This is a genomic window from Marinobacter nauticus (genome assembly GCF_003634635.1).
In the GTDB taxonomy this organism is placed as follows: Bacteria; Pseudomonadota; Gammaproteobacteria; order Pseudomonadales; family Oleiphilaceae; genus Marinobacter; species Marinobacter nauticus.
Window position 1 is genome coordinate 905,127 of the sequence record NZ_RBJB01000003.1, and the last position, 57,671, is coordinate 962,797.

The following is a 57,671-nucleotide window of genomic DNA, read 5'->3' on the forward strand; positions in this document are numbered from 1 at the left end:
CGATGCCACCGCCGGTGATCTGACCGTCTCTGTCGACACCGTCGACAACACCGCGCAGACCGTGAACCTGTCCGGCACCACCACGGACGTGGCGCCAAATGGACAAATTGCGATTACCATCACCGACTCTGCTGGTAATGCCGTCAATGCCACCACCACCGTCGACGCCGACGGTGCCTACACCCTGACCGGTGTGGACATCTCCAGCCTGGTCGATGGCAGCCTGACGGTCGAAGCCACGGCTCAGGATCGCAACGGCAATGCCGTCACCGACTCGGCGACCGGCAGCTTTGATGCCACTGCTGGCGATCTCGCCGTGACCATTAGCAACGTCGATAATGATGCCCAGACTATCGATCTGTCGGGTACCACCACCGACGTGGCCCTGAACAGCCAGGTTGACCTAACCGTCACCGATTCCGCCGGCAACGTCGTTAATACCACCACCACGGTCAACGCCGATGGTTCCTACACCCTGACCGGCGTAGACATCTCCAGCCTGGTCGATGGCAGCCTGACGGTCGAAGCCACGGCTCAGGATCGTAACGGTAACGCCGTCACTGACTCGGCCAACGGCTCTCTGGATGCCATCGCCGGTGATCTCACCGTGTCTATTGCCACCATCGATAACGGTAACCAGACGATCAATCTGTCGGGTACCACAACGGACGTTGCTCCAAACGAGCAGGTCAGCATCACGATTACGGATTCCTCCGGCAACGTGGTAAATACCACCGCGACGGTAGGAGCAGACGGTTCGTATACACTGAATGGTCTGGATATCAGCAGCTTTGAAAACGGCCAGATTTCTGTCAGCGCCAATGCGATCGATCGCAACGGTCAATCGGTATCGGATTCTGACAGCGATCTGCTGGACAAGAACTTTGCACCCGACGCACAAGCAGATAGCTTCGATGGTGTAGCCGTTCAAGGACTGTTCGGGGAGTACTATGCGTACGCTCAAGGTAGTGACGGAGGCAACCTCTCCAATGTTGCCCAGGTCAAAGCCTTCATTGCCGCCAATGAGGCCGATGCCACCTTTATCGGTAGAAATATCGACTATGGCTCTGTGAGCGGAGATCTTGGTGGCAACGGTAAAGTTCAGTCGTTCCTCAAAGACGATGCCGGCTCGCTAAGCACAGATCCCGAAAACAGTTCAGATGCCATCGTGAAGCTCACCGGCAATCTGGAACTGCAGGCTGGAACCTACCAGTTCCGAGTTCGTGCAGATGATGGCTATCGAATTGAGGTTAATGGCCAGACGGTTGCCGAGTACAATGGTAATCAGGGCGCGAACACCCGCACGGGCAGCGAGTTCACACTGACGGGAGATGGCCCTCATTCAGTGGAAATCGTTTACTGGGATCAGGGTGGCGCAGCACAGTTGCGTATCGAGCTCCGGGAGCAAGGTGGCGCCTACGAAATATTCGGCTCTCAGCATGCCAGCCATGGTAGCGAGAATCCGGCTTTGGTAGTAAACGAAAACCAGACCCTCGAAATTGATCCAGCCGTCCTGTTGGGCAACGATAGCGACAGCAATGGAGACATCCTGACGATCCAAAGTGTTCAGAGTGCCACCAACGGAACAGTCTCTATTAATGGCGACGGCAACATAGTATTCACCCCGGATGAACACTACTCCGGTAACGCCTCGTTCACTTACACCGCCAGTGATGGCCGTGGCGGCACCGACACCGCAACCGTCACTCTGGATGTAAAGCCTGTAGCGAGCGCACCAACACTCAGCTTACAGGATGCGGTCAGCGCCCAGGTTGGCGCAACAACAATTTCCACAGGCTCATCGGACACTGTTGTTGACCCCGTTGCTTTCAATTCAGGTGATGGCATTTCAAGGGAAGCTCTGGAGAGCGAATTGAATGTCGCCCAGAACTACCTGAACAACCGGTTTGATCCCTCAGGAACGGGTGTCAATGATTCCGGAACCGTTAACATCCAGGATGGCAAACTGACAGAAGCCACTTACAAGCTTTCAGCCGGCACCGAAATTCGTTGGGACTATACGTTTATCAATGGCGAAGATGATTTCTGGGAAGTATCACGAGGCTTCAATGACATTGTTGCACTAGTGGTGATCTCGCCATCAGGGGCGCGAGAAACCATTCTGGTCGACTCCTCCGAAAACAAATATCCGGACCAGAGTGCAACTGGCATTCAGAGCTTCACGGCAACCGAAAGCGGACATCATCAGTTTCAGTGGATTGTCCTCAATGGTGGCGATAAGAACAAAGATTCGTCTCTGACACTGAGTGCTCCGAGTTTCGCCCTCCCGAATGTAGCCGGCAGTTTTGGTGTACCCGTTGACCTGGCCATCAACGCTGAATTGGCAGACCCGGACGGATCCGAAACCCTGTTGATCACTATTGCGGGTGTTCCGGCTGGAGGTGCGTTGTCTGCGGGCACGCTGAACGCGGATGGATCATGGAGCCTCGTCAGCGGCGACCTGGAAAACCTGCAACTACTGCCTCCGGTTGATTACAACGGTGACGTCCAGCTTACGATTACCGCAACAGCAACAGAATCCGCCAACGATGATTCCGCATCGGTTACGGATACCCTGTCGGTCACCATTACCCAAACAAACAATACCACTTCGGGTACAGAAGGGAATGACACCCTGCAGGGGGCGGCGTCCGACGACCTTATGCGGGGTTACACTGGCAACGATTCGCTATCTGGTGGCGATGGGAACGATTATCTATTTGGCGGCGCCGGCAATGATACCCTGATCGGTGGTACGGGCAGCGATGTACTCACTGGAGGCATGGGTGCCGATGTCTTCCAGTGGGAGCTGGGGGACGCCTCCGATGCTGACCCGACTCAAGACGTCATTACCGATTTCGCACTGGATAATCAGGGATATACAGGAGCTGGAGACGGCGATCAGTTGAATTTTACCGACTTGCTTCATGACGCAGACGCAGCGTCTATCAGCAATTATTTGATGGCCCAGGAAGAGGACGGCGACACGGTCATCTACGTAAATACCGGAGGCACTCTCGATAACAACACAGACAACGCAAACCAATCCATTGTTCTGAGTGGCGTCAGCATGGACGGGCAGTCGTCCGAGCAGTTTATTGATAGCCTGCTGGCAAGCAACCAGATCAAAATCGAGTAAACGGAAACCACCGCGCCGGTGCCAATGCACCGGCGCGGACTTGTCAGGCCGTTCTACAAAGGATCACCAAGCGATCCTCTGCCCGGAGATCCAGATACTGGCTCCGGGGCAGGTTTAGCTGCAAATGCCGCCCGCGTTCATCCGCTTCGTCCCGAAAAACGCCCAGGGCAATTTCACCGCGCTCCGCCACAATCTTTTCTAACACCTGGAAATCCGCGCTGGCCGGCAACGGGTAGTCGTGGGGGTTCCGGAACTGGATTTCTGCCCCACCCTCCGTGAACAATTCATCCAGCACCACCCGCAGTTCTCGCCGCAGGGCCACCTGAGCCAGTACATGACTGAGGATCATCGGGCTGATCAGCATCTCGCTCTTGTGGCCGTACAACAGATGGCGGTTATCCGGGTCACTCAGTTCCATAATAATCTGCGGTCGCCTGGGGGCGGCCGACAGAACATCTTCCAACTGGAGATAGCCCACCATGGCACGGGCATCGGCTTCCTCTCCGGAGCCAACTCGATCACTGCTGAGCAACATCACTGTGTCGTATCCGGCTGGATCAAGGCGCCGAAGGTCCTCTTCCACCATGTAGTCAGCTTCCAGCAGGCGACCGTTTACTTTCGACAGGTCAACGCCGTAACGCTGCATTTCCCGATTCCGGTCATCCAACGGAATCGCCGACACCAGATCGAGTTCAAAAACCCGACTGCCATAGCTGGCAAACTCGGCCGCCATGGTCGGCACCCTGCGGTTCCAGCCCAGTACCAGCACCCGGTGGACACCTGGAACCGGCTCTGGCAGGGCCTGATTTTGTCTTCGCTCCAGCTTCGGCAACGTCGCTGCCTTTGGCACGGCCACGGTATGCTGGTAATCCCGGGCCAGAAGCACAACCCGGTCTTCGTTGCGGATGACCGTGCCGGAATCTGCCAACAGATTGACCTGCCAGCCCCCACTCGGGTTTGGATGCAACAAACCCAGGACAATCGCATTGGGCCGCTGGCTTGCCAGCTCTGCCAAGGTCAGGCCTTCAGCGGTTTCTCCCCCACGCACGAAAATCTCGTTGCCTTCACCGGCGGTCAGCAACTCGTTGTAGACCTCGGAAAGGTTTGGGTGGATGACGTTCTGAACCATCAACCTGCTGATGGTGGCATCACCGGCCACCACTTCCACGGCCCCGGAGTAGGCCCGCTCGATAACGGGCAGTTTACGCATGTCCTGAATTTCAGCCACCACAAAGGGCAGCCGGGCGTTGTAGTGCCTGGCCTGGGCGGCGATGGACAACAGCGCCTTCACGGTTTCAACATCGGAGGTTATCAGCGAGCCGCCCTCGTGTACCTGGCTGGGCACAATCACCGCCGCCGCATCCAGACAGGCAACCCGATGCAACGCTTCCGGCTGAATGGCAGAGCCGCTGCGCAGAATCACTTCCCGGGCTCGCCGGCCAATACCAGGCTCCCTGATCAGTTCGTGCAAATGCTCGACACTGGCCTCTTCCGCCAAAAGAACCAGCCGCAGTTTCTGGGCATCATGCTTCTCCAGAAACCGGGCCATACGCCCAGCCGAACCAAATAACTCCGCTACCAGCGGCGGCGTCTGGGCGGTCCAGCCCAGCACGACGATATGGTTCTTCAACGTCACCGGGGTGAGGCCACGCTCCAGATCTTCCATCTTGGCAATCAGCCAACGGGTGAGAATGGCCACCAGGGTACCCATGAACACCACGTAGCCCATTATCGTCAGCAGGGTGGAGACAATGCGTTGCCAGGTGCCCACGTCATCTCCCAGGTAACCCGGATCGGTCAAGCGCAAAAACGCCCACCAGATGGCGTGCCCGGCACTTTCAAACTCGCCGGCCTGGGGCAGCACCACCAGCAGACCGCCAATCAGCGAGATCAGCGCAATAAAGCAACCGACCACCAGCAACTGAAAGCCAGCCCCCTTGACCAGCTGGCGCTCCACGATGAACTTGATCCGATCAACAATTCGAAATGGCAGCATTCGGTCCCTTATAGCGTCGTTCCCGCGGCAAACGGTTTGCCGGTTTCTGATTCTGTCGCCTAGGATAGTTCAAACAGTCCCGGAAGGTGAGCCCTGACATGATGCGGCCTTCAGGCATTCTTGTGTTGATCACTGGCGTAGTATGCCAGCTGCCCTGGCAAAAGGCCCTGGCAGGCTCTCCCCATATTCCCCAACCCTGGCGCGCAGAGGCCGTGGTTCAGGGCCGGGATGAAGCTTACGATGCCGAGCGCTTTCTGCATGAACTGACGTTTGCCCATCAGGCCGAGGCCCCCTCTGCAGTGGAAAACGGTATCCGGGGCACCGGGGGCAGTGTCAGCAGCGACGAGCTCTACTACGACTTTCGTTTCCGCCAGGATTTCGGCTTCCGGGAGGGGCGCAATGGTTTTCTGCTGGACATTCAGCGTAGCGAAGATCTGGACGGTGCCTACGACCGGCAACTGGTGGGTTTCCGCCAGAATCTGGGCGAACGCTCGGAGCTCTGGCTTCAGGGTGATGTGTTCTCGGACAAGGCCCAATCCGACGTCTATTTCAGTGGCCGGCACTATCTGAACGGGCGGAAAGGGTCGAATGAGACAAGCTGGCTTCACGCCAGCTGGATCATCCCGGATGCCTACTTCAACGACAAGACCAGCACCCCGGACAGATTTACCCGTGAACCCCAGAGCCTGTTTCTGCAATGGCACCAGCAAACGGAGCTGCGGCAAAGCACCACGATTTCTATCAACTGGTCGCCGGAGTCGGAGTTTGTCAGCCGGCAGGAAAATCTGACGGTTGCCAGCGACAATGTGCGCGCCGCCTTCGATCACCGCCAGCAATCCGGCCCCTGGGCACTGAGCATCGCCATCGGGGGGGAACGGAGCCGTCGCCAATACCAGCTGCAAGGCCCGCAAGAGGGTCAGCGCCGGGACTTTTCCCGCGACTACCTGAAAGTAACGACGTCAGCCCGGCTGAACGAGCATCGGTTAAAACCCCGGTTCGGCTTGGCCTACATCCATCTGGACGAGCGAGGCTTTTTTGGCCGGGCGATCGACGACACCGGAGATATTCGCCGGCGTGAGCCGGTCGTGTTTGCTGACATTACCCTCCAGGCCAGTGCCGCCACCACCCTCAGCCCTGCCCTTTATCTGGGCGCGCCCGATATCCGGCAGTCTTTCGACGCAACGCAGGAGGACAACCACAGCGAGTTCATGGGCAAACTGGCCCTGCCCCTGCAATTCCGGCTCTCCGCCACGGATCGCGCAAGCCTCACCCTGAATCCTACGTTCTACCTGCACAAAGCAGCCTTTGGCGGTGGCAACCTGCAGTTTCACTGGCCAATGTAATTCAGGCCGGCCGGTCGAGGCCCGACAGCTCAACCAGCGCCGCCTCCAGAGTCGGGTAGAAATAGCTCACGCCGGGCTCCGGTTTTACGCCGGCCCGGGCCAGGGTTCTCAATGGCTGGAACTGCAAGTCGGCAATTACAATGCGGGTACCGGTTTTCCGGCAACTGGCGATCAGTTTGTTCAACGCCGCCAGGCCGCCAGCGTCGAGGATGGTCACTCCGTCCATGTACAACACCAGACCCTCAGCCTGCTGGGACAAGTCTGCCAGCTCGCCGAAGATGCGGTCAGCAGCCGCGAAAAAAAGCGGACCATTGATCTTGAACACCTGCCAGCCCTCCGGCACTCCAACCTGCTGCACCCGTTTGTTGCCGGTAATGTCAGTCACCCTGGTCATTTGTGCCATTTCACGCATGAACAGCACAGCGGCCAGTAACACCCCGGTGGTGATGGCAATTACCATGTCCAGGGCCACGGTCAGGCCGAAGCAGGTCAGGAAAACCAGGATGTCGCTGCGAGGCGCGGTTCTCAGCAGGTGCACGGCTTTCGGCGCCTCACTCATGTTCCAGGCCACCATCATCAGCAACGCGGCCATGGCCGGCATGGGCAGATAGGCAAGGATGCCGGCCAGGGAGACCAGCGCCAGCAGCACCACCAGCGCATGAATCATCGCAGCCACCGGCGATTCAGCGCCGGCCCGGTAATTGGCGGCCGACCGGGCAATAGCGGCGGTGGCCGTGATACCGCCAAAGAACGGCACCACAATATTGCCAATGCCCTGCCCCATCAGCTCACTGTTGGCACTGTGGCGTTTACCGGTCATGCCATCCAGCACCACCGCACAGAGGAGGGATTCGATGGCCCCCAGCATGGCGATCGCGAAGGCGGCCGGAATCAGCTCCCGGAACAGGTCCCAGGACAGGCCGGGGGGGCGTCCGTCGGCCCCGGCCTGCTGCCAGGGCCAGGCGAATTCCGGTAAAAACGGCGGTATGCCGGCGCCGGTACTGCCATCGGGAAGCAGGTAGCTGAAGCGTGACCCCACGGTCTCAATCGCCGCGCCACCAGCGTTCAACCACAATGCCAGAAGACTGCCAACAATCACTGCTGGCAGATGAGGCGGCACCGGGGTTCTCAGCCTTGGCCAGAGCAGCATCACCGCCAGGGTAACCACCGCCACCAGAGTGCTCAGTCCATCCAGCGCCGGCAGTTGCTGACCCAGGACCGCCAGCTTGTCCCAGTAATGCTCTGGCATAGCGTCAATGGAGAGCCCGAAGAAGTCTTTTACCTGCAAGGTGGCAATCACCACGGCAATGCCACCGGTGAATCCCAGAGTGACGGATTCGGGGATATACTCAATAAAGCGGCCCAGGCGCATCACCGCCATAATCACCAGCAACACACCGGACATCAGCGTGGCCAGCAGCAAGCCACCCAGGCCATAGCTCTGGGCGATCGGATAGAGAATCACGACAAACGCGGCCGTTGGTCCGGAAATGCTGTAGCGGCTGCCGCCAAACAGGGCAATCAGAAAACCGGCTATGATAGCGGTATACAGGCCATACTGCGGCGCAACCCCGGAGGCAATCGCCAGCGCCATCGCCAGCGGAATGGCAATGATGCCAACCGTGGCGCCAGCCATCAGGTCCTTGAAAAAGCGCCCGCTGCTGTAGGGTTCATCAACGCAGGCCTCGCGAACGGCGTGAGCGGTACGAAGAGAAAAGAGATGGGCGCGATGGGGCATGAACAGACTCTCTCAGGCCAGGCATTTGGTTACATTATATGCTCATCATCTGTACACTCAATGTTAATATGATTAACATACCATCTGTAACCATCTTCGCTGAACCTGTTGAGAACCAGAAACACCATGGAAAACCGAACTGCCCGGCTGACCCTGTTGATTGACCCTGAAAAGAAGAAAATTTTCGAGGCCCTTTGCAAGCAGGAGGACGTGACTCCCTCCCAGAAGGTGCGTCAGTTCATTCGTGAATATGTGGAAGAGCGGCTCGGGCCAGACTGGCGCGAGAGCAGCGCCCAGAAAACCGACTGACTCCGGCAACGTACAATCGGATATGAAAGCTTACGCCACCCGCCTTGTCCTGACGCTTGTAACCGTTGTCGCCTTCACAGGGTGCACGGTCATGCGCACAGAAAACCGGCCTGCACCCGTCAGTCAGTACGATGCCGTGATCGTCGACGCCGACACCGGTGATATCCTCACGGTCGCAGAGCTGGCCCGGCAACTGGCAAACACCGATGTGGTGGTGACGGGGGAATACCACGGCCACCATGCCTCGCACCTGTTACAGGCCCGCCTTCAACAGGCGCTGTACCGGCACAACCCCCGGCAGATCCTGACCATGGAGCAGTTCAACCTGAACCACCAGGGCGCCCTGGATGCCTACCTGGCCGGACAAACCGGTGAAACGGAAATGATCGAAGACGCGGACGCCTGGGAGAACTACAAAGGCTCCTACCGGCCCCTGGTGGAATTTGCCCGCGAACACCAGTTGCCGGTTGTCGCGGCCAACGCCCCGGCAGATATCGTGCGCTGTGTCGGCCGTGAGGGGATGGACTATCTGCAACGCCTGCCAGACGCGCAACGCGCCGCCCTGCCCGAACAGGCCTTCCTGGATACCCCGGACTACCGTGACAAATTCGTCGATGCCATTGCCGGCAGCCACGGTGCGGAACAGACAGAACTGACCGGGCGCCTGCTAAGTACCTATCAGGCCCAGCTGTTGCGGGACAACACCATGGCCGATCGGATACTGACTGCACTGAATGAACATCCCGGACATCAGGTTTTGCACACCACCGGCACCTTCCACAGCGAACAGCGGCTCGGTACCGTTGCGGTCCTTGAGCAACGGGCACCAGAACTGAGCATTGCAGTGCTCTCACCGGTTGAATGGTCGCCCCCGGAACAGGCGATGCCGGTGGCAGAAAACCGCCACAAGGGTGACTACCTTTACTTTATTCTGCCTCTGCCTCCGGAATACCGGGACGCGGAACGCCAGCGCAGCGCCATGCAGAAACGCTTCAGCCGCCATTCAGACACCCGCTGCGAGTGATCAAAGTGGCGCGTAAGGCGCGCCTTCCCAGCAGCCCCGGTTCCCGTTAACCTGCGCAGTCATCAGGACGTTTTCCGAACCGCAAGGAGTAAGCCATGAAAGTTGTCTCTGCCCTGATTATCGGCCTGTGCGCCATTGTTGCCGCTTCCCTGTTGAGCCAGGGCTTGATGGGGCTGCGCACGGCCGATCGCTACGTAACGGTCAAGGGCATGGCCGAACGGGAAGTGCAGGCAGACCTGGCGCTCTGGCCCATCCGCTTTGTTGCCACCGGTAGCACGCTGGACGAAGCACAGAACAAAGCCCGAAGCAGCCGGGAAGCCATCATGGCGTTCCTGAAACTGCAGGCCATTGACCAGTCTGCGGTTGAACTCCAGCGCCTGGATGTAACCGACACCCGCGCCAATCCCTACGCCGGCAATAACAACGAGCAACAGTACATCATCAACCAGACCCTGATGGTGCGCAGCACCGATATCGAGCGCATCCGGCAGGCGGCCCAGAACGTCAGCGAGCTGGTGGATTCCGGCGTAGTGTTGTCCTCAGACTACGGCCCGAGCGGCCCCACTTACCTGTTCAACGGCCTGAACGATATCAAACCGGCCATGATCGCCGAGGCCACCGCGGCGGCCCGTGAATCCGCCCAACAGTTCGCTCGGGATGCCGAGGCCAAACTCGGCAGCCTGCGCCGGGCCAATCAGGGTGTGTTCCAGATTCTGGCAAGGGATCAGGCACCAGGCGTGTCGGAGCAACAACAGCCGGTGAAAACCGTGCGGGTGGTCTCCACCTTCGATTACTACCTGGAGTAACCGAAAACAGGTGCCTACTGGGTGGCCACCATTTCGTCGGTCACCTGATAGTCGCCGGCCAGCCAGCGCAGGATCTCGTGAGCCGCGGGGTGATCAAAGGCGTCGTAGGTGTGCATCAATGCCTGCTTTCTCTCATCGCTGATTCCTGCCAGCCCGGTGTCCTGCAGGGTCAGCAAATCCCTGTGCAACTGCCCCGCAAGCTCCAACCCCAGCACTTCCCGCGCTGCATGCAAAAACGCCTGGCCATACTGGTAGTCCGGCCCCTGGCGGTAGCATTCCGCCAGTGTGATCGCCGGGATCGTGGTCAGCACCGGCTGCAGTGCCGGATTGATGGCGTGGCCGGAAAGGTAGGCGGCATTCCCGGCAGGGCGGCCGGTAAAGCCACGAAGATGCAGATGCCGGGACATGCGATCGCCATCATTCACCGGGTAATTATCCCAGAGCAGTGGCTTGCGCCCCAGCAACTTGCTGACACGTTTGAGATGGCCCGGAGAAACTTCACGGGAACAGACCTCTTCCCCGGTCCAGAAAACTCTCACTTCACGGTCCAGCTCCGCCCCCAGGGTTTCCAGATAGTCCGCCGGCCGCTGCCCGAAGACCCGGTCCAGCACCGGGTCATCGGAGTAGTAGGTGGGGCATACGCTAAGTTTGCCGGCACTGGTATTGGCTTTTACCCAGTCCACGATCTGAGCCTGGGTGCGGGCCAGGTCCGGAGTGTCCGGGTGCATATCATCAAACAGGATAGCCAGCTCCTGGATACCTAGGCGATCCAGCATTGTCAGTTTCTTCGCCAGGGCCTCCCGGGCCGCCTCATCGAAGTTATTGAAGATTTCGAACGGGCTCAGCCCGACACCAAACCGCACACCTTCACGCCGGCAGAATCTGGCAAAGTCCGCCAGTGCCTCAGCCTGCTCCGGAGGGTGCGGTTCCTGCCAGCGACGACGCAGGTAAGGGTCAGCCTTGGGGGCATACAGATAGAAGCCGTAACCATGGGCAAGCAGGGCATTGACCAGTTGGCGCCGTTCGGACCAGGTCCACAGAGGCCCGTAAAATCCTTCAATAATTCCCAGTTCCACCGTCATAAACCTGTCGCTCCCTGTCTGCCACCCAAGCGAGTACTATACCGGACCAGCTGCCTTGATGACGGGATCGTCAGATCTCAGCAAGCATACCGTATGATTAGATCCTAGCCGCTACTGTCACAACCTGCCTAGAATAAACGATCCGGTAAAATGTTGAGTTTTCAGGAGCACAGCTTTCATGCCCAAAGGTCAAGACCGACTGCCCGCACTGGACGCGCTTCGAGGCATCGCGGCCCTGGGTGTGGTGCTGTTCCACTACCTCCCCTATTACGACAAACTCTACGGCCACAGTTTCAGCACGCCGGACACCCTCGGTTTCGGGCGCTACGGGGTTCACCTGTTTTTCATCCTCAGCGGCTTTGTCATCTTCATGACCCTGGAGCGCACCCGCAGCGCCAGCTGGTTCGGACTGGCCCGGGCCTTCCGCCTGCTGCCGGCACTCTGGGCCGGCATTGTATTGACCTGGATTGCCGTTCAACTGATGGGGCCAGCTGACCGCATGGTGAGCCCGGGCTCGGCGCTACTGAACATCACCCTGCTGCACGAATACCTGGGCCACCCCCATGTCGATGGCGCCTACTGGAGCCTGGTGATTGAAGCCACGTTCTACGTCTGGATTGCCTTGTTGTTCTACGGGCTGGGAAGCTGGCAGCGCATGCAGCCAATGCTCTGGGCCTGGACTCTGGCCAGCTATGCGGCAGTGATCTGGTGGAAAGCCATTCCCGACGGGCTGGAGTTCCTGATCAAGGACCTGTTGTTTACCCGCTACGCGCCCCTGTTCATCAGCGGCATGCTGATCTACCGCTGGCACCGCCACAATCGTTTGCCGGTCGCGGATCTTGCGCTATTGACACTAACCATCAGCCACTGCCTGCTCGCTTACAAGGCACCGTTCAACCTCTTTGTGCTCGGCTGTTATGGCGTTTTCGGGCTGGCCGTAGCCGGCTATCTCAACGTTCTGGCACGGCCGGGAATGCTCTGGCTGGGCAGCATTTCATACACCCTGTACCTGGTGCACCAGAACATTGGTTATGGCGTGATTGATCTGGCTTACAAATCCGGTCTACCCGGCCAACTTGGTGTGATGATGGCCCTGGCCGTCGCGATTGGTCTGGCGGCAGCCCTGCATTACGGTATCGAAAAACCCGCTCTGCGCTGGTTCCGGCAGTGGCGCAAACGTGCCGTACCGGATACCGGTCTGACGTTGATCAACGCCCCGGTACCGAAAAAAGCGGAAAATCTTGACTAGACTGAACACAACAAAAAACCTGAAACCCATTGCCTGACAAGAGTAAGACGCCATGGAAATCAAAACCTTCGCAGACCTGATTGACTGGACACGCCAGCTCCACGCCCACCTTGCCCGGTGCCTGCACGAATCCGCCCAGAAAAATCAGAGCGAACGCGCCAGCGCCTTGCTCGACTACATCAGTTCCCACGAGGCACTGCTGGAAAAGGCTGTTGCCGAGTACGAGAAACAGGCCGATCCGAAAGCCATGACCACCCGCCTGTACGATTATGGCGTGCATAAACCCATCGAGAAAAACCGCACCTGCGATACCCGCTATAACGATCTGGACTTTGACGGTATCGCCCGGGAGATCTTTGATTTCCACGACCAAGTGATGGACCTGTACGACTCCCTCATCGGCAAAGCCGAGATTCCCGAGGCCAAATCCCTGCTGGAGGATCTGAAATCCCTGGAGGAGCATGAGGCCATGCGCCTGGCCAGCCAGATCGGTCGAATGAACGACGTTTAACGTTAGACCAATGTCGTAGTCCGGCAATTTTTTGCTGCAGCCCACCCGCCATAGTTGCTAATCTGAACTACACTCTTGAGTTCCGGACCCCACGAGGGGCCGGGCTCTACTACAACAATGACAAGAGGTTAGAAGAGCAATGAAGATCCGTTCTGTTCTTTCCGCGGCTGTGCTGGCTGTGGCAACTACCGTTGCCGCCACCCAGGCGCTTGCCCAAGACAAGTTCACCCTGCGACTGGCAGAAACCTGGGGTCCGAACTTCCCCATTTTTGGTGACACCACCAAACGCTTCGCTGAAACCGTTAACAAGATGTCTGATGGCCGACTGACCGTCCGCATCGACTCAGCCAACAAGCACAAGGCCCCGCTGGGCGTATTCGACATGGTCAAGGCCGGTCAGTACGACATGGGCCACTCCGCCTCCTATTACTGGAAGGGCAAGGTGCCGGAAACCCTGTTCTTCACCAGCATGCCATTTGGCATGAATGCCATGGAACAGTATGCGTGGTTCTACCACGGTGGCGGTATGGAGCTGATGCAGGAAGTGTATGAGCCCCACAACATGCTGTCGTTCCCTGGCGGCAACACCGGCGTACAGATGGGCGGCTGGTTCCGCAAGGAAATCAAATCCCTGGATGACCTCAAGGGTCTGAAAATGCGTATTCCCGGCTTTGCCGGCGAAGTCTTCGCAGAAGTGGGTGTTAACCCCACCAACATCGCCCCGGGCGAGCTCTACACCGCTCTGGAGCGTAATACGATTGATGCCGTTGAGTGGGTAGGCCCGGCGCTGGATTTGCGTCTTGGTTTCCAGCAGATTGCTGACTACTACTACACCGGCTGGCACGAACCGGCAACCGAGCTGCAGTTCCTGATCAACAAGCGCGTTTGGGATCGCCTGCCGGCAGACCTTCAGGAAATCATGCGGGTAGCCATGCGCACCGCTTCCTATGACATGCTGGTTCACTCCCAGCACGCCAACGCCGAAGCCTGGGCAAACATCAAGGAAGAGTATCCGAACGTACAGATCAAGCGTTTCCCGGATGACATTTTCCAGGCCATGTACGAGGCCAACGAGAAGCTGTTGAAAGAAGCCGCGGCAGAAAGTGAGATGGCTGCGAAGATCATTGAATCCCAGCACAATTATCTTGAGCAGAGCCGCGCTTACACCGACATTTCGGAGCGGGCTTACCTCAACACCATGGCCGAAGTCGAGTAAACTATTCGTTTATGACGAATCAGAGCCGGGATCGCTCTTCCAAGTGATCCCGGCTTTTTCATTTCCAACATTCAGAAATTCCGCGATGCGGAGGAAGAAGTTCGATGCGCTGGATTATCCGACTGGACGAGAGCCTGGCCTGGCTCTCCAAACTTTGCGGCTGGATCGCCTGTGTGGCCATGATCCTGATGGCTGCCAACGTCTTCTATGACGTCGTCGCACGCTATGCTTTCAACGATGTGTCCCATCGCCATGCAGGAAATGGAATGGCACCTTTATTCAGTCGTCTTCCTGCTTGGCATTCCCTATGCCCTGCGCACTGATGGTCATGTACGTGTGGACGTTTTCTATACCAACTGGAGCCAGAAGCGCAAAGCCTGGATTAACCTGATTGGCGCCGTTCTTTTTGTTATTCCGTTCGCCTACCTGATTGCCACCTATGGCTACAGCTACGCCATGGATGCCTACCAGATGGGCGAAGGCAGCGGCGACCCCGGCGGCTTACCGCACCGCTGGGTGATCAAATCCGTGATTCCGGTCAGCGCTTTCTTTATGGGAACGGCCGGTTTGAACATGGTGACCTACGCCATCCGTGTGATGGCCGGTGACAAGCGGTACGAAGGCGAGCACAGCGCAGGAGGTCTGGCATGATCGGTATGATTATGTTCGGCGTGGCGCTGGTCATGCTGATGTTCGGTTTCCCGGTAGCCTTCACCTTCGGCGGCGTCGCACTGTTTTTCGGTATCTACGCCGAAGGCATGGATCTGTTTGCCTTCATGCCCTTCCGGATCATGAGCGTGATGCAGAACACCGTGTTGATGGCAGTGCCTCTGTTCATCTTCATGGGTGTGGTACTGCAGCGCACCAGACTGGCTGAACAATTGCTGACCTCCATGGGACGGCTGTTTGGCGGGTTGCCCGGCGGCCTTGCTATTTCCACCATTCTGGTCGGTGCTCTGCTGGCTGCCTCCACCGGCGTTGTCGGCGCCAGCGTGGTTGCCATGGGCCTGATTTCGCTTCCGGTCATGCTCGCGCACAAGTACGACAAGCGCCTGGCCACCGGTACCATCTGCGCCTCGGGCACCCTGGGCCAGATTGTGCCGCCATCGATCATCCTGATCATTCTGGGTGACGTCCTTGGCCTGCCCGTGGGCGATCTGTTCAAGGCTGCGGTCATGCCCGGCGTGGTACTGATTGGCCTGTACATTGTCTACATTCTGATCCTGACCCGTTTCAAGCCGGAAACCGCACCGGCCATGCCGGCCCAGGATGAATCGGTCAGCCGGGGCAAGGAAATCCGGGATGCCCTGCTTGCGATTATTCCGCCACTGGCGTTGATCGTGATTGTGCTGGGCTCCATCTTCACCGGCATCGCCACTCCCACGGAATCCTCCGCACTGGGCGGTGTTGGTGCCGTGGTTCTCGCGATCATCTACCGCCAGTTCTCGTTCAAAATGGTCTGGGATGCCGCCAAAGACACCGTCAGCGTGACCGCCATGGTGTTCGCAATCCTGATCGGCGCGACTGCCTTCTCCATGGTGTTCAGCTATACCGGCGGCGATTATCTGCTGGAGGAGTGGCTGATGATGCTGCCCGGCGAACAATGGGGCTTCATTATCCTGGCCATGGTGGTCATTCTGGTGCTGGGCTTCTTCATCGATTTCGTGGAGATTTCCTTCATCATCGTGCCCATTCTGGCACCGGTGGCCGAGGCCATGGGCATCAACATGCTCTGGTTCGCCATCCTGATTGCCATGAACCTGCAAACCAGCTTCCTGACACCACCATTCGGGTTTTCGCTGTTCTACCTCAAAGGGGTGGCACCACCGGAAGTCCGAACCACGGATATCTACAAGGGTATTATTCCGTTCATTCTGATCCAGATTCTGGTGCTGGCGCTGATCGTCATCTTCCCGGAATGGTTCGGCATGAGCGCCACCTACTGACCCCCGAATAACCCTGCAACTCTGGCGGAGCCGGCCAATGCCGGCTCCGCCCATCCACCCGCTCTGCCCCTCAGTCTTCAGTCCGCCGACCTGACAAAACCTGATCATTTTCTATACTGAGTCAAAAAGCCGCGACTCTCAGTTCAGTTTTCGGGATTGCACGGACCATAACGAATCAGAGGAGAGAGCATTCCATGGCACAGAGTACCGCTCATAAACCGGAGTTACCGGACAAGGAGGAACACCGGGCCCACGTCCTCAGCCTGCCCCTGGAGCGCGGTCAATCCGATCGCGAACCCCACAGTTATGAACGCTGGCTGATCCATAAACTGATGCGTATGGCCGGCTCTCCCCCCATTCGTTTCCGGCTCTGGAACGGCGATGTCATAGAACCGGAAGTTCAGGACGCCCGCTTCACCCTGCACCTGACCGACCACAAGGCTCTCTACTCCCTGGTGGCCAACCCCAATCTGGCCTTTGGTGACCTGTATGCCGCCGGTCGACTGGAAATCGACGGCGATCTTCCAGATCTGATGGAGAGCCTGTACCGGGCCGTCCATGCCGCTCGCCAGAAATGGCCACGCTGGCTGGATGCTCTGTGGCGCAACCACAACCCGCGTGCCACCGGCATCTCAGAGGCCAAGGAGAACATTCACCACCACTACGACCTGGGCAACGAGTTTTACCAACTGTGGCTGGATGAGGCCGAAATGCAGTACACCTGCGCCTATTACGAGCAGGCAGACAACACCCTGGAACAGGCGCAACTGGCAAAACTGGAACACGTCTGCCGCAAACTTCGACTGAAACCGGGGATGACCGTGGTCGAAGCCGGCTGCGGCTGGGGCGGACTGGCCCGATATATGGCCCGCAATTACGGGGTGAAGGTTCATTCCTACAATATCTCACGGGAACAGCTGGCCTACGCCCGAGCTGAAGCAGAGCGACAAGGCCTGGACAACCTGGTTACCTATGTCGAAGACGACTACCGCAATATTGAGGGCCAGTATGACGCGTTCGTTTCTATTGGCATGCTCGAACACGTGGGCAAGGACAATTACCCCGCTCTGTCGGAACTGATCAAACGCTCCCTGAAGCCGAATGGTATTGCCTTGCTCCACAGCATCGGCCGCAACCGGCCCATGCTGATGAACGCCTGGATCGAGAAGCGGATTTTCCCCGGCGCCTATCCGCCCAGCATTGGCGAGTTCATGGAAATCTGCGAGCACAGCGATTTCTCGGTACTGGATGTGGAAAACCTGCGGCTGCATTACGCTCAGACCCTGACCCACTGGATGGACAATTTCACCGCCAACCAGGACCAGGTCACCAAGATGTACGACGAACATTTCACCCGGGCCTGGCGACTGTATCTGGCCGGTTCCATCGCCGCGTTCCGGGCCGGTTCTTTGCAGTTGTTCCAGGTGGTGTTCACCCACGGCGACAATAACCAGCTGCCCCAGAGCCGGCAGGAACTCTACACGTTTCCAGCCACGCCAGAGGGGGTCTGATGGAATACTACGACATCATTATCGTGGGGGCCGGCCCTGCCGGCTCAACCCTGGCCCGGGCTCTGGAGGACTCCGGCAAACGGGTACTGATCATCGACAAGCAAGCCTTCCCCCGGGACAAGACCTGCGCCGGCTGGGTTACGCCGGCAGTGATGGCCAGCCTGGACATTGATCCGGGGAAGTATTCCGTCGGCCGGACACTGCAACCCATTCGCCGGTTCCGGATCGGCATGATGGGGCAAAGTGCGGTGGAGAACGACCACGGGGATATTGTCAGCTACGGTATTCGTCGCTGCGAATTCGACGACTACCTGCTGGACCGTGCCGAGTGTGAAAAGCAACTGGCAACCGCGGTAAAGTCCATCAACCGGAACAACGGCAACTGGGTGATCAACGATCAATGGCAGGCGCCGCTGCTGGTGGGTGCCGGGGGCCATTTCTGCCCAGTGGCACGGCTGTTGGGCGACGGCCCGGGCAAGCATGAAACCGTGGTGGCCGCCAAGGAAGTTGAGTTCGAGATGACGCCAGAGCAGGCCCGCGCCTGCGAAGCCCGCGGCGACACGCCAGAGCTCTGGTTCTGCCGGGATCTCAAGGGCTACGCCTGGGTTTTCCGGAAAGGCAGCTATCTGAACATCGGCCTGGGCCGTGAGGACAACCACCGGTTATCTGATCATCTGGAAGCTTTTTTCGAGGAAATGAAACAGTCGGGCCGCATTCCTTCAGACCTGCCAGGCCGCTTCAAAGGTCACGCCTATCTGCTGTATGCCCATGCCAACCGACCACTGGTGGATGACGGCGTGTTGCTGATTGGCGATGCGGCCGGCCTGGCCTATACCCAGAGTGGCGAGGGCATTCGTCCCGCCATCGAATCGGCACTGATGGCGTCCAAGGTTATCAAGTCCGCCACGGATTATTCCGCGCTCTCGCTGCAAAGCTATGGTGAACGCATTGCCGAACGCTTCGGAACCCGGGCCACGGACCAGGAGCCCGGCTTTGAGGTGCCGGACTGGCTGAAACAGCCCATCGCCAGCACCTTGATGCGCTCACACTGGTTTACCCGCAAGGTGGTCACGGAGAAGTGGTTCTTGCATCAGGAGGTGCCGCCACTGGAGGTCGCGGTTTAGATACACCAAGGCCGGGCGCTGAGGCCCGGCCTTGATTTCACGTCTGCACTGACCTGTAGCTCGATACCAGGCTGGCGCATGTAACGAGCGAGCTTAGAACTTCACGCGCATACCGGCCAGGAAGCCCATGTCGGCGTCGTCGCCAGACGCATCTTCAAGGTCGCTCTGGGCGATTTCGGCGAACACGCTGACGTTCTTGGCAGCCGGGAACTTGTAGGTTACGTTGGCGTACCATTCGGTAATGTCGTCCGCGTCATCTTCTTCCTTGTTGCCCATACCGAGTGCGACGTCGGTGGTGGCAGCAACAGCAAACACAGCCGCCAGGTTGTACTGGGTGGTTTCGAAGTCGTCTTCGTCGGTGGAGCTGTAATCAGCGGCCAGGTTCATGAAGCCGAAATCGTAGGAAGCGCTCACACCCCAGGTGTCCGCAGATTCAGCCGCGCCAGCCGCTCGGGACTGCTGGTAAGCCGCTGCCAGTTCCAGACCTGCCAGTTCAGTAGCAACGAAGAGATCGTAGTATTCACCGTCCTGATCCGCAGCATCCATTTCGTGGGAAGCGGCGATATAGACGTTTTCCAGCTCGATGTCGACACGAATCGTATCGTCACCTGCTGTTTCTACGCCATCAAACCGGTCTTCATCAATGGTCTCGACTTCGTAGGCTTCTTCAATACCGAATTCGTCACCGGCGAAGTCCTGCTTACCGAAAGAGAAGGAGGCAACGCCGTACTTGAGACCGACATAAGCCTCTTCCAGGTTGCTGGCGTCCTGACTGCCTTCCGCCGCTTTTTTGTAACCCACATCCAGACGACCAAACGCAGTCAGGTCATTGCCCAGATCGTAGGCTACGTAGTTTTTCAGCTCCATATCGTCGTACTCAACCTCGGCACGCTCATCAAAGCCAGTGGCCTGACGGAACTGAATCTGGAAGTCACCGTTCAGTTTGTAGGTAAAACCATCTTTCTCGTAAACAGTCGCAGCATTCACAGAACCTGCGGCAACAGTAGACACAGCAACAGCCAGAAGAAGCTTCTTCATTTTTGGAACTCCACGTTCAGTTTGGTTTGGTGTTTATTGGTTGCTGGAATCAACCCAGCTGTCCCACTCTTTTCGAGTTTGTTCGTCAGCTTTCAGATACCAGTAGCGCAGCATCCTGCTGACCATTTCCTGATCCGGATCGACGTGCGAATCCAGCAACAACCCGTCCTGGTTGGTTATCAGCCCCGGAGCAGCTACTGCCGCTTTGGCGCCGGAACGGTTATAGGCCGCCAGCTCACGGGCATAGTCCCGCACCAGCTGAAAGCCCTCTTTCTCGAGCACATCGGCGGTAAACGCCACCTCACTGCCCTGGCGATCAGTCAACTGCCAGTTACCCTGTTGATTGAAAGCGTCCATTTGATTCCGCGACTCGATTTCCGGAGCGCTCAGGGCCAGCGCGGTATCAGCAGCCTCGAAACGGACAACGAAGGCGTCGCTGGTTTCCAGCACTTCTTCACGACCAATTTCGGTGGTGCACTCCACCACCAACTGCTGGGTACCATCAGCAAGAGTCAGTGACTGGCCAGAGCCGGCGGTCTGCTCGCTATCCTGAACAGCCTGCACGTTCACACAGGCCCCCAAAGTGAGCTGAACCTCTGCCAGAGCCGGCAACGGCATCAAGGCGGCAAGTAAACAGGTCGTCCAGGCAAGTCTCGTCACGCTTTATTTCCAATCGGTGGTTGGCAGCAATCTTGAGACGACACTATGGCGGGAATTTATTAACGGACTGTTAATAATATGTTTCGGTTATATGACACGATCCTGTGGACACTTTTTTGGCCCGGACACAAAAAAGCCCCGCCATGAAGACGGGGCTTTTTTATTCCGGAAACTGAATTAATCAGTCAGTTCGAGTTTCACACGGTAGATCGCCGTGGTGCCGCTGACTTCGTTGCCGGTGATGAGTAACGGCTCACCAGTAGGTGAGTCATCGGCGGCCACCACAGTGATGCTCTCCGCGCCCAGATCCCCTGCGGTTTCGAGTACTGAAGCCGTGTCGACAGTGGTCCAGTCGTCACGGGTATTCAGGTAATCCACCTGAACCGGACTGGCAGGGTCCGTTACGTCGTAGACCAGAATACCGCCCATGCGCTCAAGGCCCAGAAAAGCAAAGGTTTTATTGCCGAACGTCGCCACAGTCACGGCTTCAGGTTCCGGACCTTTGGCGTCCGACCGGGAATCGAACGCCATGCCCTCGTCATGGGCGGAGTTGAAGTGGTCTGAGCAGGGAATAGAACGAGCCGTACCCAGACGACAGTCCTCACTGGCCAGGAACTGCTCGATCGCATCGCCGGAGTCCCATACCAGCTCACCGTCCTCATTCCAGATCGCCAGAGAACGCGTGCCGTAGGAGTACAGCTGGTCGTACATCAGAAGCGTGCCGTCCGGGTCTTCTGCACCCGACGCGTTGAACATGACAGGGGCACCATTTTCATCAACCCGGTAACCCTGCACCCAACTGATGTTGAGTCTTCCCAACTGGTCATCATCGCGACAGTCATTGGCTGCACCGGCTGTGGCACCGCAGTAATCGAAGACGGATGGATTCAACAGCGCACCTTCGGCCAGCGCATTCAGTTGCGGTGGCATGTCGTCACCAATCCGGCGGGCAAAACCATCCGGATGTACCAAGTGTTTCACCCGCAACTCTTCGACAAAACCCCTGGAACTATCGCCATTCCAGTAGTCGGCGTCATCTTCACCCCAGGCCCTGACATCACCCTCATTGGCCGTCACGATAAAGGTTTCACCATTTGCCCGGTAACTGTCGATGGCATCGGGATGGTAGATACCCACCACACCCGGCCATCTCTGGATATTGATGACGCCGTCATCGTCCGAGGCATCAATACCCTGCCCCTCAACACCGTAATCCTTGAACCCCAGGGGTAAAATACCGGTGACCGTTGCCGCGCCGATATCCAGCTTCGCCAAGGCGTTGTTTTCCTGCAAAGAGACCCAGGCAGTGCGGCTGTCGGCACTGACGGTGATATATTCCGGTTCCAGATCCTGGGCTACGGTGGCCCCCGGGCCGTATATGCGAACACCCGATGCCTTCAGGGCGCCATCCTGGCTGTTGAAGGCCAGAAAATCGGCTGTCCGTACCGTGAGATTCCCCGGATTGGAAACATCAACCACACTGATCGACCCTTCCGGATCGATCTGGTAGTCATCGCTTGGCTCGCCTTCGTTTGCTGCCAGGACATATTGCCCATCCGGCGTAAAGGTCACCATATCCGGCTGCGCACCTACCTGGATACTGTCACGCAGCTGCAGGTCTGCAGCTCCAAATACCGCAACATAACCGGGGTCAGTTTTCGGATTCGATTCAACAGCAACCGCAACGAGCCCGTTTGCCACCGCCACACTGTTAACCACCGCATCAGCGGCAATGTCAGCAACTGTCAGCGTGTCGATTTTGGCTGGATTGACCGGGTCGCTCATATCCAGCACATCCACAGCCCCGGACAAGGCATTAACCACAAACGCCCTGCGACTGGCAGGGTCAAACGCCGTGATTTCCGCAGCAGACTCATCAAACTGTCCGGTGCTGTATCGACCGGCGAATTCGAGCGTCAGGCCAGTGACCTGAGCTTCCGGCGCCAGATCATCATCGTTGTCCGAGGAATTACAGCCGGATACCAGCACGGCGCTCACAGCGAGAACGAGCAATGACAGTTGAAATGGGTGCGATGTCTTGGGCACAGCGGGCTCCTTTGCTTATTTAATGATGCAAGAGCAAAGAAGGCTAGGCGACAGACGTGACGAACGCGGGAAAGGAAAGTGACAGTGCCGTGACGTTTCTGTGACAACTCCCCGGCCCGATGCCGGGCCGGGGAAAAGTCGGAGCATCAGCCGGAACTTACTGGCCCAGGTAGCTCCGGTACATCCATACCGTTTTTTCCTGCTGAGAGATGTAGTCACTCATCAGTGCCACGGTACCTTCATCTTCTGCTTCACCGGCCAGGTTCAGCAGGCCACGCTGCTTGGCGATGAGCTTACCGAAACTCTCGACGATGTTACCCACCGCTTCTTTGCCATCAGATACGTCCTTGCGCTCCGGCACTTCGGACTTTTCAATGTAGGTGCTGTAGGCGTGTGCAGGACGATGGCCCAGGGTGAGAACCCGCTCGGCAATTTCATCAATCTTGAGCAGCAGGTCATCGTAGAGTTCTTCAAATTTGGCATGCAGCTCAAAGAAATTGTCACCCTTGATGTTCCAGTGATAGCCACGCACATTCATGTAGAAAATCTGGTAGTTGGAGAGCAGTTCGTTCAGTGCATCTGCCAGCTTCTGGGTTTTGTCTGTGTCGAGACCAATAAAATTCTTGCCCATGTTGAACCTCCTGATTCGTTTTGGGGTGTCATCTAACAGCTACTGTAAGACAGCTCAGTGTCAGAACGAAAGTTTGGGTATTCAATATCGCTCATAGCAGAAACTTATACCACCAACCCTAAAATCATAGCTGAACCCTATCGAGAAAAATGTCACTTTCTATTTGGAAACAATTCTCGTTTGTCCTTAAATGGGGTTATAGGCATTCATCACGCGGAGTTGATTCCATGAGTACCCTGAAACTGTTTGTTCACAATCACAGCTCGAAGGGCGACCCGTCGTTTCTGAAAACGATCACCTTCGCGATTACCCACTTTACGGTGGCTTTTACCGTCGCGTTCCTGCTGACCGGGGACATTCTGATCGGCAGCCTGATCGCGATGGTCGAACCGGCCATTAACACCGTTGCTTACTTCTTTCATGAGAAGATATGGGCACGGCATCAGCGGAATACAACCGCCAATGCCATGAATCTAGGGCAAAACACGCTTTAATGACTTGCCCTCTGTCAAAGACGGAGGGTAAAGCTACACACCCGGCCCGCAATCCATGCAACCCTCCCCTGGCTCAGAGCCTATCCGGAGTTTCTTGCTCAGGTCTTTTATTGCGGTTCGCAGCCCCTCCTCAATCACCGGATGGTAGAACGGCATCTCCAGCATTTCGCTCACGGTCATTCGCTTTTGCACGCACCACGCCAGCAAGTGGGCAAGGTGCTCTGCAGCAGGCCCGAACATCTGGGCCCCCATGAACAGGCCGCTGCCGTGCTCGCCGTAGACCCGGAGCAGCCCCCGATTCTTGCCAATAACCTTGCTGCGCCCCTGATCCTCAAACGACACCTCACCAACCGCAAAGCAGCCCTGGCAACGCTCATCCACCTGATGAATGTTCAGCCCCACCGAGGCAATCTGGGGCTCGGTGAACACCACCGCCATGGGAGTTTTTCTGCGGCCGGTTCGGACTTCCGGCCAGGCCCCTGCATTGTCGCCGGCAATCCGGCCTTCGTCTGCCGCCTCGTGCAGCAGGGGGCGGTCGTTGTTCACATCACCGGCAATGAAGATATGGCTGTCACCGCAGCGCAGGGTGAAGGGGTCAAACTCCGGCATGCCCCGTTCATCCAGTTCGATGCCGGCATTCTGGATATCCAGGTGATCAATGTTGGGTCTCCGCCCAGTGGCTGCCAACAGATAATCAAAGGTTTGCTGATGCTCCTTGCCGCCCTCGCTCCAGCTGATGCGAACCCCCTCCTCGATGCGTTCAACACGCCGGGTATCGGCTTTCGGGCTGATGGCAAACTCTTCACGGAAGGTGTCCAGCGCATACTCCCTCACCTTCTCATCCTGAATACCGCCAATGCCGCCGCTGACGCCAAACATGCGGACCTTTACGCCCAGCCGGCTCAATGCCTGACCTAATTCGACCCCAATCACTCCCGGGCCGAACACCGCCACCGAAGACGGCAGATCCCGCCAGTCGAACACGTCATCGTTGACCACCAGTCGGCCTTTCGCTTCTTTCAGAATGCCCGGGATGTTGGGGCGGGAGCCGGTGGCAATAACAATCCGGCCCGCGGTGACCTCGGTATGATCACCCACGACAAGACGATGACTGTCAACAAATCGGGCATGCCCCATCAACCGGTGTTCCTGCGGCAGCGATTCCATGGACCGCACCACCGGTGCCACAAAGCGATCGCGCTCTTCACGCACTCGCGCCATCACAGCCGGACCATCAATGCGCACATCGCCCGGAAGCACACCGAACGCTTCCGCCTGCCTCACCTGATGGGCCCTTTCCGCGGCGGCAATCAGCAACTTGCTGGGCATGCACCCTACCCGGGCACAGGTGGTGCCGTATTGATCACCCTCAATCAACACAATCCGGTCGGTGGCCCTGCGGGCGCGCTGATAGGCGACCATTCCCGCCGTACCCGCACCGATAACCGCTACATCCACTTCTCGCTTGTCCATCCTGCCTCCTGGAGACTGACTGAAATTTCAGGTGGTTTGGGCTATTAAACTTAAGGAGCCTTTCGGTAAAGTATAGAAAGCTTATTATCCGCTGACAGGGGAATCACAGAAAAAATCCCTGTGGTTACTGGCTGCAGGCGCAACAACCCAAGCACAATTGCAAACACGCGGGAGAATGAATGTGCAGAATTACTGGCTGGAGTTTCTGACCGTTGCCCTGGTGCACCTTTTGGCGGTGGCCAGCCCCGGGCCGGATTTTGCAGTCATGCTGCGCCAGGCACTGACCCAGGCCCGGCGCAATGCCCTGCTGACCGCCATGGGCATTGGCATCGGCATTCTGCTGCATGTGGGCTATTCGCTGCTGGGTATCGGGCTGATCATCCAGCAATCGGTAATGCTGTTTACCGTGCTGAAAGTGATTGGGGCCGTGTATCTGCTCTATATCGCCTGGCACTGCCTGCGGGCCAAACCCGGAGCCATTCACGTGCAAGCGAACGGCGGGCAGGCCCAGACTGGCTGGGCGGCGTTCCGGCTCGGGTTTTTAACCAACGCCCTCAATCCCAAGGCCACCCTGTTTTTCGTATCCCTGTTCTCCGTCATCATCAATCCAGGCACGCCGGTTCTGCTGCAGGCCGGATACGGCATCTATATGGCCCTGGCCACCGGCCTGTGGTTTGCCATGGTAGCGGTGTTCTTTACCCACCCCCGTGTCCGCCGGGGGTTCAACCGGTTCGGACACTGGCTCGACCGGACCATGGGGGGCATTCTGGTATTGCTGGCCGGGCAACTGCTGCTGTCTACAGTGAGCGGATCAGAGTCTCCGTCTGTTCCCAGCCCAGGCATGGATCGGTAATCGAGCACCCGTAGACCAGCTCTTTGCCGTCGTCCTGGCGGCCGAATTCCAGGAAGCTTTCCAGCATCAGGCCCTTGATGTGCCGATTGCCGTTACGCTTCTGCGCCATCACTTCCCGGGCGATGTCCACCTGCCGCTCAGCCTGCTTGCAGGCGTTATCATGGCTGCAGTCCACCATCACCGCCGTTGATACGCCGGCTTTTTCCAGCTCTGCCACCGCTTTGGCAATGCTCAGTTCATCGTAGTTGGTCACACCCCGGCCACCGCGCAGAACCAGATGAGTATCCGGATTGCCGGCGGTGGAAATCATCACCGGTGCGCCGCTATGGGAGATCCCCATGTGGTGGTGCGGGTGCGAGGCCGACTTCATGGCGTGGCTGGCCACGGTAATGCCACCATCGGTGCCGTTCTTGAACCCGGTCGGCATGGGCAGGCCGCTGACCATTTCCCGGTGAATCTGGGATTCGGTGGTACGGGCGCCGATCGCGGTCCAGCTTACCAGGTCCCCCAGGTAATCCATCATGAACGGGCTCAGGGCTTCGGTGGCGAGCGGCAGGCCGAGCTCGGACAACGCCAGCAACAACTTGCGAGAACGCTCCAGGCCCTGTTTCAGATCGCCCTGACCGGTGCGTTCCGGATCGTACAGAAGGCCTTTCCAGCCCACCGTGGTACGGGGTTTCTCCAGGTAGGCGCGCATGACAATCAGGAAACGGTCACTGACTTCGTCTGACAGTGCTTTCAGGCGGGTGGCGTAATCCAGGGCAGCCTGCTCGTCGTGAATGGAGCAGGGGCCCATCACGATCAGGGTGCGGTCGTCCTGACCGTGCAGCACGGCGCGGATCTGATCACGGTAACCGGCAATGGCCCGCACCTGTTGCTCATCGGCAGGAAACTGCTGGCGCAACTCGGCGGCGGTGGGCAGTCTCGCTTCCTGGCGGTGCTGGCAGGCGCTTGAGGCTTGCGCATCCAGTGTTTCAGATTTCAGCGGCATGTTCATGTCTGTGTTCCCGTTTCCCTGTGTCAGAATCAAAAAAGCCCCGGCTGGGCTACCAGTCGGGGCTTTTCGGAGTCCGGTGGCAGCCTGGGTTGCTTGCCGGGCTGCCTTCCTCGTTGTATTCGGTCGATGAAGATCTTATGGGCGGCCCGGGCTCTGGCTAAAATAAAAGCCATAACCAAACCACCAAAAATACACAGCAGAGCCTGCGGCCTTCAGTTTTTCACCGAAAGCTTTCAGAACATTCAATTGACAGGCTGCGTGTAAGGTCTTCATGCTTTTCACTATATACCTACGGTTTTAACGATGGCAACCCGCAAAACGGATTATTTAATGCGGGCATGGCCGTCATGGCTCTGGAGGCCTGCATGCGAAACACCGAGCACCGCTCCGTTCTCTGGCTGATGACTGCCCTGCTTCTTGCGATGTTAACGGCTTCCACCGTCGTCTGGGCACAATCAGAAGCCAGGGTCTATGAGCTGAACAACCGAACGGCCGACGACATTGCGCTACAGATTCGCGAACTTTACCAACAGTCGCCGGTTACGGTGACGGCACGCGGACAACAACTGGTGGTCCGTGGCGAACCCGCACTGCTGGACGAAATCGGAACACTGGTGCAATCGATGGATGTGCCGCCGGTACAGATGAGGATCAGCGTACGCTACCGTCAGGACATCGGCGGCAAACAATCCGGAGGCGGCGTCAGCCTCTCGAACGGCTCGGCCGGCGCCAGCGTCGAACGCCGCACCATCAGCACCAATTCCACCCGTGAACGTCAGTTGATCGTGCAGGATGACCAGTCAGCCCACATTACCTCCGGCAATGTGCGAACCTTGCCATTTGCCGTTAAGGGTGGGCGCAACCCCGCCGCCATACTGCAGCAGGTCGAAACCCGAAGCGGCTTTGTGGTGAGCCCCCAGGCCATCTCGAACCAGGCGGTAGAACTGAGTATCGTGTCCTTTGAGGAAGACCCCGCCGCTCTGCCCGGCTATGAAACCGAAGCTCTGATGACCATCCGGCGGGTGGAGCCGGGGCAATGGGTCAGCCTGGGGGGGACCCGCACGTCCATGAATCAGGAGCAGCAAGGCATCAACTACCGGGTGAACGGCAAGCGCTCTGAAAACCAGTCTATCGACGTGAAAGTGGAGATTCTGCCCTGATCAGGCCTGATTACGCCTGCCCAGCAAGACGTCACGGGCCTCATTGAGCTTGGCGGCCAGGTAATCGTTGCCGCCGCGGTCCGGGTGCACCTTCAACATCAGTTTGCGGTGGGCAGCGGTCACCTCCTCACGGGAACAACCGGGTTTTACTCCCAGAATATCGCAGGCTTCCTGCGTGCTCATGGGCCCCTGTGCGGCAGCGCTCCTGCCCCCGGCGCCCGCCTGGTGCGCCGAATCATTACCGGATGAATCTCCCATGGCCTTGCGAAACATCGGTGCATAACGCAGTAACGCCGGCAGCTTTCTCAACAGGGGAATGAGAGCGGCAATACCGGCCGTGATCACATGCACCCGGCCGGTCAGCACCATAAACAGCAACAACGCGCCGCCAGCCACCAGAATGACTTTCCAGATGGCCGCTTTCTGGCCTTCCGGCGAAAGCGCGCCCCATTTTTTCAGGATGACAAACACGGCAGCCGCCAGGGCCAGGCCGAGAATCAGTTGCATCGATGTTAGTCCTGTATTCTTGCTGTCGAAAAACGGGAGTCCGAAATACGCCCGGATACTATAATCCACCCCGGACACACCAGCGTAAACTGTCCGCAGTATTTATACTGTTTGTTGAATGCAAACGGGTGACAAATAGAAACAGCTTTTGTAGCATCCTATTCGTTAAATTGAACTGACGTTCTATTACATTGTCCCCGAGCCCTGATTTGCAAGGACAGCTGTCAGCCTTCCCTTCCGGGCGACTTTATCAGATTCAGGAAATTCACTCCCAGGAACAGACTTATGCGCACTGCTTCCCGTTTCGTCATCGTTCTCATTTTTCTCGGCGTCGTGCTGGGTGGAATCTTCGGTTACAAGTTCTACCAGTTCGGCCAGATGAAAGAAATGATGTCCCAGCCGCAGCCGGCCGCCATCATCTCCGTGACCAAAGCGACTACCGAAAACTGGCAGCCGGCCATCAAGGCTGTCGGCAGCATCAAAGCCATCAATGGCATCGAAGTGGCCAACGAAGTGCCCGGTGTGATTGAGAACATTGGCTTTGAGTCCGGTGATACCGTCAGCAAGGGCGACGTCCTGGTGCGCCTGGATGCCGCCATCGACGAGGCAGCGCTGCGCACACGGCGGGCAGAAGCCCAGCTGGCCGAGCAGGAATTCAAGCGGGTTTCGGATCTGCTGCCGAAGCGGGCCGTGTCCCAGTCCCAGTATGATGAGGCCAAGGCCAATTTCGATGCCGCCCGAGCCCGTGTCAACGAGGCCGAAGCTCAGCTCAACAAGAAGGTGATTCGCGCGCCCTTCGACGGCAAGCTGGGTATCCGCATGGTGGATCAGGGTCAGTACGTTGCCACCGGCACACCGATCGTCGAGATCAACATGCTGAACCCTATCTATGTGGACTACACCCTGTCCGAGAAATTTCTGCCGGACGTGGATCAGGGCTACCCGGTATCCGTGACGGTCGCTGCTGTGCCGGACCAGTCCTTCGAGGGTGAGGTGAGCGCTATCAACACCTCGGTAAACCCGGAAACCCGTACCGTGCGTATACGCGCCACCCTGGATAATAAAGAAAACCTGCTGCGCCCCGGCATGTTTGCCACCATTCAGACCGGTCAGCCCCGGGACAATGAAGTGGTTACCCTGCCGCGCACCGCCATTTCCTACAACACCTACGGCAATTTCGTGTATGTGGTTGAAGAAAACGACAACGGTGAACTGATTGTCAGCCGCCGCACCGTCACCACGGGCGAAGTCCGTGATGGCCGCTCAGCCGTGCTTTCCGGTCTGGAAGAAGGCGAAACGGTCGTCGCCAAGGGCCTGCTGAGGCTGCGCGCGGGCCAGCGTGTTGAAATCCAGGACGAGTCCGGCCAGGAGGCGTCTGAGTAATGAAATTCACCGACATTTTTGTCCACCGGCCGGTTCTCGCCACGGTGGTCAGCCTGCTGATCCTGTTGATCGGCGCGCGGGCCGCCATGGAGATGGAAATCCGGCAGTATCCGGAGCTGGAAAGCACCACGGTGACCGTCTCCACGGCTTACCCCGGCGCCAGTTCGGACCTGATCAAGGGCTTTATCACGACTCCGCTGCAGCAGGCCATTGCGGAAGCCAGCGGCATTGATTACCTGACGTCCACCAGTTCCCAGAGCGTATCGACCATTCAGGCCAAGATGATCCTGAACTACGACGCCAACGATGCCCTGGCAGAGATCCAGGCCAAGGTGGCCAGTCAGCGCAACGTGTTACCGGCGGAAGCCGAGGACCCGGTGATTACCTCTACAACCGGCGACAGCACGGCACTGATGTACATTGCCTTTTACAGCACCGAGCTGGATGTCCCCCAGATTACCGATTATCTGACCCGGGTGGTGCAGCCCAAGCTGCAGGCGCTGGCCGGCGTGGGCAAGGCTGAACTGCTGGGCCGGACGTTTGCCCTGCGTATCTGGCTGGACCCGGAGCGTCTCGCCGCCGTGGATATGACCCCGGTCGAGGTGGCTGCCAAATTGCGGGCCAACAACTATCAGGCCGCGGTGGGTAAGACCCGCGGCAAGTACACCGAGGTCAGCCTGACCAGTGACACCGACATCGCCGACCCGGACGCCTTCCGGAACCTGGTGGTTAAACAGTCAAACGGCACTCTGATCCGCCTGCAGGACATTGCCCGGGTGGAACTGGGCTCCCAGACCTACGACAGCCTGGCTCTGTACAAGGGCCAACCGGCCACCTATGTGGCCATTGAGCTGGCACCAGGAGCCAACCCGCTGACGGTGGCTGAATTGGTCAAGGCAGAACTGCCGGATATCGAGAGTCAGTTGCCCAGCGGCCTGAATGTGCGCCTGGCCTACGACGCTTCCGACTTTATCGACGATTCCATCAACGAGGTTATCCAGACCTTGCTGGAAGCCATGATCATCGTACTGGTGGTGGTTTTCCTGTGCCTGGGTTCGGTTCGAGCCTCGGTGGTGCCATCTGTAGCGGTTCCGCTGTCCCTGATCGGTGGCGCCTTTGTCATGCTGATGTTCGGCTTCTCCCTGAACCTGCTGACGCTCCTGTCTATGGTGCTGGCCATCGGCCTAGTGGTGGATGACGCCATCATCATGGTGGAAAACGTGCATCGGCATATTGAACAGGGCGAATCCCGGTTCGATGCTGCCATCAACGGTGCCCGGGAAATGGCCACCCCAATCATCGCCATGACCACCACCCTGGTTGCGGTTTATGCGCCCATCGGCTTTATGGGAGGTCTCGTAGGCTCACTGTTTACCGAGTTTGCCTTCACCCTGGCCGGCACCGTGGTCATTTCCGGTATTGTTGCACTGACCCTGTCACCCATGCTGTCTGCCAAGGTACTCAAACCCCACGGCGACCCGGGCCGCTTTGAAAAGGTTGTCGAAAAGAGCTTCAACGGTCTGGCAAACGGTTACAAGGCAGCGCTGGCGTCATTGATGCAAACCAAGTCCGTCGTGGTGTTCTTCGCCTTTGTGGTACTTGGATCCATCTACTTCATGTTGATGATGAGTCAGAACGAACTGGCCCCCACCGAAGACCAGGGCATCCTGTTCTATCAAGGCCTGGGGCCCGAGACCTCCACCCTGGACTACCTGTACGACCACGGTCAGGAAGTTCAGAACCGGATGTCTGAGGTGCCGGGTTACAGCGAAGACTTCATGATTCTGGGCATCACCAGCCCCAACGCCGTCTTCGGTGGCTTCAAGCTGGCGCCCTGGAGCGAGCGGGAGATTACCCAGTTCGAGGTTCAGCCCAAGCTGGATGCTGAACTGAAAAAGGTCACCGGGCTGCAGACCGCGGTATTCCCCCGGCCGTCCCTGCCCGGCTCCGGCGGCGGCCTGCCGTTCCAGTTTGTCATCACCACCGGCGGCAGCTATGAACAGCTGGACCAGGTGGCGGATGAAATGCTGGGCAAGGCCATGCAGAGCGGTAACTTCATGTTCCTGAAGAAGTCCATCAACTTCGACAAGCCGGTTACCCGCATTAATGTCGATCGTGATCGCGTGGCCGATCTGGGCCTGTCAATGCAGGATGTTGGGCAGTCCCTGGCCAGCATGCTCAGTGGCGGCTACATCAACCGCTTCAACATGGAAGGCCGTTCATACCAGGTGATTCCACAGGTGGATGACCAGTTCCGCCCGAGCAAGGAAGCCCTGCAGGACTACTACATCCGTGCCGGCAACGGCGAACTGGTGCCGCTGTCCAGCGTCGTGAGCTTTACCGAGGAAGTGGAGCCGTCGAACCGCACTCAGTTCAACCAGCAAAACTCGCTGACCCTGGAGGGCGTGGTGATGCCGGGCGTGGCGGCAGGCACCGCCATGGAGTTTATGGAGCAAACCGCCAGCGACGTCTTCCCTCAGGGCTTCAGCTACGACTACACCGGGGAAACCCGCCAGCTGGCCACCCAGGGCAGCGCACTGATGGTGACCTTCTTCCTGTCATTGCTGGTGATCTATCTGGTCCTGGCCGCGCAGTTTGAAAGCTGGCGCGACCCGATCATCATTCTGGTATCGGTTCCCATGTCGGTAGCCGGGGCCATGGCGTTCATCGTACTGGGCTTTGCCACCATGAACATCTACACACAGGTGGGGCTGATTACGCTGATCGGGGTGGTCTCCAAGAACGGCATCCTGATTGTGGAATTCGCCAATCAGTTGCAGAAAGAGCGGGGCTTGAACAAGGTCGATGCGGTCATCGAGGCGGCGGCTATCCGCTTGCGCCCGATTATCATGACCTCTCTGGCATTGATCTTCGCCATGGTGCCTCTGCTGATTGCCATCGGCCCGGGTGCAGAAAGCCGGTTTGCTATCGGCCTGACCATCAGTGCTGGTCTGGGCATTGGTACCCTGTTCACGGTGTTTGTGCTGCCGGCGTTCTACATTCTGCTGGCCCGTGACCACCATGGCTCGGCAGCCGATGAATACGGCAACGACGAAGAGTCATCACAGGTGCCGGCGGGCAACCACTAACCCCGCACAGCAACACAAAAAAGCCCGGCATGGCGTCATGTCGGGCTTTTTTTGTCAGGAAGCAACGATCCTGTCCGGCGCTTCCAACGCTGCCTCTCCCGTCTGCAGACGGCGGCGCCACTGGACGGTCTCGCTGGGCAACTCACCGAAATGTTCCCGGTACAGCGCAGCAAACCGCCCCAGATGTGAAAATCCCTCATCGGCGGCGTACCAGGAAATATGGGGCACATCACACTGGCAATCCACCAGCCTGCGCCGTACCCGGATCAACCGACAGCGCTGGTAGAAACGGTAGGGGGTCATTCCGGTTTCCCGCTTCATCAGATAATACAGATTGCGCTCGCTGACCCCGGAATGGTTTGCCAGCTCCTGCAAATCAAACTCCCAGGCGGGCTCCATGCGGATTTTGTCGATAACCCGGAGAAGCCGGCGATCGAGCTCCGGGGGCGTTTCGTTAGGTTCACAACCACCCTCTCGGGCGATGCTGTCCAGTTCGTCAAACAGGCTATCGGCCGCAGCGCAGGCATCGTTGTGATCCTGGAAGAAGTTGGAGCGCAACAGAAAGTGATGCACCCGTTCCGCCATCCAGGCTAACACCCCCTGCCCCGGGGTGACGTTGCTGCGCCACTGTTCCGGGTTTAACAGAATCAGCCGGGACTGCCCGCAGGCGCGCACGGAAATTGCCTGGCTGGAGGTGATGGCGGCCATCGGGAAAGCCGGCTGTCTGCAATCGCCATTCACCAATACATCGCACTGCCCCGATACCGGCACCACCAGCAATGTCCCAGGCAGTCCGCACAGATGCACCTCGGCATCCTGGGCCAGATCCAGGGCACACACGACCCCACGGTCAACACTCAGGGAAGACAGCGAGCCAGCAACCGTTTGCGGCCGCTCAAGAGTGAGACCAACGTCATCACAGGCCAGCAACTCACGGATAGCCGCCTGCCATTCGCCGGCTGCAGCGCGATTGAGTCGAAGGTAGGCATCCAGATCCGGTTTGGCAGTGAGATTGCGCATACAGCGTGAACAGGCAGTGAGTGAGCTTGCTGTTTTAAGCCAGCGTGCCGCAAACCCCTAGCCAAATCTTGCAAAACGGCAAGAAACGGGACGGAGTTTGCCTGTTAATTGATTCTTATCAATCCAGTGGCAGCTCACTCAGGGGGGACGGCCGGGCCATCAGGTAGCCCTGGCCACGGTGACAGTTCAATTCCTGGAGCTTGCGTTTCTGAATCTCGGTCTCGATGCCCTCCGCTACCACCTCCAGACTCAGCGCCTCGGCGATGGCCAGAATGGCGGAGACAATCCGCGAATCCCTGCCATCCTGCCCCAGCCGCTGAACAAACTGCTGATCGATCTTGAGCACATTCACAGGTAGCGCATGCAGATACGCCAGCGAGGAATACCCGGTACCGAAGTCGTCAATGGCAACCACCACTCCCTTGTCACCGAATTCCCGGAGTTTGTCCAGGCAACGGCGTGACAGGTTCATCAGGTGGGTTTCAGTAATCTCGATTTCCGGCTGCCAGCCAACCTGTCGAACCCGTTCGAAGAAAGGCTCCAACAATCCATCCAGCCGGCCATCAGCAATCTGGCGGGCGGAAATGTTAATGGCCAGGCGTCGGCCTCGGCCATGATCGACAGCGCAGGCCTCCAGATCCCGACGGATGCACCGGATCAGTTGCTCGGTCAGTTCGTGGATGTGCCCGCGCTGCTCGGCCACCGGGACAAAGTCCCCCGGAGACACCGCCCCCAGCTCAGGATGTTGCCAGCGCAAAAGAGCCTCCATGCCGGCCATGGCGCCGGTGGCAAGATCGTACTGGGGCTGGTACACCACCGAGAATTCCTCCGGCGCCACTTTCAGGGAAGCCACGAGGGCTTCGGACAGCCGTTGTTGCTGCTGGCCATGCTGGATTTCGCTCGCACTGTAGATCCGATAGCAGGCCCGCCCGGCCAGTTTGGCGGTATACATGGCCCGGTCGGCATTCTGCAGCAATTCACCCGCGGTCTCGCCGTGATTCGGATAGATAGCGGCGCCCACCGAGGCGGAGAGAAAATATTCCCGGTGCTCCACCATCACGGGTGCCCGGAACACATGGGTCATGCGCTCACACACCGCATTCAGTTGATCTTCGGTATCCAGTTCGATGATGGCGGCAAACTCATCCCCCGATAGCCGGGCAATCACATCGCCGTTACGAACCACGGCCTGGATACAGGCCGCAGCCTGTTGCAGCACCCGGTCGCCACAATCGTGGCCATGCAAGTCGTTCACAGACTTGAAAAAGTCCAGATCGATATAAAGCACCGCAAACAGGTCGGCGGTATCTTTACGCTGGTTCACCCGGGCCTTCAGGAATTCCTGAAACAGCGAGCGGTTGGGTAGTTCGGTGAGGGGGTCGTAGTAGGCCAGAGTTGCCAGCCGTTCATCGCTGGCAGCCAGCTCACCCACATCCATGAACACCCCGGCATACAGGCGCTTGCCCTGATAGTCCACGGGGTAGATAGTCAGCCACTGGGGATAGTTCTCGCCGCTCTTGCGCCGGTTCCAGATCAGGCCTTCCCATCGACCGCTCTCATTCAGGCTTTCCCACATGGCCTGATAGAACTCAGGCGAGTGCAGCCCGGAACTGAGCACCGACGGTGCCCGACCCAGGACTTCTTCTGGGCGGTAGCCGGTCACGGCCTGGAACATCCGGTTCACATAGGTAATGACTGCATCCGGAGTTGAAAGCATGATGGCTCGCGGATGATTATCCACCAGGGCTTTGAAGTCCTGTTCTGTCAACGCCTGCATACGCCAAGTACCTTCCGTGTCCGGCCTGCTACAGGCAGGCTCTTTTGTCCCAGCATAAGCAGAAAATGTCGTAAACCTATCCATATTTTGCAAAAACCTCTCGCCTATGACCAAAGGCGGAGAAAAATGTGAACACAATTTCAACATTTGCAATATTCGGATACCCCGCCAACGAATACAGGTCGATAGTAGGTGCAAAACGAAACAAACGCCCCGCAGGAGCGCCCCATGCGCAGGAACGAACCGGTTACCGGTCACGAGCGCGAATACCCCGCGCACTATCACCTGATTACCACCACAGATCTGAAGGGAAAGATTACCGCTGCCAATGAAGAATTCGCGGACGTCGCCGGCTACAGTATTGATGAACTGGTAGGGCAGCCCCACAACCTGATCCGGCACCCGGATATGCCACCCCAAGCCTTTGCCAATCTCTGGGAGACTATCCGCAAGGGCGACTCCTGGCGCGGTATGGTGAAGAACCGCTGCAAGAACGGCGACCATTACTGGGTGGACGCCTATGTCACGCCAATCATGAAAAACGGCGAACTGGTGGAGTTCCAGTCGGTACGCTGCCAGCCCCGCCGCAGCCAGGTCCGGCGTGCGGAAAAGGCCTACGCCGCCTGGAACCGTGGCTCCCTGCCCCGGCGTTTCCTGGCGGTGTCACCCCCACTGATTTCCAAACTCGCCTGCCTGTACGGGCTGCTCGCAGGCAGTCTTCTGGTGTTTGGACTGACCTCCCTGTCGATACCGGAAATGGCCGTGCTGCAAGCCCTGGTCCTGTCTGTTTTCGGTGTTCTGTTCTGGCTTACCCTACCCATGATGCGCACCGCACGGGAAGCCTGTTGTGACGCCCACCCCGTGATGCCCTGGATCTATACCGGACGGCGCGACGAGGGCGGCTGGATCGAATACGATCGGCAAAAGCGCGATGCCACCTTGCGCGCGGTCTCGGCACGCATGCACGCCAACATCGGCAAACTGCATGGCCGCAAGCAGCGCACCATGGAGTGGGTTTCCAGTTCGGTGGCGAGTATCCGCAGCCAGCAAGGCGATATTGAGCAAATCACCCGGGCCTTCGAAGAACTGGCCCAGAGCGTCCGTCGTGTCAACGAGATGACCGTTCGAACCCAGCAGGCCAGTGCCGACGCCCGCCAATCTGCCAGTCAGTGCCAGCACCAGATGGATAGCGTCAATCATTCACTATCACGGTTACGGCAGCAGCTAACCAGCGCTAACGACGAGATGGATCGACTGACCGAACGCAGCAATGCCATCAGCATGGTGCTGGAGGTGATCAGCGACATTGCCGAGCAGACCAACCTTCTGGCCCTGAATGCTGCGATTGAAGCCGCACGGGCCGGCGAGTCGGGCCGTGGCTTTGCGGTAGTGGCGGACGAGATCCGGGGCCTGGCCCAGCGCACTCACGATTCCACACGCCGTATCGACACTATGATTGAGGAATTGCAATCGGAAACCCGGATGGTGGTCGACGTCATCGGCCAGGGCAGCGCTGCCTGTGAGCAGACTGCCACCATGGCCGACGAAGCCCGTCAGGCCCTCACCACGACCCTGAAAGACATGAACATTATTGATGACTGCGCCCGTGAAGTGGCTGGGGCAACCGAACAGCAATCCGCACTGGCAGCTCAGGTGGAACGTCAGGCCGAACATCTGCTGCACCTGGGCAATCAATCGGTTCAGAGTAGCGAAAGCGCCCGCCAGGAGTCCGAGCAACTGGGATCCAATGTTGACCAGGCGCAGTTGCTGACCAGTCATTTCCTGCAAATGCTGTGCGATAAACTGCTGAACAAGGGCGCTCAGGCATCGACCCGGCAATTTCCTGAACCGGCACAATAGGGTAGTCTGGCGATTCGTGGGGGGGTGGAGGCTTCGCCCCCTTTGCAATCACCCACAGGATTCCCCGTGCCTTGACCCTAGCAACCCTCTTCTGGCTGTTTGTCGCCGGTTTCGCCATCTGGTACTGGTGGCGGGCCAAAGCCATCAAGGATTTTGTCTTGCAGGCTGCTCACAGGTACTGCAAATCCATGGACGTAATGCTGCTGGACGACGCCGTTTATCTGCGCGGACTCTGGTTCAAGCGCGATCAGAACGGAAAACTGCGAGTGTGGCGGCGTTTCCTGTTCGACTTCACCACCACCGGCGAAGAGCGTTACACCGGCCGTATCATCATGCTTGGCCAGAGCATCATTCACACCGAACTTGAACCGCACCGATTCTGACCGACTGTCACCGGAGCCGCCTCACCCAAATGGGCGATTACCGGCACCTGTGTTCGTCCGTGATACTCCCTGTTGCATGTCGACAACCAACAAAAACAACAGGAGTCATCTATGCGTTTTGCCATGCCCATCCGGCTTGTGGCCGGAATTCTCATGCTGGTGTTCTCGGTACTGAGCCACGCCAGCTACACCCAGACCCGTCATCCGATTGTGCTGGTGCACGGTGTAACCGGCTTCAATACCCTTGGCGGTCTGATCAACTACTTCCACACCATTCCCTGGAACCTTGAACGCAGTGGCGCAAAGGTCTATACCGCCAGCGTGTCCTTCGTGAACAGCAGCGAACAGCGTGGCCAGCAACTGGCCAATTACGTCAACAGCCTGGGCCACAGCAAGGTCAATCTGATGGCGCACAGTCAGGGTGCCCCCACCTCCCGGGTGGCAGCGGCTCTGATTCCCCACAAGATTGCCTCGGTCACGTCGATTGACGGCGTAAACAAGGGCTCCAAAGTTGCTGACGTTATCCGGGGCATCATCCCTCCCGGCAGCTATGTTGAAGGGGGCGCCGACGCCATTGCCAACGCCCTGGGCGGACTGATCAATGCCCTGTCCGGAGCCAGCAACCCCCAGGATGGTATTGCCGCCCTGGAAACCCTGACCACTCCGGGCACCACCAGCCTGAACGACGCCCTGGGTTGGAAAGGGGTTAATCGTAATGCCTGCGCGGGTACCAGCGAAGATGTCTGGATCAGTGGCCAGAAGATCAAGTTTTTCTCCTGGACCGGACGCGCCGTATGGACCAACGTGTTCGACATTACCGATCCGTTCCTGGGCGTGACCTCCCTGGCCTTTGGCAGCGAGCCCAATGATGGTCTGGTCGGCGTCTGCGCCACCATGATGGGCAATGTCATCGGCACCCACTACGACATGAACCACGTTGATGCCATCAACCATCTGCTGGGCGCCCGTTCTCTCTGGACCAACCCGGTCTCACTCTACCGCAGCCAGGCCAACCGTCTGAAAAACCGCGGTCTGTGAGGTGGTTATGAAGCACCAGTCCACCCGGAAACTGCGGTGGCTGCTTCCCGTTGCCCTGCTGGCCATTATGGCCAGCAGCGGCCTCTGGTACTGGCAGGCACCGGATTCAGAACCCAGGCCAGACCCGGCAAAAACCTTTGCCAGTGCGCCTGCTGTCACGCCACCGGCGGTCACCCAGGCATCGGCCCCGGTTCCTTCCAATAAAGAACCGCCACACAAGACACCCGCCAGCCTTCCCGACCAGAACTTTGCCCGTTCCCTGGCCGGCACGGATATCGACGGCGCCCTCAAGGCAGACCGCAACGGCGAGTTGATTCTGGACCTTGGCGTTCGCGACTTCTTCGATTACTTCCTGAGCGCCGTGGGTGAAGTCTCACCAGAGGCCGCCATCGGACAGATCCAGTCCGTGGCCCGCAACTATCTGCCGGAACCGGCCGCCAGCGATGCCATGGTTCTGCTCGACCAGTACCTGGCTTACAAGCAGGCTGCGTTACAGCTGATGCAGACGGAACTGGATCCGAGCCGACAACACGACCCTGGCTACCAGCTAACCGCCCTCGGCGATGCCCTGAGCAGTCTGAAACAACTGCGCCGTTCGACCTTCAGCCCGGACGCACATCAGGCGTTTTTCGGCGAGGAAGAGGCCTACAGCGAGTACACCCTGGCGGCCATGAGTATCCAGCAGCGGGAAGATCTTTCCGATCAAGGCAAACAGGCGCTGATTGAATGGCACCGCAAACAGCTGCCGGAGTCGCTTCGGGCAACCGAGCAACGACTGCAGAGCGAAACCCGCGAGCATCAGGCCCGACTGTCTGCCCTGGAGAATACCGAATCACCGGAAGCCGCCGGCCGGAAGCTGGTGGAGCTGGGCATGGACCCGGAAAGTGCCGAAGGGGTCGTCAGTTACCTCAAACAACGTGAAAGTTTTGATCAGCAGTTTTCCGAGTTCGAACAGGCTGTTGACGCCGAGGATCTGGAAGGCCTGGCCGGAGCAGATCGTCAGAAACACAAGGATGCCCTGCTGGAGCAATACTTCCCCGATGAACAGAGCCGAACCTGGGCCCGGCTCAGAATGCTGAACCAAAGCTGACCACTCTGTGCTCTGGCTCCCGAAATCCGGAGCCAGAGCGTTCTAGAATCGAAGCTTGTGTTCCGTGGATATCCCCACCATGACGGCCGAACAAATCCAACAGCAACAGGCCAGAGGATTCCTGACCCTGCGTTTTTTGCCGGCACTGGAAGCCGACTACCGCAAAGCGCGTTCCGCGTTAATTCGCCAACGGGCGAGACTGGCATCTATCGCTGGTCTGCTGCTCTTTCTGGTGTACGCCCTGGTAGACCTGATGACCCTGCCAGCCGAGCTGGCCCGTCTCACGGCTGGAATAAGACTGGCCATTACCTGCCCGATCATCGCCCTGGTTCTCTGGCTGGCCCACCGGAAAACCCCCGACGACCACCACTTCGAGCGGCTGTACGTGTTTGCCTATATCGCCGGAGGCCTGAGCGTCATTGCCATTATCCTGGCCGCCCGCTGGCACAGCTACCCTCTGCCTTATGAGGGCATGATACTCATGCTGATGTTCGGATACTTTGCCATGGGACTGCCTTTTTTTTCCGCCTCGGTGGCCTCCTTTGTTCTGGTGTGGGCCTACCTGCTGGCAGAGCTCTGGGCCGGCAACCCTGCCACCGCCACCCTCACCAATCTGTTCTTTCTGATGACCGCAAATGTCATTGGTATGGTCGGCGCCTGGATCAGCGAGTACCGTCACCGTGCCCACTTTCTCGACCGCCAGCTCCTGGATCTGTTGCACCAGTCCGCCAGGGACGAGAGCCGTCGGAAAACCGAGCTGATCACTGCGGCCAGCCATGATCTGCGCCAACCCCTGAATGTCATCGACCTGACGCTGGAAACGCTGCAACCTGAACGCGAACACTCCGAGGTGATGAATCAGCTTCGTGATACCGTGGGTCAGCTCCGTAATCTGCTGGGAACGGTGTTCGACAGCGCCCGACTGAACGAGGGCATGATTCAGCCGGAGCTCCAGCCTGTGCAACTGAACCATACGTTGCAGGAGCTTGAAGATCTGCTGTCAGACACCTTGTCCCGTCGCGACATCCGCCTGGACATTGCCCCGGCCGAGCCCGGGCTGGCCTTGACCGCGGATCCCAGCTTGCTGTTGCGAGTATTGCAGAACCTCGTCATCAATGCCGCCGACCACAGTGGTGGCCAGCGCATTCAGGTCAACACGGTCACCACCGGGAACTGGGCCCGCATCCGGGTGTGCGATGACGGGCGTGGGCTGCCGGAAAGCCTGCACACACAGGTCTTCGACCCCTACATCCGTGCCGGTGCCAGCCACCAGGCGGGGCTCGGGCTGGGCCTGACCATCGTGCGCGAATTCTCCCGGCTCATGGGCGGGCAATGTGGAACCGAATCATCTTCGGGCCGGGGCGCGGTATTCTGGGTGGCACTGCCGGTTGCTGTTACAACCAGCCCAGGGCCCGGGCCCGGTTCACGCATTCAGTCCGATTGTGCACCCCCAGTTGGGTAAAGATCGCTTTCAGGTGGGTTTTGACCGTGTGTTCAGTCAGGCCCAGGCTCTGGCAGATGCGTTTGTTGGGAAACCCCTGGGCGAGGAGCGTCAGCACTTCGAGCTGACGTGGTGTTAACGGGGTCTCCGACACCAGAGGCGCCATACCCCCGGGGAAATAGCCCTGCCCCCGCCGTACCGATTGCATCATACGAACCAGTGCCGCCCGGCCGGCCGATTTGGCCAGAAACCCGGCCGCCCCGGCCGTTCGCACGGCCCTGACGGTGCTTTCGTCCTCACTGCTGGAGATAATCACCACCGGCGGGGTGTTCCGCAAGCCAGCCAGACGCGGCAACAGCGAAAGTCCGGCTTCTCCGTTAAGTGCCAGGTCAAGCAATACCAGATCGACCCCGGTGCCATGGACCAGTTGCTCGGCCGCGGCCTCCAGTGTGCCAACTGTGACCACCGAGAGCGCCAGTTCCTCCTGCCGGATAAGGCCCGCCAGCGCCTGTGCAAACAGGGCGTGGTCATCGACCAGCAGAACCTTTTCAAAGGCCGCGGTTCGATGCTCTGCCGAAGACGAGCCATGCCGGAGCGATGTCACATGCATGATAGTGCCCCGCTGTGTTTGTTTTTGTTACTGCGGACACCCCACTATAAGGCAGCCAGCCCGGCGCCTCAGCGGCCTGCTTAACACTTTCTTACAAAAGTATTGGGCCCTTTCGCCCCGCCTGACCTTGCCTGAAACATAACTGTCATATTTCTGAAGCATCCTTCCGGCATCACAACCATCTGATCTGAAAAGGTTTTCAACACGATGCCTGATTTCACAAGGAAGACCGCCGGCCACTGGCTGGCACTGCTTGCAAGCGCCAGTCTCTGCGCCGGCGCCAACGCCCATGAGCTGGAAATCCATGGTTCCAACACCGTCGGCGCCACGCTGGCGCCCATGCTGGTGAGTGGCTATCTGGAACAGCAAAACAATGGTCCGGTCAGCCGCCGGGCCACGGGCACCGAGAACGAGCAGATTCTGCTGACCGAGACCGAACAGGGCCCCGTCAGTGTTCTGGTGGCCGCCCACGGCTCCAGCACCGGCTTCCGCACCCTGGCCAGCGGTCAGGCGCAGATCTGGGCATCCTCCCGGCCGGTCAAAGCCGCTGAGGCGGAACAGGTTCGCCAGAAGGCCGACCTGACAGCCCTGGAGAGTGAACATGTCATCGCTATTGATGGCCTTGCCGTACTGGTGCACCCCGACAACCCGGTCAATGCCATGAGTATCGATACGCTCGGGCGCATTTTCGCTGGCCAGATTCGTAACTGGTCGGAACTTGGCGGGCCGGACCGGCCAATACGGCTCTACGCCCGGGATGATCGTTCTGGCACCTGGGATACCTTTAAATCCCTGGTTCTGGGTAAAGGCTACCGCCTGGACGAATCCGCCAAACGCTACGAATCCAACGACCAGCTGTCCGATGACGTGTCCCTGGATCCCGGCGGTATCGGCTTCTCCGGTCTGGCCTCGGTTCGCAACAGCAAACTACTGGCGATTTCCGAGGGCAATGCCCCGGCCCTGAAACCGAACCAGTTGACGGTCGCCAGCGAAGACTACCCGCTCTCCCGCCGACTGTTCATGTATACCATGGGGGATAAAACACCGGCTTTCGCCAAAGGCCTGATCGACTATGCCCTGGATGAGGATGGCCAGAACCTGGTGGCCGAATCCGGCTTTATTTCCCAGAATCCGATCGCGGTAAAACCGGAACTCGACACCTCCGTGCCGGAGAGCTTCCGTCGGCTGACCAGCAGCTATCAACGCCTGACCGTCAACTTCCGGTTCACCGAAGGCCGCACCAAACTCGACAACAAGGCCCAGCGGGATCTGTTACGGGTAAAGCATTACCTGCAACAGCACAATCGCGACGCCAATGATCTGCTGTTGATCGGTTTTGCAGACGCCCAGAGCCACGAACTTCGGGCCCAGATGATTTCCGAGCTGAGAGCGTTGTCGGTGCGCAAGGCACTGGGCCAGGCAGGTGTGGCGAACGTCGCCTACACGGGTTATGGCCACTATATGCCCGTTGGCGGCAAGGGAAACCAGCGCAATGGCCGGGTAGAAGTCTGGATCAAGAACCCCTGACCAGCCGGGGATTCGACCAAAGTCTGCCTGCAGACTTCGGCAATCCCCTATCCGCACCCCCGTCACAGATATGTTTGGGTTTCCTATACTGCCGTTGTCACCCTCCAACCAACAGACCGGGACAATGGACATCAAAAACGACCACCGTTACGCGATTAACCTGAACGTACGGGGCATCCAGCCCTCCGCCACCCTGCGCATCAACGAGCTCAGTAACCAGCTCCGTTCCGAAGGCAAGGACATCATCAAACTGGGGCTGGGGCAGTCGCCGTTCCCGGTACCGGATCGCGTGGTCGACGCCCTCAAGGAGCACGCCCACGAAAAAGATTATCTGCCGGTCAAAGGTCTGAAGGGCCTGCGTGAAGCCATCGCCGGCTACATCAACCGCAGCGAGCGCATGCGCTGTACCTGGGAAGACGTGCTGATCGGCCCGGGCTCCAAAGAGCTGCTGTTCATGCTGCAGCTGGCCTACTACGGCGACCTGCTGATACCGCGCCCGAGCTGGGTGTCTTATGCGCCCCAGGCCCGTATCATCGGCCGTTCGGTACACTGGCTGCCGACCCACGCCGAGAACAATTGGCAGCTGACCGCCGAGGAACTGGACATCATCTGCCGGGACGACCCGTCGCGCCCGCGAATCCTGATTCTCAACTACCCGTCCAACCCCACCGGATGCACCTACACCGACGATCAGCTGCTGGCCATCGCCAACGTGGCCCGCAAGTACAAACTGATTCTGCTGTCGGACGAGATTTACGGGGAAGTACACTTTGAGGGCAAGCACAAGTCCATTGCCCGCTACTACCCGGAAGGCACCATCATCAGCACAGGCCTGTCCAAGTGGGCCGGCGCCGGCGGCTGGCGCCTGGGCACCTTTATCTTCCCGCCCGAGCTGAGGCCACTGCAGGACGCCATGGCGATCATCGCCAGCGAAACCTACACGGCGACCAGCGCCCCCATCCAGCACGCGGCCATTGCTGCTTTCAATGGTGGTGAGGATATTGAGGAATATCTGGTTCAGTCGCGCCGGGTGCTGAAAGTGGTGGGTGAATACATGCATCGCCGTCTGACCGACATGGGCGCGGTGGTTCAGAAGCCCGAAGGTGCGTTCTACCTGTTCCCGGACTTCTCCGGTTTCCGCGACCAATTGGCCCGCAAGGACATCAAGACTTCCCAGGCCTTCTGCACCGCCCTGCTGGAGAATACCGGCGTCGCGATCCTGCCCTCCAGTGATTTCGGCTTTGTACCGGACCACCTCGGCGCCCGTTTGGCATTTGTCGATTTCGACGGTACCGCGGCCCTGAACCTGGCCGGTGGCGATTACGCCGATCAGGAACTGGATGACAGCTTTGTCCAGCAGGCCTGCCCAAAACTGGTGCTGGCCATGGATAAAATGGAGAAGTGGCTGAACAGCCTGTAAACCTGCCGTGCTAGACTGGCACCCTCACAGTTTCAAAAACCGCGGGGGTGCCATGTCTGACTCAGTTTCTCTCCAGGAAATCACCGATTTCACCGAAGCCCTGGCCCGCGAAGCCGGCGAATTGATCCGCCACGAGCGGGAAGAAAACACCCTGCGCACCGACTACAAACACCAGACCGAACTGGTCACCCACGCCGACGTGATGGCCGACGAATTCATCACCGGCACCATCCGCGAACGCTTCCCCCACCACCGCATCCTCTCTGAGGAAACCATGCCGGATCTGTCCCAGGCGGAAGAGCTGGAAACGCCATTGTGGATAGTCGACCCCATCGACGGCACGGTGAACTACGCTTACGGCCATCCGCAGGTTGCGGTGTCCATCGCCTACGCCGAGAAGGGCAAAGTGCGGGTGGGCGTTGTGCACGCGCCGTTTCCCGGCGAAACCTTCCGGGCCACCGAGAGCGAAGGCGCAACCCTGAACAACCAACCTATCCGCCACAGCGGCGCGACCAATCCCAGACAATCGCTGTTCGCCACCGGTTTTCCGTACACCAAGGACAACCTGGAACCGCTGGTACGCCGCCTGGACGCCATGATTCACCAGTGCCGCGACCTGCGCCGGATCGGCTCCGCCGCTCTGGACATCTGCTGGGTGGCCTGTGGCCGGCTGGACATCTACTACGAAAACGTCAGCCCCTGGGACTTCGCCGCCGCCCGTCTGATCGCAAAAGAAGCTGGCGCTACGGTAGGCCATTTCGGGGAAGTTCCGGAGGGCTATCCGGCGGATCTCTATGGGCGGGATATTCTCATCTCGGCGCCGGCCGTGTGGGCGCCAGTGCGCTCAATTCTGCGGACTGCTTCGGGTTACGACTGAGTTTTATCGACATTTCACCGAGGCACGATCGGCACTGGCTGGAAGCCCTTTCCCGAAATTTCGGAGGCCATGGATGGCCGGAGAGAAGCGCACAGGGATGTGCTTGTAGCGGTTTCGGGAAAGGGCTTCCAGCCAGTGCCATTCTCCAAAACCATCAGGCTAGGGGTACACCACCTCCCAACCTTTATCCCCAGACCGCTTCGGACACCAGCCCCCAGGCCTCGTCGAAATCACTCGTCGGCAAGCGCGAAAACGAAGACCGTACAAAGCGCTGAATCCGGCCTTCCACGAACACCATGACAAAGTCCGCACCACGGGCAGCCGTGGTTCTGGGCCGCAGTCCCTGGCGGATTTCGCCTTCTTTCAGGGTCTGGCGAATCTGGGTTTCCAGCCGTTCAAAGAACTGGGATGCCCGCTTTCTCAGCGATTCATCCTCCCCCATCAGCGCATCGCCAGTCAGCACGCAACACAAGCCCGGATTACGCTCGGCAAACACCAGCACCAGATGCGACAGCTGCTGCAGGCGCACGCGCACATCCTCCTGTTCCTGCAGAATCACCTGGCAACGGGAAAAAACCGCCTCCTCGGCAAATTCGATCAGCGCCTCAAACATTTTGCGCTTGCTGGGAAAATGCCGGTACAGGGCCGCTTCGGTAACGCCCACGGTTTTGGCCAGGCCGGCCGTGGTGATTCGGGCACCGGGATCGCTTTGCAACAGCTCGACTAGCGCCTGGAGAATAGACTCCCGGCGACTGGGTTTCTGGTTGGTCATGACAGGACTACAGCGCTCTGAAATTCTGGTTTTGGTTTTATATGCCCTCCCCGGCGAGGGAGGGACTTTTCAGAAAAAAGTGCCGTCGATCGGTGACGAGGCACTGGCATACAGTTTCTTGGGCATACGGCCGGCGAGGTAGGCTTCACGGCCGGATTCGATGGCCAGGCGCATGGCATTGGCCATTCTGATCGGGTCTTTGGCCTGGGCGATCGCGGTGTTCATCAGCACGCCGTCACAGCCCAGCTCCATGGCAATGGTAGCGTCCGAGGCCGTACCAACACCCGCATCCACCAACACCGGCACCTTGGCGTTCTCGACAATCAGCCGGATGTTGTAGCGGTTCTGGATACCCAGGCCGGAGCCAATCGGCGCCCCCAGAGGCATGATGGCCACGCAGCCCATTTCTTCCAGGCGCATGGCCAGGAGAGGGTCGTCCGAGCAGTACACCATCACCTTGAAGCCATCCTTGATCAGCTCTTCAGCCGCGATCAGGGTTTCCGGCATGTTGGGGTACAGGGTTTTATGTTCGCCCAGCACTTCCAGTTTGACCAGATCGTGGCCATCCAGCAGTTCCCGGGCCAGCTTGCAGGTGCGGACCGCATCTTTGGCGGTGTAGCAGCCGGCAGTATTGGGCAGGATGGTGTAGCTTTCCGGGGAAATCACGTCCAGCAGATTGGGTTCATCCGGGTTCTGGCCCAGGTTGGTACGGCGTACGGCCACAGTCACGATCTCGGCACCACTGGCCTCGATAGCATGGCCGGTTTCCATCAGGTCGTGGTATTTGCCAGTGCCCACCAACAAGCGGGACTGGTACACCTTGCCGGCGATTTCCAGGGGTTTGTCTTCGGGGAGCTGAATCTCTGGTGTCTCTGTCATAACCTGCCTGAGTTATCTGGATAAAGTAAGAGCGGGAACCGCCTGGCTCTGATGAGGTATCAACCACCACCGATGGCGTGGACCACTTCCACCCGGTCACCTTCATTCAGGGTGAACTGCGGGTGCTGGCTGCGGGGCACAATGTCTTCGTTGACCTCCACCGCCAGGCGTTTCCCGGTCAGGGTGAGTTGTTCTATCAGGGCGGCAATGGTCGCTCCGCTCGGGAGTTCCATCGCCTCGCCATTCACCTGTACCAACATGGTTACCATTGCCTCCGTTACTTCTTCAGGGCTGCGACAATCAGCAACACCCAGCCCACCATAAAGCAGACGCCGCCCACCGGTGTCACCGGGCCCAGCCAATGGATTCCTGTCAGAACCAGCAGGTAGAGACTGCCACTGAACAACATCATGCCGGCAAGCCAGAATCCACAGGCCAGGGTCAGCAGGTTCCCCGACATGCCAAGCGCCGGCATCAGGCTCACGGCCACCAAAGCCAGGGCATGGTACATCTGGTAGCTGACAGCCGTCTGGAACACCTCAAGGCCGCGTTCAGACACCACATGGCGCAGGCCATGAGCACCGAAAGCGCCAGCCATAACGGCCAGCAGGCCGGCGACGGCGCCGGCGACAAGTGCCCAGCGTACAATCCGGGTTCCGGGGTCAGCCGCAGTCACAGTGGATTTTCTCTCCGGTATCGAGATTCATCATGGTCAGGGCGCCGCCCCATACACACCCGGTGTCCAGCCCGATAAACCGGTCGCTGCCGGTGTTGCCTTCCAGCGCAGCCCAGTGGCCAAACACCACTTTCACATCGTCCTGACGGGGATAGGTAAACCAGGGGGCATAGCCCTCAGGCGCCTGATCGGCCGACTCTTTGGTAGCCAGTTCCAAGCGGCCGTCGCTGGCAATAAAACGCATGCGGGTAAAATAATTGGTAATCACTCGCCAGCGATCCATACCGGTGAGGGTATCACACCAGGCTTCAGGCTGATTGCCATACATTTGGCTGAAATATTCGCCCGCCTGGTCGTCCCGGATCACGGCTTCCACTTCCCGGGCACAGGCCACGGCCTGCTCCACACTCCAGATGTGCGGCAGGCCGGCATGGGCCATCACCAGGTTTCGGCCGGCGTCGTGCACGCACAGATGCTGCTGGCGCAGCCACTGGATCAGCCGGTCGTGATCCGGTGCGTCCAGAATGTCATGCAACGTATCCTTGCGCTTCGGGCTGTGGCCGCCAAGCGCGACCGCCAGCAGATGCAGGTCGTGGTTGCCCAGTACCACGACGGCGGCATCGCCCAGGCTTTCGATGTAGCGCAAGGTTTCCAGTGATGACGGGCCGCGGTTAATCAGATCACCGGCCACCCAGAGCCGGTCACGGGACGGCGAAAAATCGACTTTCGCCAGCACATCCCGCAGGCGATCGTAGCAACCCTGAATATCGCCGATGGCGTAGTCAGTCATCACTTACCTCGTTGTCGTCTGCCTGCAGCTTACCAGTGTCTGCCAGCAAATCCGCGATCCTGACATAGTCGGCCAGGCCCAGGTTTTCCGGGCGCAGGCCATCGTTGATTCCGAGGGACTGCAGCTGTTCTACGGTAACCATGGCCGCCAGCGCCTTGCGCAGGGTTTTTCGGCGGGCATTGAACGCGGTGCGTACCACTGCCTGCAGCGTTTTCAGGTCTTTCGCGGGGTACGGCAGTTCCTTGTGGGGCACCAGGCGGACAATGGCGGAGTCCACTTTCGGGGCCGGGCGGAAGGCGCCAGGGCCTACTTCGAACAGCGGCTGCACCTTGCAGAAATACTGGGCCATGATACCCAGGCGGCCGTAATTGTTGTCGCCCGGTACCGCCGCCAGCCGCTGCACCACCTCCTTCTGCAACATGAAGTGCATGTCCTGCACCACACCGCTCTGGGACAGCAGATGAAAGATCAGCGGGGTGGAGATGTTGTAAGGCAGGTTGCCGACAATGCGCAAAGGCCGGTCACTCACCAACTGGCTGAAATCGAAACTGAGGGCATCGGCCTCGTGAATCCGGAATTCCGGGTAGTTGAAGAACTTGGTGCGCAGCACCGGAATCAGGTCCCGGTCCAATTCCACCACCTGCAAACGGGGATTGATGGCAAGGATTTCTTCGGTAATAGCCCCCAGACCGGGGCCGATTTCAACAATCGAGTCTTTCGGCTTGGGATTGATCGCGCGCACGATGCGTTCTATCACACCGGGATCATGCAGGAAGTTCTGGCCAAACCGTTTACGGGCCTGGTGCCCGTGTTTGTTGCTCATGAGAGTTCTCCGGCCCCTGTGGCTTTACGGCACTGGGCCATCTGCTCGCCCACACGGATAGCGGTATGCAGGCTGCCCGCATCGGCCTTGCCCGTGCCAGCCAGATCCAGGGCAGTGCCATGGTCAACCGAGGTACGGACAATGGGCAAGCCCAGGGTGATATTAACGGCCCGGCCAAAGCCCTGGAATTTCAGTACCGGCAGGCCCTGATCGTGATACATGGCCAATACCGCATCGGCATTGTCGAGCCAGTGCGGGGTGAACAGGGTGTCCGCCGGCAACGGCCCGGTCAGTTGAATTCCCTCGGCCCGCAGCTGTTCGAGGGTAGGCTCAATCACCTCAATTTCTTCCCGCCCCAGATGGCCCCCTTCACCGGCGTGGGGATTCAGGCCAGCCACCAGAATGCGCGGCTGATCAATACCAAAAAAGGCTTTCAGGTCCGCATTCAGAATGCGCGTCACCTGAATCAGCCGGTCCGGTGTAATGGCCGCAGAAACGTCTTTCAGGGGTAAGTGGGTGGTTACCAATGCCACCCGGAGTTCTTCCGTGGCCAGCATCATCACCACCCGTTCCACGCCACACAGCTCCTGCAGGAATTCGGTATGGCCACTGAAGACGATGCCGGCTTCGTTAATAACGCCCTTGTGCACAGGCGCGGTCACCATGCCGTCGAAATCGCCATTCAGGCAACCCCGGGCGGCGATGGTCAGGGTGTCCAGCACGTACTGACTGTTACCCTTATCAAGCCGGCCGGCCACCGTGGAACCACAACCTTCAACATGTCGTACCGATAAATGACCCGCCCGGGTTGCTGCCGCTACACCTGGCTGCCAGTCATGCAGCTCAATCTGGAGCCCGAGCTGGCTGGCCCTGTCTCGTAGCAGTTCGCGGCTGGCAATCACCACCAGGCCGGCGTCCCGGCTCCCGGTTGCCAGTTGCAGGCACAGTTCCGGGCCGATGCCGGCCGGTTCGCCGGCAGTGAGTGCCAGGATCACCGGTGTGCTCATGACGGGTTTGCTTCCTCGCTCTCCGGGTTCATATCGGCATATTCACCCTTGAACTCAACAAAGGCTTCGTCCCGAATCTCACGCAGCCAGTTCTGCAATTCCAGCTCGAATTTCCGCATATAGATGGCCTGACGAGCCTGGGACTCGCGATTCTGTTCGGTCACGTCCTGGCGCCGGCGCTCCTCCACCTGCAGGATGTGCCAGCCAAACTGGGACCGGAAAGGCCCGAAATATTCGCCCACCTGCGCCTGATTCATGGCTTCTTCAAAAGCGGGCACCATCTGGCCCGGGCTTACCCAGCCCAGATTACCGCCGTCCGAGCCGGAGACCGGATCGTCCGAGCGTTCACGGGCCAGATCGGCAAAGTCGGCGCCATCCTGCAACTGCTGGTAGATCTCGCGAATGCGCTGCTCCGCCTGCACATCGGTCACCGCTTCGGAAGGCCGTACCAAGATATGCCGGACCCGGTGCTGCTGGATAAATTGCTGCTGCTCACCTCCGCGCTTGTCCATCACCATCACCAGATGAAAACCACTGTTGTTTTCCAGCACCTGCGAAGGCTCACCAACTTCCAGATCCGGTACCACCGGCGCGACCAGTGAGGGCAACTGGCTTTCAGATCGCCAGCCCATGTCGCCCCCTTCCAGAGCGTTGCTGGCATCGGATTCGGCAACCGCTACTTCCCGGAAGTCCCGACCATTGGCAATCTGCTGGCGCAAAGCCCGTGCTGTCTCCCGGGCCTCATCCACCGACGCTTCGCTGGCCGGGTCGTCAACTTCGATAAAGATATAGGCCAGACGGTATTCGGCATCGGTACTGCCGTTGGCTTGCTGGGCCTGGAGATAATTTTCCACTTCCCGGTCGGTAACGCGCACCCGGTTACCTACGCGACGCTGCTGCACCCGGCTGGTCAGCATTTCATTGCGGATCTGCTCCCGGGCCTGCTGATAGGTCACCCCTTCTTCCGCCAGCTGGCCTTCGAATTCGGCCAGGGTCATGCCGTTGCTGCGGGCAATATTGGCCAGGGTCTCGTTCAGCTCGTTGTCGCTGATGCGCATGCCCATCTGGTCGGCCATTTGCAGCTGCAGGGATTCCTGAATCAGTTGGTCCAGTACCCGCTGCTCAAGCAGCTCCCGGGGCGGCAGGCCTGTGCCCTGCGCGCTCAGGCGACCGACAATGGTATTGATACGGGCATCCAGTTCACTCTGCAGGATCACCTCGTCATCCACGATCGCAACTACACGGTCCAGCAGTTTTCGTTCGGCCTGAGCAGTCACTGACAGCACCACCATGGCCAGTGTCAGCAGAATTGTCAGTCCGTGGCGGACAGTCGCCTTCATAATCACCTCTTGGTTTGTAAAATCGTGATCGCAGCCGGGTCGGCCTGCAGATTCGGGTTCGTTCAACGGCGCGGGTTTCCGAACCTCCGGCGCTCGCGCTCGTCGTAGCCGTAGATGGCGTCCGCGATGTTGTCGGATGCACCGCCACTGCCGCCCAGACCTTTCAGTTCAATCCGGAACAGCAAGCGGGTGTCCAGTTCTTCGTCATCAGTCAGGTAGTTCTGGTGCACCACCTGAAAACTCCAGCAGCAGTTGTTATATTCCAGACCGGCAAGGGTGCCCACGGTTCGGTCGAGCTGAGAATCCCAGACCCAGCGACCAATGGCACTGACCTGGTCCGTTACCGGAAAGACCGTTCCAATGTCGGTTTGTTCCAGCTCATCCGGCCGGCTGTAGGTATGTCCGAGTGTCGCCAGGTAACGATAATCCTCGGAGTGGAAAATCAGCTGGCTGCGGCCCTCTTCGGTTTTCCGGGTTTCGTGATCCCACAACAGGGAAGAACGAAGCTCCAGATTGTCGATGGGGTTCAGCACCAACTCGCCCGCCAGCGGTGAGCGGCTCCGGTCGGATGCGCCCTCGCCAAACAGATCCACTTCACGATCTTCGAAATAGCGCACCTGGCCAACACTCACCCTGGCCCGCTCCGCCCCGGTCAGGAGGTCATTGAAACGACTGGTGAGCGCCACCGTCAACTGGTTGGCGTCACCGACCCGATCCCCGCCGGTAAACCGGTCCCGCCGGAACAGCTGATCAAAGCGGAAACTGCGGATGCCGGTATCAAAATCCGGGATGTGGTTCTGATCGGCCTCGGCATCGGCCCAGGCGTAATACAGCCGGGGCTCCAGGGTCTGGTTGTAAGGTACGTCAAACAGGCTGGATCGACGATCAAAATACAGACCATTGTCCCACTCGAACACCGGCACGGTGCGGTCGAAACTGGCCTCGCCCTGGGTGTAGTCGTCCAGTTCATAGCGGGTGTAGTCGAGGCTGACCGAAGGACGACTGAAGCCCCAGAGCGCGCGCATGGGCAACGCCAGTTCGGGAATCGCCCGTAACCGCTGGCCGTTGGCCTTGTCCAGGCCGGTAAGGGTCTCATTGTCCCGGTAAAACCAGGTGTACTGGCTTTCCAGGTTTGCCTCCAGCCAGCCGGCTTCCAGCGAGCCGCCGTAGATCACTTCCGGCAACTGAGCGTAGGGTTTGTTGACATCGGCAATGCGGTCGCGGATGGTCTGGTAGCCGTTCAGGTAGGCCTCAAAGTACTGATTGGCGCCGTAGTAACGGACGCCACCCCGTCGCTGAAGATGCGTCGCCTGATCAATCTCGAGACTGCGGTTCAGATCGCTCAGGTAGTCCTCATCTGATATCACCGAGTAATCGCCGTAGCCGCTCCAGCCTCCGCCAAACGCCGCCCGGGTGGAAAAATCCAGGGCCCAGCGCTCGCCATTTTCACCCGGATTTTCATCCCGAAAAGCAGAATCATTGTCGATATACCCCAGCTGCAGCACCGATTCGCCATACCGACTGAGGTAGCGCCCCTCCACTTCCGTGAACAGGCCGCGACCGTGAATATACTGCGGTGTGAGGGTGGCATCATAATGGGGTGCCAGATTCAGATAGTACGGCAAGGCCAGATAAGCCCCGCTACCAGCGCTGGACGAGCCAAACTGGGGATACAGGAAACCGGTCTTGCGGCGGTCATCAATCGGGAAGGTAATGTAAGGCCAGTAGAATACCGGCGCATCCAGCACTTCCAGCCGCACGTGCCGTGCAGTACCAAAACCTTCCGCCTGATCCAGCTCGATGTCCGATGCGACAATCGACCAATCATTCTGGCCCGGACCACAGGTAGTGATCATGCCATCGGAGATAACCACCTGGCTTTCACTGACCCTGGACAGGGATGAGGCCTCGCCCCTGAGTTCCGACTCGTGCAGGAGAAACGTGGCCGTGTTGATATCCAGTTGCCCGGACTGGGTAGAGTAGTTCGCTTCCTGCCCGGTCAGCAGAAAGCCCTCACCTCGGCTGACCAGCGGCCCTTTCAGCCGCAATTCACCGGACTGCTGGTTGTACCTTGCCTCCGCGCCGGTCGCCTGGAACGGACCCTGGCGCAGGCGCACATCTCCCTGCAGGTAAAGTTCGCTATTCAGTTCATAGCGGGCGTTCAGGGCACTGGCTTCCAGTGGCGCTGAACCATCGATACCCACGCCCGGCACCACAGCGCCATCGCCGCCAACCGTGCCCGGCAGATAACCGCCCTCGCAGAACACCGGCAGCCGTTCGGCCACTTCTGGCGGCAATTCATTGCGCGGGCGCCAGTCAATCTCAGCGGCGCTGGGGCTGCTACCCGCCCCCTCGGCACGTACGCCACTCGCTGCCAATGCCACGATGACGGCCAGGCTTGAAAGCCGGAACCTGGCGCACAACAGGGAGGAGCAATGGCTGGGCACGTTGACGAAATTCCTGTTCCATTTGAATGATGGCTGGGCGTAAGGGCACCTAGTTTACACGCGCCCTCAAGGCTTGTTAACGGAAAGCCCGCTGCAATTCCGTTTTACCCTCTTTATACTCCGGTGCAGAGAGTGCCCGGTTAACGCGCCGGCCATCATCCACCGATCCAGGAATGCTGATCTGACCATGGATAACCGTTTGCAGTTGCTGACCCGCTGGGTCAGGCAAATTCCCGGCTTCTCGGCCGCCAGCCCGACACCGGTTTCCGGCGACGCCAGTTTTCGACGGTACTTCCGGGTCTGGAAAGACGTGCCGGGCGGGCAACCCGCCCCCTTCATTGTGATGGATGCTCCACCGGAGCACGAAGACTGCGTTCCGTTTGTGGCTATCGCCCGACACTGGCATCAACACGGTATCGCCGTGCCCGCCATTGCTGACGAGGATCTTGAGCAGGGTTTTCTGTTATTGGAAGACCTGGGCGATCTGCTGATGTTAACGGCCCTGGAACAGGGCGATGCGGACACCCTGTATCGGGCCGCGCTGGACGAACTGGCGAGTATTGCCGGGCTGGACGACCCGGCAGACTATCCACTACCCGCCTATGATCAAGCCCTGCTCGACCGGGAGATGGCGCTATTCCCGGACTGGCTGCTGGAAAAACACCTGGGCCTGGAACTCGACAACCAGGAACGTGCGCTGCTGGACACCGCCTTCGGTCTGCTCCGTGAAAGTGCTCTGGCGCAGCCGGAAGTCACCGTGCACCGTGACTACCACTCCCGCAATCTTCTGGTCCGTGATAGCCAGACGGTTCCCGGCGTGATCGATTTTCAGGATGCCGTTCGCGGCCCCATCACCTATGACGCCGTCTCCCTGCTTAAAGACTGCTACGTGCGCTGGCCGGAAGACCGCCTGGCAAGCTGGCTGGAGCATTTTCGTAACGCCAGCCAGCAGGCCGGTTTGCACCGCGCTGATGCAGATACTTTCCGGCAGTGGTTTGAGCTCATGGGCATGCAGCGCCATCTGAAAGCCGCCGGCATTTTTGCCCGCCTCGCCATTCGCGACGGCAAGACCGGCTACCTGGCTGACATTCCCCGCACCGTCAGTTATCTGCGAGATGCCAGCGCCCGGCAACCAGCCTTCCGGCATTTTCACGAGTGGCTCTGCAGCACCGTGATTCCGGCCATCGAACAGCGCATTGGCCCGCTGCCGGAGCCGGGAGTTCGCTGACCATGAAGGCTATGATTCTCGCCGCCGGCAAAGGCGAGCGTATGCGCCCGCTGACCCTGACCACCCCCAAGCCGTTGCTGTCAGCCGGGGGGCAGCCCCTGATCGTTCATCATATCGAGCGCCTGCGCGACGCCGGTTTCAGCGACATTGTGATCAACCATGCCTGGCTGGGGGAACAGATTGAAGCCCGGCTGGGGGATGGCGAGGCCTTTGGTGTCAGCATTCGCTACTCTGCAGAGGGTGAACCGCTGGAAACCGCCGGTGGCATCATCCGGGCCCTGCCTCTGCTGACCGACGCGGGCGACGACTGGTTCCTGGTGGTCAACGGTGACATCTGGAGCGATTTCGATTTCAGCCAGCTCCAGGCCCCGACCAATGCCGATGCCCTGCTGGTGATGGTTTCTAATCCACCCCACCACCTTGAGGGGGATTTTCATCTTCAGGACAACGGCTTTCTGAACCCTGACGGGACCGAAAAACTCACCTTCTCCGGTATCAGCGTGCTGCACCGGCGCCTGTTTGATGAACTGGACGATTCCGCCGGCAAACTTGGCCTTGTGCTGCGCAGGGCCATGGCCCGCAACCGGGTCACCGGCCTGCATCATAACGGCCAGTGGGTGGACGTCGGCACACCAGAACGATTGCAGAGCCTGGACCAGTGGCTGCACGAAAGGGCCCGGACATCATGAGCCAGAGCAATCCACCCGCCCTGCCGGCGAGAATGGAGTCGTCATTCCAGGAACTGCTGCAGGAACTGTCCAGTTGCGGACATCAGGCCAGCACCCTGATGGAGCGCGCGCGCCTGCCGCGCTGGTGCCGCAAGCCACTGTTCTTTTTTCTGGGTTACATTGCCAAGGCCGATGGCCGGGTCCGGGAACCGGACATTCATTATGCCGAAGCCCTGATGAAAGCCCTGGCCCTGTCGGCCAGGCAACGCCGCAAAGCCATCGACCAGTTTCGCAAGGGCAAGGACACTGACCACCTGCCCCTGCGCCAGGGCCTGATGCTGCGCCTAGCCTTGCTGCTCTGGCCGGCACCAGCCCTGAAAACCGCTATCTGCCTGTGCCATGGCGCACAAATCCTCGGCCAGCCCGGCAAGGCCCGGCGCTACCGCTGCGAAGACGCCATCAGCCATATGGGGTTGCCCGTGGTCATCAGCGATGACATTTTCGAAAGCTACGCCAGCAAGGTCTGGATCCGCACTGCGGCGCCACCGCAAAAGCCGGCGACGTACGAGCAGGCCTGCCAGATTCTGGGCGTAACCCGGCGAGATTCGCTGGAGACCATCAAACGCGCTTACCGCAAACAGGTTTCCGCCTGCCACCCGGACAAACTGGCGCA

The 57,671-nt window shown here is 58.9% G+C and carries 49 protein-coding genes and 1 pseudogene (1 of these 50 only partly in view); 28 read left to right on the forward strand and 22 right to left on the reverse strand.

Going from position 1 to position 57,671, the window contains the following annotated elements; all coding sequences use genetic code 11:
• Positions 1-3,139: Ig-like domain-containing protein (locus C7436_RS18765; protein ID WP_121207742.1), on the forward strand; the 3,139-nt coding region annotated here is incomplete at its 5' end.
• Between the two features lie 43 nt (positions 3,140-3,182).
• On the opposite strand, the gene C7436_RS10195 is transcribed toward C7436_RS18765, so the two are convergent.
• On the reverse strand, positions 3,183-5,135 hold the full coding sequence (locus tag C7436_RS10195; protein WP_121207743.1) for a CASTOR/POLLUX-related putative ion channel: 1,953 nt from the start codon (positions 5,133-5,135) through the stop codon (positions 3,183-3,185).
• Positions 5,136-5,233: 98 nt separating this feature from the next.
• On the opposite strand from C7436_RS10195, the gene C7436_RS10200 reads away from it, so the two are divergent.
• Positions 5,234-6,478, forward strand: a complete 1,245-nt coding sequence (locus C7436_RS10200) for a hypothetical protein (RefSeq protein ID WP_121207744.1) — start codon at positions 5,234-5,236, stop codon at positions 6,476-6,478.
• 1 nt (position 6,479) lies between these two features.
• On the opposite strand, the gene dauA is transcribed toward C7436_RS10200, so the two are convergent.
• The gene (gene dauA / locus C7436_RS10205) at positions 6,480-8,216 is read right to left on the reverse strand and encodes a C4-dicarboxylic acid transporter DauA (RefSeq protein WP_121207745.1); all 1,737 of its coding nucleotides are present in this window, start codon (positions 8,214-8,216) and stop codon (positions 6,480-6,482) included.
• 126 nt (positions 8,217-8,342) lie between these two features.
• Here dauA and C7436_RS10210 point away from each other — a divergent pair, with 126 nt between their 5' ends.
• The 3 genes from C7436_RS10210 to C7436_RS10220 all read left to right on the forward strand — a co-directional run bounded on the left by C7436_RS10210 (position 8,343) and on the right by C7436_RS10220 (position 10,355).
• Positions 8,343-8,525 carry a hypothetical protein gene (locus C7436_RS10210; protein WP_022993113.1) on the forward strand — a complete coding sequence of 61 codons (183 nt, stop codon included), beginning with the start codon at positions 8,343-8,345 and terminating at the stop codon, positions 8,523-8,525.
• Positions 8,526-8,616: 91 nt separating this feature from the next.
• Positions 8,617-9,549 carry a ChaN family lipoprotein gene (locus C7436_RS10215; protein ID WP_121207746.1) on the forward strand — a complete coding sequence of 311 codons (933 nt, stop codon included), beginning with the start codon at positions 8,617-8,619 and terminating at the stop codon, positions 9,547-9,549.
• 95 nt (positions 9,550-9,644) lie between these two features.
• A complete protein-coding gene (locus tag C7436_RS10220; RefSeq protein ID WP_023009568.1) occupies positions 9,645-10,355 on the forward strand; it encodes an SIMPL domain-containing protein in 711 nt (236 codons plus the stop codon).
• Between the two features lie 14 nt (positions 10,356-10,369).
• Here C7436_RS10220 and C7436_RS10225 read toward each other — a convergent pair whose 3' ends face one another.
• Positions 10,370-11,437: a beta-N-acetylglucosaminidase domain-containing protein gene (locus C7436_RS10225; protein WP_121207747.1), complete on the reverse strand. Its 1,068-nt coding sequence runs from the start codon at positions 11,435-11,437 to the stop codon at positions 10,370-10,372.
• Positions 11,438-11,615: 178 nt separating this feature from the next.
• On the opposite strand from C7436_RS10225, the gene C7436_RS10230 reads away from it, so the two are divergent.
• The 7 genes and pseudogenes from C7436_RS10230 (at position 11,616) to C7436_RS10260 (ending at position 18,994) form a co-directional block, all read left to right on the forward strand.
• Positions 11,616-12,686, forward strand: coding sequence for an acyltransferase family protein (locus tag C7436_RS10230; protein ID WP_121207748.1), 1,071 nt, complete (start codon positions 11,616-11,618; stop codon positions 12,684-12,686).
• Positions 12,687-12,738: 52 nt separating this feature from the next.
• Entirely contained in the window at positions 12,739-13,197 is a 459-nt protein-coding gene (locus C7436_RS10235) for an ATPase (protein ID WP_121207749.1), read from the forward strand.
• 139 nt (positions 13,198-13,336) lie between these two features.
• Positions 13,337-14,413: a TRAP transporter substrate-binding protein gene (locus C7436_RS10240; RefSeq protein WP_121207750.1), complete on the forward strand. Its 1,077-nt coding sequence runs from the start codon at positions 13,337-13,339 to the stop codon at positions 14,411-14,413.
• A 104-nt stretch (positions 14,414-14,517) separates the two neighbouring features.
• Positions 14,518-15,064: pseudogene (locus C7436_RS10245) on the forward strand (TRAP transporter small permease subunit).
• Positions 15,061-16,359 (forward strand): TRAP transporter large permease, encoded by a 1,299-nt coding sequence (locus C7436_RS10250; protein WP_011786891.1) that lies wholly within the window; start codon positions 15,061-15,063, stop codon positions 16,357-16,359. Before C7436_RS10245 ends, C7436_RS10250 begins: the two are co-directional and overlap by 4 nt.
• 194 nt (positions 16,360-16,553) lie before the next feature.
• Positions 16,554-17,870, forward strand: a complete 1,317-nt coding sequence (locus C7436_RS10255; RefSeq protein WP_121207751.1) for an SAM-dependent methyltransferase — start codon at positions 16,554-16,556, stop codon at positions 17,868-17,870.
• A complete protein-coding gene (locus C7436_RS10260; protein WP_121207752.1) occupies positions 17,870-18,994 on the forward strand; it encodes an NAD(P)/FAD-dependent oxidoreductase in 1,125 nt (374 codons plus the stop codon). The genes C7436_RS10255 and C7436_RS10260 overlap by 1 nt, the downstream gene beginning before the upstream one ends.
• A 93-nt stretch (positions 18,995-19,087) precedes the next feature.
• On the opposite strand, the gene C7436_RS10265 is transcribed toward C7436_RS10260, so the two are convergent.
• The 4 genes from C7436_RS10265 to C7436_RS10280 all read right to left on the reverse strand — a co-directional run bounded on the left by C7436_RS10265 (position 19,088) and on the right by C7436_RS10280 (position 23,369).
• Positions 19,088-20,032, reverse strand: a complete 945-nt coding sequence (locus C7436_RS10265) for a porin (protein WP_014422759.1) — start codon at positions 20,030-20,032, stop codon at positions 19,088-19,090.
• Between the two features lie 33 nt (positions 20,033-20,065).
• Complete coding sequence (locus tag C7436_RS10270; RefSeq protein ID WP_228198097.1) at positions 20,066-20,692, reverse strand: YccT family protein; 627 nt, start codon at positions 20,690-20,692, stop codon at positions 20,066-20,068.
• A gap of 177 nt (positions 20,693-20,869) precedes the next feature.
• Positions 20,870-22,738, reverse strand: coding sequence for a choice-of-anchor I family protein (locus tag C7436_RS10275; protein WP_121207754.1), 1,869 nt, complete (start codon positions 22,736-22,738; stop codon positions 20,870-20,872).
• Positions 22,739-22,895: 157 nt separating this feature from the next.
• Positions 22,896-23,369 (reverse strand): Dps family protein, encoded by a 474-nt coding sequence (locus C7436_RS10280; RefSeq protein WP_014422762.1) that lies wholly within the window; start codon positions 23,367-23,369, stop codon positions 22,896-22,898.
• Between the two features lie 227 nt (positions 23,370-23,596).
• Here C7436_RS10280 and C7436_RS10285 point away from each other — a divergent pair, with 227 nt between their 5' ends.
• Positions 23,597-23,863 (forward strand): DUF2061 domain-containing protein, encoded by a 267-nt coding sequence (locus C7436_RS10285; RefSeq protein WP_121207755.1) that lies wholly within the window; start codon positions 23,597-23,599, stop codon positions 23,861-23,863.
• A gap of 33 nt (positions 23,864-23,896) precedes the next feature.
• On the opposite strand, the gene C7436_RS10290 is transcribed toward C7436_RS10285, so the two are convergent.
• Complete coding sequence (locus C7436_RS10290) at positions 23,897-25,336, reverse strand: dihydrolipoyl dehydrogenase (protein ID WP_121207756.1); 1,440 nt, start codon at positions 25,334-25,336, stop codon at positions 23,897-23,899.
• Between the two features lie 175 nt (positions 25,337-25,511).
• On the opposite strand from C7436_RS10290, the gene C7436_RS10295 reads away from it, so the two are divergent.
• On the forward strand, positions 25,512-26,189 hold the full coding sequence (locus C7436_RS10295) for a LysE family translocator (protein ID WP_023011287.1): 678 nt from the start codon (positions 25,512-25,514) through the stop codon (positions 26,187-26,189).
• Here C7436_RS10295 and C7436_RS10300 read toward each other — a convergent pair.
• Positions 26,134-27,186 carry a 3-deoxy-7-phosphoheptulonate synthase gene (locus tag C7436_RS10300; protein WP_011786901.1) on the reverse strand — a complete coding sequence of 351 codons (1,053 nt, stop codon included), beginning with the start codon at positions 27,184-27,186 and terminating at the stop codon, positions 26,134-26,136. The two genes, C7436_RS10295 and C7436_RS10300, sit on opposite strands and share 56 nt — an antisense overlap.
• Before the next feature lie 365 nt (positions 27,187-27,551).
• On the opposite strand from C7436_RS10300, the gene C7436_RS10305 reads away from it, so the two are divergent.
• Positions 27,552-28,346, forward strand: a complete 795-nt coding sequence (locus C7436_RS10305) for a secretin N-terminal domain-containing protein (protein WP_121207919.1) — start codon at positions 27,552-27,554, stop codon at positions 28,344-28,346.
• Here C7436_RS10305 and C7436_RS10310 read toward each other — a convergent pair whose 3' ends face one another.
• Entirely contained in the window at positions 28,347-28,853 is a 507-nt protein-coding gene (locus C7436_RS10310; RefSeq protein ID WP_121207757.1) for a DnaJ domain-containing protein, read from the reverse strand. It abuts the gene before it with no gap.
• A 285-nt stretch (positions 28,854-29,138) separates the two neighbouring features.
• Here C7436_RS10310 and C7436_RS10315 point away from each other — a divergent pair, with 285 nt between their 5' ends.
• Positions 29,139-30,236, forward strand: a complete 1,098-nt coding sequence (locus C7436_RS10315) for an efflux RND transporter periplasmic adaptor subunit (RefSeq protein WP_121207758.1) — start codon at positions 29,139-29,141, stop codon at positions 30,234-30,236.
• Positions 30,236-33,325, forward strand: coding sequence for an efflux RND transporter permease subunit (locus C7436_RS10320; RefSeq protein WP_014422768.1), 3,090 nt, complete (start codon positions 30,236-30,238; stop codon positions 33,323-33,325). Before C7436_RS10315 ends, C7436_RS10320 begins: the two co-directional genes overlap by 1 nt.
• A 54-nt stretch (positions 33,326-33,379) precedes the next feature.
• On the opposite strand, the gene C7436_RS10325 is transcribed toward C7436_RS10320, so the two are convergent.
• Together C7436_RS10325 and C7436_RS10330 are read right to left on the reverse strand one after the other, a co-directional pair.
• Positions 33,380-34,345 (reverse strand): helix-turn-helix domain-containing protein, encoded by a 966-nt coding sequence (locus C7436_RS10325; RefSeq protein WP_121207759.1) that lies wholly within the window; start codon positions 34,343-34,345, stop codon positions 33,380-33,382.
• Positions 34,346-34,463: 118 nt separating this feature from the next.
• Positions 34,464-36,122: a putative bifunctional diguanylate cyclase/phosphodiesterase gene (locus C7436_RS10330; protein ID WP_121207760.1), complete on the reverse strand. Its 1,659-nt coding sequence runs from the start codon at positions 36,120-36,122 to the stop codon at positions 34,464-34,466.
• 228 nt (positions 36,123-36,350) lie between these two features.
• On the opposite strand from C7436_RS10330, the gene C7436_RS10335 reads away from it, so the two are divergent.
• The 5 genes from C7436_RS10335 (at position 36,351) to C7436_RS10355 (ending at position 41,955) form a co-directional block, all read left to right on the forward strand.
• A complete protein-coding gene (locus tag C7436_RS10335; RefSeq protein ID WP_121207761.1) occupies positions 36,351-37,982 on the forward strand; it encodes a methyl-accepting chemotaxis protein in 1,632 nt (543 codons plus the stop codon).
• Positions 37,983-38,053: 71 nt separating this feature from the next.
• Positions 38,054-38,365 carry a DUF3301 domain-containing protein gene (locus tag C7436_RS10340; RefSeq protein ID WP_023009553.1) on the forward strand — a complete coding sequence of 104 codons (312 nt, stop codon included), beginning with the start codon at positions 38,054-38,056 and terminating at the stop codon, positions 38,363-38,365.
• 111 nt (positions 38,366-38,476) lie between these two features.
• The gene (locus C7436_RS10345) at positions 38,477-39,403 is read left to right on the forward strand and encodes an esterase/lipase family protein (RefSeq protein ID WP_014422773.1); all 927 of its coding nucleotides are present in this window, start codon (positions 38,477-38,479) and stop codon (positions 39,401-39,403) included.
• Positions 39,404-39,410: 7 nt separating this feature from the next.
• Positions 39,411-40,493 carry a lipase secretion chaperone gene (locus tag C7436_RS10350; protein ID WP_121207762.1) on the forward strand — a complete coding sequence of 361 codons (1,083 nt, stop codon included), beginning with the start codon at positions 39,411-39,413 and terminating at the stop codon, positions 40,491-40,493.
• 79 nt (positions 40,494-40,572) lie between these two features.
• Positions 40,573-41,955 (forward strand): sensor histidine kinase, encoded by a 1,383-nt coding sequence (locus C7436_RS10355; protein ID WP_228198098.1) that lies wholly within the window; start codon positions 40,573-40,575, stop codon positions 41,953-41,955.
• Here C7436_RS10355 and C7436_RS10360 read toward each other — a convergent pair.
• Positions 41,888-42,544, reverse strand: a complete 657-nt coding sequence (locus C7436_RS10360) for a response regulator transcription factor (protein WP_121207764.1) — start codon at positions 42,542-42,544, stop codon at positions 41,888-41,890. The two genes, C7436_RS10355 and C7436_RS10360, sit on opposite strands and share 68 nt — an antisense overlap.
• Positions 42,545-42,751: 207 nt before the next feature.
• Between C7436_RS10360 and C7436_RS10365 the strand changes: the two genes are divergently transcribed.
• From C7436_RS10365 to C7436_RS10375, 3 genes are all read left to right on the forward strand, one after another.
• Positions 42,752-44,071 carry a substrate-binding domain-containing protein gene (locus tag C7436_RS10365; RefSeq protein ID WP_121207765.1) on the forward strand — a complete coding sequence of 440 codons (1,320 nt, stop codon included), beginning with the start codon at positions 42,752-42,754 and terminating at the stop codon, positions 44,069-44,071.
• A 124-nt stretch (positions 44,072-44,195) separates the two neighbouring features.
• Positions 44,196-45,491, forward strand: a complete 1,296-nt coding sequence (locus tag C7436_RS10370) for a pyridoxal phosphate-dependent aminotransferase (RefSeq protein WP_121207766.1) — start codon at positions 44,196-44,198, stop codon at positions 45,489-45,491.
• A gap of 52 nt (positions 45,492-45,543) precedes the next feature.
• Positions 45,544-46,368, forward strand: a complete 825-nt coding sequence (locus tag C7436_RS10375; RefSeq protein WP_011786912.1) for an inositol monophosphatase family protein — start codon at positions 45,544-45,546, stop codon at positions 46,366-46,368.
• A 184-nt stretch (positions 46,369-46,552) separates the two neighbouring features.
• On the opposite strand, the gene slmA is transcribed toward C7436_RS10375, so the two are convergent.
• The 9 genes from slmA to C7436_RS10420 form a co-directional block, all read right to left on the reverse strand.
• Entirely contained in the window at positions 46,553-47,140 is a 588-nt protein-coding gene (gene slmA / locus C7436_RS10380) for a nucleoid occlusion factor SlmA (RefSeq protein WP_023009546.1), read from the reverse strand.
• Positions 47,141-47,209: 69 nt separating this feature from the next.
• Entirely contained in the window at positions 47,210-48,019 is an 810-nt protein-coding gene (locus C7436_RS10385; RefSeq protein ID WP_011786914.1) for a thiazole synthase, read from the reverse strand.
• A 59-nt stretch (positions 48,020-48,078) separates the two neighbouring features.
• Entirely contained in the window at positions 48,079-48,279 is a 201-nt protein-coding gene (thiS, locus tag C7436_RS10390; protein ID WP_031210319.1) for a sulfur carrier protein ThiS, read from the reverse strand.
• Between the two features lie 17 nt (positions 48,280-48,296).
• Positions 48,297-48,695, reverse strand: coding sequence for a DUF423 domain-containing protein (locus C7436_RS10395; RefSeq protein WP_114433750.1), 399 nt, complete (start codon positions 48,693-48,695; stop codon positions 48,297-48,299).
• Complete coding sequence (locus tag C7436_RS10400; protein WP_011786917.1) at positions 48,682-49,485, reverse strand: symmetrical bis(5'-nucleosyl)-tetraphosphatase; 804 nt, start codon at positions 49,483-49,485, stop codon at positions 48,682-48,684. The genes C7436_RS10395 and C7436_RS10400 overlap by 14 nt, the downstream gene beginning before the upstream one ends.
• Positions 49,478-50,308, reverse strand: coding sequence for a 16S rRNA (adenine(1518)-N(6)/adenine(1519)-N(6))-dimethyltransferase RsmA (gene rsmA / locus C7436_RS10405; RefSeq protein WP_121207767.1), 831 nt, complete (start codon positions 50,306-50,308; stop codon positions 49,478-49,480). Before rsmA ends, C7436_RS10400 begins: the two co-directional genes overlap by 8 nt.
• Positions 50,305-51,315, reverse strand: a complete 1,011-nt coding sequence (gene pdxA, locus C7436_RS10410) for a 4-hydroxythreonine-4-phosphate dehydrogenase PdxA (protein WP_121207768.1) — start codon at positions 51,313-51,315, stop codon at positions 50,305-50,307. The genes rsmA and pdxA overlap by 4 nt, the downstream gene beginning before the upstream one ends.
• Positions 51,312-52,655 (reverse strand): peptidylprolyl isomerase, encoded by a 1,344-nt coding sequence (locus C7436_RS10415; RefSeq protein WP_121207920.1) that lies wholly within the window; start codon positions 52,653-52,655, stop codon positions 51,312-51,314. Before C7436_RS10415 ends, pdxA begins: the two co-directional genes overlap by 4 nt.
• A gap of 62 nt (positions 52,656-52,717) precedes the next feature.
• On the reverse strand, positions 52,718-55,051 hold the full coding sequence (locus C7436_RS10420) for an LPS-assembly protein LptD (protein ID WP_170155431.1): 2,334 nt from the start codon (positions 55,049-55,051) through the stop codon (positions 52,718-52,720).
• A 238-nt stretch (positions 55,052-55,289) separates the two neighbouring features.
• Between C7436_RS10420 and C7436_RS10425 the strand changes: the two genes are divergently transcribed.
• The 3 genes in view from C7436_RS10425 to C7436_RS10435 are tightly spaced (at most 2 nt apart) and all read left to right on the forward strand, a layout consistent with a single transcriptional unit that may run on beyond the window.
• Positions 55,290-56,330 carry an aminoglycoside phosphotransferase family protein gene (locus C7436_RS10425; protein ID WP_121207770.1) on the forward strand — a complete coding sequence of 347 codons (1,041 nt, stop codon included), beginning with the start codon at positions 55,290-55,292 and terminating at the stop codon, positions 56,328-56,330.
• Positions 56,331-56,332: 2 nt separating this feature from the next.
• Complete coding sequence (gene murU, locus C7436_RS10430; protein WP_121207771.1) at positions 56,333-57,019, forward strand: N-acetylmuramate alpha-1-phosphate uridylyltransferase MurU; 687 nt, start codon at positions 56,333-56,335, stop codon at positions 57,017-57,019.
• Positions 57,016-57,671, forward strand: partial view of a DnaJ domain-containing protein gene (locus C7436_RS10435; protein WP_121207772.1) — the 5' portion only. Its footprint extends 100 nt past the window's final position; the window shows 656 of its 756 coding nt (coding positions 1-656); it begins with the start codon at positions 57,016-57,018; its stop codon lies off the right edge, out of view. The genes murU and C7436_RS10435 overlap by 4 nt, the downstream gene beginning before the upstream one ends.

Excerpts from the sequence above, each read along its gene's own strand:
- C7436_RS10195 (WP_121207743.1), bottom strand. The coding sequence starts at position 5,135 with ATGCTGCCATTTCGAATTGTTGATCGGATCAAGTTCATCGTGGAGCGC.
- C7436_RS10200 (WP_121207744.1), top strand. The coding sequence starts at position 5,234 with ATGATGCGGCCTTCAGGCATTCTTGTGTTGATCACTGGCGTAGTATGC.
- dauA (WP_121207745.1), bottom strand. The coding sequence starts at position 8,216 with ATGCCCCATCGCGCCCATCTCTTTTCTCTTCGTACCGCTCACGCCGTT.
- C7436_RS10210 (WP_022993113.1), top strand. The coding sequence starts at position 8,343 with ATGGAAAACCGAACTGCCCGGCTGACCCTGTTGATTGACCCTGAAAAG.
- C7436_RS10215 (WP_121207746.1), top strand. The coding sequence starts at position 8,617 with ATGCGCACAGAAAACCGGCCTGCACCCGTCAGTCAGTACGATGCCGTG.
- C7436_RS10220 (WP_023009568.1), top strand. The coding sequence starts at position 9,645 with ATGAAAGTTGTCTCTGCCCTGATTATCGGCCTGTGCGCCATTGTTGCC.
- C7436_RS10225 (WP_121207747.1), bottom strand. The coding sequence starts at position 11,437 with ATGACGGTGGAACTGGGAATTATTGAAGGATTTTACGGGCCTCTGTGG.
- C7436_RS10230 (WP_121207748.1), top strand. The coding sequence starts at position 11,616 with ATGCCCAAAGGTCAAGACCGACTGCCCGCACTGGACGCGCTTCGAGGC.
- C7436_RS10235 (WP_121207749.1), top strand. The coding sequence starts at position 12,739 with ATGGAAATCAAAACCTTCGCAGACCTGATTGACTGGACACGCCAGCTC.
- C7436_RS10240 (WP_121207750.1), top strand. The coding sequence starts at position 13,337 with ATGAAGATCCGTTCTGTTCTTTCCGCGGCTGTGCTGGCTGTGGCAACT.
- C7436_RS10250 (WP_011786891.1), top strand. The coding sequence starts at position 15,061 with ATGATCGGTATGATTATGTTCGGCGTGGCGCTGGTCATGCTGATGTTC.
- C7436_RS10255 (WP_121207751.1), top strand. The coding sequence starts at position 16,554 with ATGGCACAGAGTACCGCTCATAAACCGGAGTTACCGGACAAGGAGGAA.
- C7436_RS10260 (WP_121207752.1), top strand. The coding sequence starts at position 17,870 with ATGGAATACTACGACATCATTATCGTGGGGGCCGGCCCTGCCGGCTCA.
- C7436_RS10265 (WP_014422759.1), bottom strand. The coding sequence starts at position 20,032 with ATGAAGAAGCTTCTTCTGGCTGTTGCTGTGTCTACTGTTGCCGCAGGT.
- C7436_RS10280 (WP_014422762.1), bottom strand. The coding sequence starts at position 23,369 with ATGGGCAAGAATTTTATTGGTCTCGACACAGACAAAACCCAGAAGCTG.
- C7436_RS10285 (WP_121207755.1), top strand. The coding sequence starts at position 23,597 with ATGAGTACCCTGAAACTGTTTGTTCACAATCACAGCTCGAAGGGCGAC.
- C7436_RS10290 (WP_121207756.1), bottom strand. The coding sequence starts at position 25,336 with ATGGACAAGCGAGAAGTGGATGTAGCGGTTATCGGTGCGGGTACGGCG.
- C7436_RS10295 (WP_023011287.1), top strand. The coding sequence starts at position 25,512 with ATGAATGTGCAGAATTACTGGCTGGAGTTTCTGACCGTTGCCCTGGTG.
- C7436_RS10300 (WP_011786901.1), bottom strand. The coding sequence starts at position 27,186 with ATGAACATGCCGCTGAAATCTGAAACACTGGATGCGCAAGCCTCAAGC.
- C7436_RS10305 (WP_121207919.1), top strand. The coding sequence starts at position 27,552 with ATGCGAAACACCGAGCACCGCTCCGTTCTCTGGCTGATGACTGCCCTG.
- C7436_RS10310 (WP_121207757.1), bottom strand. The coding sequence starts at position 28,853 with ATGCAACTGATTCTCGGCCTGGCCCTGGCGGCTGCCGTGTTTGTCATC.
- C7436_RS10315 (WP_121207758.1), top strand. The coding sequence starts at position 29,139 with ATGCGCACTGCTTCCCGTTTCGTCATCGTTCTCATTTTTCTCGGCGTC.
- C7436_RS10320 (WP_014422768.1), top strand. The coding sequence starts at position 30,236 with ATGAAATTCACCGACATTTTTGTCCACCGGCCGGTTCTCGCCACGGTG.
- C7436_RS10325 (WP_121207759.1), bottom strand. The coding sequence starts at position 34,345 with ATGCGCAATCTCACTGCCAAACCGGATCTGGATGCCTACCTTCGACTC.
- C7436_RS10330 (WP_121207760.1), bottom strand. The coding sequence starts at position 36,122 with ATGCAGGCGTTGACAGAACAGGACTTCAAAGCCCTGGTGGATAATCAT.
- C7436_RS10335 (WP_121207761.1), top strand. The coding sequence starts at position 36,351 with ATGCGCAGGAACGAACCGGTTACCGGTCACGAGCGCGAATACCCCGCG.
- C7436_RS10345 (WP_014422773.1), top strand. The coding sequence starts at position 38,477 with ATGCGTTTTGCCATGCCCATCCGGCTTGTGGCCGGAATTCTCATGCTG.
- C7436_RS10350 (WP_121207762.1), top strand. The coding sequence starts at position 39,411 with ATGAAGCACCAGTCCACCCGGAAACTGCGGTGGCTGCTTCCCGTTGCC.
- C7436_RS10355 (WP_228198098.1), top strand. The coding sequence starts at position 40,573 with ATGACGGCCGAACAAATCCAACAGCAACAGGCCAGAGGATTCCTGACC.
- C7436_RS10360 (WP_121207764.1), bottom strand. The coding sequence starts at position 42,544 with ATGCATGTGACATCGCTCCGGCATGGCTCGTCTTCGGCAGAGCATCGA.
- C7436_RS10365 (WP_121207765.1), top strand. The coding sequence starts at position 42,752 with ATGCCTGATTTCACAAGGAAGACCGCCGGCCACTGGCTGGCACTGCTT.
- C7436_RS10370 (WP_121207766.1), top strand. The coding sequence starts at position 44,196 with ATGGACATCAAAAACGACCACCGTTACGCGATTAACCTGAACGTACGG.
- C7436_RS10375 (WP_011786912.1), top strand. The coding sequence starts at position 45,544 with ATGTCTGACTCAGTTTCTCTCCAGGAAATCACCGATTTCACCGAAGCC.
- slmA (WP_023009546.1), bottom strand. The coding sequence starts at position 47,140 with ATGACCAACCAGAAACCCAGTCGCCGGGAGTCTATTCTCCAGGCGCTA.
- C7436_RS10385 (WP_011786914.1), bottom strand. The coding sequence starts at position 48,019 with ATGACAGAGACACCAGAGATTCAGCTCCCCGAAGACAAACCCCTGGAA.
- thiS (WP_031210319.1), bottom strand. The coding sequence starts at position 48,279 with ATGTTGGTACAGGTGAATGGCGAGGCGATGGAACTCCCGAGCGGAGCG.
- C7436_RS10400 (WP_011786917.1), bottom strand. The coding sequence starts at position 49,485 with ATGACTGACTACGCCATCGGCGATATTCAGGGTTGCTACGATCGCCTG.
- rsmA (WP_121207767.1), bottom strand. The coding sequence starts at position 50,308 with ATGAGCAACAAACACGGGCACCAGGCCCGTAAACGGTTTGGCCAGAAC.
- pdxA (WP_121207768.1), bottom strand. The coding sequence starts at position 51,315 with ATGAGCACACCGGTGATCCTGGCACTCACTGCCGGCGAACCGGCCGGC.
- C7436_RS10415 (WP_121207920.1), bottom strand. The coding sequence starts at position 52,655 with ATGAAGGCGACTGTCCGCCACGGACTGACAATTCTGCTGACACTGGCC.
- C7436_RS10425 (WP_121207770.1), top strand. The coding sequence starts at position 55,290 with ATGGATAACCGTTTGCAGTTGCTGACCCGCTGGGTCAGGCAAATTCCC.
- murU (WP_121207771.1), top strand. The coding sequence starts at position 56,333 with ATGAAGGCTATGATTCTCGCCGCCGGCAAAGGCGAGCGTATGCGCCCG.